The 57,671-nt window shown below is 53.7% G+C and carries 51 protein-coding genes (2 of these 51 running past the window's edge); 35 read left to right on the top strand and 16 right to left on the bottom strand.

Features of this window, described 5'->3' with window-relative positions:
• The 12 genes from HV832_RS12550 to pssA form a co-directional block, all read left to right on the top strand.
• Nucleotides 1-170, top strand: the 3' portion of a protein-coding gene (locus HV832_RS12550) for a YqaA family protein (RefSeq protein ID WP_176804181.1). Its footprint begins 322 nt before the window's first position; only the last 170 of its 492 coding nucleotides appear in the window; the start codon falls outside the window, past its left edge; its stop codon occupies nt 168-170.
• A 253-nt stretch (nt 171-423) separates the two neighbouring features.
• Nucleotides 424-1,716: a haloacid dehalogenase-like hydrolase gene (locus tag HV832_RS12545; protein ID WP_176804180.1), complete on the top strand. Its 1,293-nt coding sequence runs from the start codon at nt 424-426 to the stop codon at nt 1,714-1,716.
• 605 nt (nt 1,717-2,321) lie between these two features.
• On the top strand, nt 2,322-6,299 hold the full coding sequence (locus HV832_RS12540) for a DUF3683 domain-containing protein (RefSeq protein WP_176804179.1): 3,978 nt from the start codon (nt 2,322-2,324) through the stop codon (nt 6,297-6,299).
• The gene (locus HV832_RS12535; RefSeq protein WP_176804178.1) at nt 6,296-6,730 is read left to right on the top strand and encodes an HIT family protein; all 435 of its coding nucleotides are present in this window, start codon (nt 6,296-6,298) and stop codon (nt 6,728-6,730) included. The genes HV832_RS12540 and HV832_RS12535 overlap by 4 nt, the downstream gene beginning before the upstream one ends.
• On the top strand, nt 6,727-7,146 hold the full coding sequence (locus HV832_RS12530) for a gamma-butyrobetaine hydroxylase family protein (protein ID WP_176804177.1): 420 nt from the start codon (nt 6,727-6,729) through the stop codon (nt 7,144-7,146). The genes HV832_RS12535 and HV832_RS12530 overlap by 4 nt, the downstream gene beginning before the upstream one ends.
• Before the next feature lie 133 nt (nt 7,147-7,279).
• Nucleotides 7,280-7,753 carry an energy transducer TonB gene (locus HV832_RS12525; RefSeq protein WP_176804176.1) on the top strand — a complete coding sequence of 158 codons (474 nt, stop codon included), beginning with the start codon at nt 7,280-7,282 and terminating at the stop codon, nt 7,751-7,753.
• A 203-nt stretch (nt 7,754-7,956) separates the two neighbouring features.
• The gene (gene ubiE, locus HV832_RS12520; protein ID WP_176804175.1) at nt 7,957-8,691 is read left to right on the top strand and encodes a bifunctional demethylmenaquinone methyltransferase/2-methoxy-6-polyprenyl-1,4-benzoquinol methylase UbiE; all 735 of its coding nucleotides are present in this window, start codon (nt 7,957-7,959) and stop codon (nt 8,689-8,691) included.
• A 28-nt stretch (nt 8,692-8,719) separates the two neighbouring features.
• Complete coding sequence (locus tag HV832_RS12515) at nt 8,720-9,640, top strand: Tim44 domain-containing protein (RefSeq protein WP_176804174.1); 921 nt, start codon at nt 8,720-8,722, stop codon at nt 9,638-9,640.
• Nucleotides 9,641-9,849: 209 nt separating this feature from the next.
• Nucleotides 9,850-10,431, top strand: a complete 582-nt coding sequence (locus tag HV832_RS12510) for a ubiquinone biosynthesis accessory factor UbiJ (protein WP_176804173.1) — start codon at nt 9,850-9,852, stop codon at nt 10,429-10,431.
• Nucleotides 10,428-11,993, top strand: coding sequence for a ubiquinone biosynthesis regulatory protein kinase UbiB (gene ubiB, locus HV832_RS12505; RefSeq protein WP_176804172.1), 1,566 nt, complete (start codon nt 10,428-10,430; stop codon nt 11,991-11,993). Before HV832_RS12510 ends, ubiB begins: the two co-directional genes overlap by 4 nt.
• A gap of 19 nt (nt 11,994-12,012) precedes the next feature.
• Nucleotides 12,013-12,630, top strand: a complete 618-nt coding sequence (locus HV832_RS12500) for a methyltransferase (RefSeq protein ID WP_176804171.1) — start codon at nt 12,013-12,015, stop codon at nt 12,628-12,630.
• 90 nt (nt 12,631-12,720) lie between these two features.
• Nucleotides 12,721-14,079, top strand: coding sequence for a CDP-diacylglycerol--serine O-phosphatidyltransferase (pssA, locus tag HV832_RS12495; RefSeq protein WP_176804170.1), 1,359 nt, complete (start codon nt 12,721-12,723; stop codon nt 14,077-14,079).
• A 23-nt stretch (nt 14,080-14,102) separates the two neighbouring features.
• Here pssA and HV832_RS12490 read toward each other — a convergent pair whose 3' ends face one another.
• From HV832_RS12490 to HV832_RS12480, 3 genes are all read right to left on the bottom strand, one after another.
• Nucleotides 14,103-14,921: a substrate-binding periplasmic protein gene (locus HV832_RS12490; protein WP_176804169.1), complete on the bottom strand. Its 819-nt coding sequence runs from the start codon at nt 14,919-14,921 to the stop codon at nt 14,103-14,105.
• A gap of 152 nt (nt 14,922-15,073) precedes the next feature.
• Nucleotides 15,074-16,222 (bottom strand): GNAT family N-acetyltransferase, encoded by a 1,149-nt coding sequence (locus tag HV832_RS12485; RefSeq protein ID WP_176804168.1) that lies wholly within the window; start codon nt 16,220-16,222, stop codon nt 15,074-15,076.
• A 153-nt stretch (nt 16,223-16,375) separates the two neighbouring features.
• Entirely contained in the window at nt 16,376-17,149 is a 774-nt protein-coding gene (locus HV832_RS12480) for a substrate-binding periplasmic protein (protein ID WP_176804167.1), read from the bottom strand.
• A gap of 346 nt (nt 17,150-17,495) precedes the next feature.
• Here HV832_RS12480 and HV832_RS12475 point away from each other — a divergent pair, with 346 nt between their 5' ends.
• Nucleotides 17,496-19,373: a potassium transporter Kup gene (locus HV832_RS12475; protein WP_176804166.1), complete on the top strand. Its 1,878-nt coding sequence runs from the start codon at nt 17,496-17,498 to the stop codon at nt 19,371-19,373.
• Between the two features lie 96 nt (nt 19,374-19,469).
• On the opposite strand, the gene HV832_RS12470 is transcribed toward HV832_RS12475, so the two are convergent.
• On the bottom strand, nt 19,470-19,778 hold the full coding sequence (locus HV832_RS12470; RefSeq protein ID WP_176804165.1) for a single-stranded DNA-binding protein: 309 nt from the start codon (nt 19,776-19,778) through the stop codon (nt 19,470-19,472).
• 124 nt (nt 19,779-19,902) lie between these two features.
• On the opposite strand from HV832_RS12470, the gene HV832_RS12465 reads away from it, so the two are divergent.
• The gene (locus tag HV832_RS12465; protein ID WP_176804164.1) at nt 19,903-21,123 is read left to right on the top strand and encodes a hypothetical protein; all 1,221 of its coding nucleotides are present in this window, start codon (nt 19,903-19,905) and stop codon (nt 21,121-21,123) included.
• A 183-nt stretch (nt 21,124-21,306) separates the two neighbouring features.
• Here HV832_RS12465 and HV832_RS12460 read toward each other — a convergent pair whose 3' ends face one another.
• Nucleotides 21,307-21,636: a DUF2322 family protein gene (locus HV832_RS12460; RefSeq protein WP_176804163.1), complete on the bottom strand. Its 330-nt coding sequence runs from the start codon at nt 21,634-21,636 to the stop codon at nt 21,307-21,309.
• Between the two features lie 167 nt (nt 21,637-21,803).
• On the opposite strand from HV832_RS12460, the gene HV832_RS12455 reads away from it, so the two are divergent.
• On the top strand, nt 21,804-22,349 hold the full coding sequence (locus HV832_RS12455) for a lysozyme inhibitor LprI family protein (protein ID WP_176804162.1): 546 nt from the start codon (nt 21,804-21,806) through the stop codon (nt 22,347-22,349).
• Between the two features lie 154 nt (nt 22,350-22,503).
• Here the strand turns inward: HV832_RS12455 and HV832_RS12450 are convergent, their stop codons facing one another.
• On the bottom strand, nt 22,504-22,794 hold the full coding sequence (locus HV832_RS12450; RefSeq protein WP_176804161.1) for a DUF4148 domain-containing protein: 291 nt from the start codon (nt 22,792-22,794) through the stop codon (nt 22,504-22,506).
• 262 nt (nt 22,795-23,056) lie between these two features.
• Here HV832_RS12450 and HV832_RS12445 point away from each other — a divergent pair, with 262 nt between their 5' ends.
• The 11 genes from HV832_RS12445 (at nt 23,057) to HV832_RS12395 (ending at nt 34,007) form a co-directional block, all read left to right on the top strand.
• Complete coding sequence (locus HV832_RS12445) at nt 23,057-23,986, top strand: LysR family transcriptional regulator (protein WP_176804160.1); 930 nt, start codon at nt 23,057-23,059, stop codon at nt 23,984-23,986.
• A gap of 330 nt (nt 23,987-24,316) precedes the next feature.
• Nucleotides 24,317-25,741 (top strand): high affinity choline transporter 1, encoded by a 1,425-nt coding sequence (locus HV832_RS12440; RefSeq protein ID WP_176804159.1) that lies wholly within the window; start codon nt 24,317-24,319, stop codon nt 25,739-25,741.
• Between the two features lie 79 nt (nt 25,742-25,820).
• Nucleotides 25,821-26,114 carry an FmdB family zinc ribbon protein gene (locus HV832_RS12435; RefSeq protein ID WP_176804158.1) on the top strand — a complete coding sequence of 98 codons (294 nt, stop codon included), beginning with the start codon at nt 25,821-25,823 and terminating at the stop codon, nt 26,112-26,114.
• A gap of 42 nt (nt 26,115-26,156) precedes the next feature.
• On the top strand, nt 26,157-26,765 hold the full coding sequence (locus HV832_RS12430; RefSeq protein WP_176804309.1) for a DUF502 domain-containing protein: 609 nt from the start codon (nt 26,157-26,159) through the stop codon (nt 26,763-26,765).
• Nucleotides 26,766-26,832: 67 nt separating this feature from the next.
• A complete protein-coding gene (gene aspS / locus HV832_RS12425) occupies nt 26,833-28,638 on the top strand; it encodes an aspartate--tRNA ligase (protein WP_176804157.1) in 1,806 nt (601 codons plus the stop codon).
• Nucleotides 28,639-28,944: 306 nt separating this feature from the next.
• Entirely contained in the window at nt 28,945-29,748 is an 804-nt protein-coding gene (locus tag HV832_RS12420) for a CsgG/HfaB family protein (RefSeq protein WP_425330330.1), read from the top strand.
• Nucleotides 29,749-30,021: 273 nt separating this feature from the next.
• Complete coding sequence (locus HV832_RS12415; RefSeq protein ID WP_176804156.1) at nt 30,022-30,501, top strand: cache domain-containing protein; 480 nt, start codon at nt 30,022-30,024, stop codon at nt 30,499-30,501.
• Between the two features lie 263 nt (nt 30,502-30,764).
• On the top strand, nt 30,765-31,211 hold the full coding sequence (nudB, locus tag HV832_RS12410; RefSeq protein ID WP_176804155.1) for a dihydroneopterin triphosphate diphosphatase: 447 nt from the start codon (nt 30,765-30,767) through the stop codon (nt 31,209-31,211).
• A gap of 7 nt (nt 31,212-31,218) precedes the next feature.
• Nucleotides 31,219-32,025: an endonuclease/exonuclease/phosphatase family protein gene (locus HV832_RS12405; protein WP_176804154.1), complete on the top strand. Its 807-nt coding sequence runs from the start codon at nt 31,219-31,221 to the stop codon at nt 32,023-32,025.
• A gap of 3 nt (nt 32,026-32,028) precedes the next feature.
• A complete protein-coding gene (gene clsB / locus HV832_RS12400) occupies nt 32,029-33,192 on the top strand; it encodes a cardiolipin synthase ClsB (protein WP_176804153.1) in 1,164 nt (387 codons plus the stop codon).
• Entirely contained in the window at nt 33,189-34,007 is an 819-nt protein-coding gene (locus tag HV832_RS12395) for a DUF429 domain-containing protein (protein ID WP_176804152.1), read from the top strand. The genes clsB and HV832_RS12395 overlap by 4 nt, the downstream gene beginning before the upstream one ends.
• A gap of 284 nt (nt 34,008-34,291) precedes the next feature.
• On the opposite strand, the gene HV832_RS12390 is transcribed toward HV832_RS12395, so the two are convergent.
• A complete protein-coding gene (locus tag HV832_RS12390) occupies nt 34,292-34,921 on the bottom strand; it encodes a TetR/AcrR family transcriptional regulator (protein ID WP_176804151.1) in 630 nt (209 codons plus the stop codon).
• A gap of 263 nt (nt 34,922-35,184) precedes the next feature.
• Here HV832_RS12390 and HV832_RS12385 point away from each other — a divergent pair, with 263 nt between their 5' ends.
• From HV832_RS12385 to HV832_RS12355, 7 genes are all read left to right on the top strand, one after another.
• Nucleotides 35,185-35,562, top strand: coding sequence for an RNA-binding S4 domain-containing protein (locus HV832_RS12385; protein WP_176804150.1), 378 nt, complete (start codon nt 35,185-35,187; stop codon nt 35,560-35,562).
• A 307-nt stretch (nt 35,563-35,869) separates the two neighbouring features.
• Nucleotides 35,870-36,472 carry a TetR/AcrR family transcriptional regulator gene (locus HV832_RS12380; RefSeq protein WP_176804307.1) on the top strand — a complete coding sequence of 201 codons (603 nt, stop codon included), beginning with the start codon at nt 35,870-35,872 and terminating at the stop codon, nt 36,470-36,472.
• A 105-nt stretch (nt 36,473-36,577) separates the two neighbouring features.
• Nucleotides 36,578-38,368, top strand: a complete 1,791-nt coding sequence (locus HV832_RS12375; protein WP_176804149.1) for an acyl-CoA dehydrogenase C-terminal domain-containing protein — start codon at nt 36,578-36,580, stop codon at nt 38,366-38,368.
• Between the two features lie 211 nt (nt 38,369-38,579).
• Nucleotides 38,580-40,967, top strand: a complete 2,388-nt coding sequence (locus tag HV832_RS12370) for a 3-hydroxyacyl-CoA dehydrogenase/enoyl-CoA hydratase family protein (protein ID WP_176804148.1) — start codon at nt 38,580-38,582, stop codon at nt 40,965-40,967.
• 14 nt (nt 40,968-40,981) lie between these two features.
• A complete protein-coding gene (locus HV832_RS12365; RefSeq protein ID WP_176804147.1) occupies nt 40,982-42,178 on the top strand; it encodes an acetyl-CoA C-acyltransferase in 1,197 nt (398 codons plus the stop codon).
• 86 nt (nt 42,179-42,264) lie between these two features.
• On the top strand, nt 42,265-43,149 hold the full coding sequence (locus HV832_RS12360; RefSeq protein WP_176804146.1) for an alpha/beta hydrolase family protein: 885 nt from the start codon (nt 42,265-42,267) through the stop codon (nt 43,147-43,149).
• Nucleotides 43,150-43,163: 14 nt separating this feature from the next.
• Nucleotides 43,164-43,940 carry an enoyl-CoA hydratase gene (locus tag HV832_RS12355; RefSeq protein ID WP_176804145.1) on the top strand — a complete coding sequence of 259 codons (777 nt, stop codon included), beginning with the start codon at nt 43,164-43,166 and terminating at the stop codon, nt 43,938-43,940.
• A gap of 134 nt (nt 43,941-44,074) precedes the next feature.
• Here the strand turns inward: HV832_RS12355 and HV832_RS12350 are convergent, their stop codons facing one another.
• From HV832_RS12350 to HV832_RS12320, 7 genes are all read right to left on the bottom strand, one after another.
• Nucleotides 44,075-45,574 (bottom strand): efflux transporter outer membrane subunit, encoded by a 1,500-nt coding sequence (locus HV832_RS12350; protein WP_223827271.1) that lies wholly within the window; start codon nt 45,572-45,574, stop codon nt 44,075-44,077.
• A 1-nt stretch (nt 45,575) separates the two neighbouring features.
• Nucleotides 45,576-48,773 (bottom strand): efflux RND transporter permease subunit, encoded by a 3,198-nt coding sequence (locus HV832_RS12345; RefSeq protein ID WP_176804144.1) that lies wholly within the window; start codon nt 48,771-48,773, stop codon nt 45,576-45,578.
• Nucleotides 48,774-48,801: 28 nt separating this feature from the next.
• Entirely contained in the window at nt 48,802-49,983 is a 1,182-nt protein-coding gene (locus HV832_RS12340; RefSeq protein WP_176804143.1) for an efflux RND transporter periplasmic adaptor subunit, read from the bottom strand.
• 196 nt (nt 49,984-50,179) lie between these two features.
• On the bottom strand, nt 50,180-51,538 hold the full coding sequence (locus HV832_RS12335) for a sensor histidine kinase (RefSeq protein ID WP_176804142.1): 1,359 nt from the start codon (nt 51,536-51,538) through the stop codon (nt 50,180-50,182).
• 58 nt (nt 51,539-51,596) lie between these two features.
• A complete protein-coding gene (locus tag HV832_RS12330; RefSeq protein ID WP_176804141.1) occupies nt 51,597-52,283 on the bottom strand; it encodes a response regulator transcription factor in 687 nt (228 codons plus the stop codon).
• 159 nt (nt 52,284-52,442) lie between these two features.
• Entirely contained in the window at nt 52,443-54,086 is a 1,644-nt protein-coding gene (locus tag HV832_RS12325) for an NRAMP family divalent metal transporter (protein ID WP_176804140.1), read from the bottom strand.
• A gap of 15 nt (nt 54,087-54,101) precedes the next feature.
• Nucleotides 54,102-55,379 carry a carbohydrate porin gene (locus HV832_RS12320; protein ID WP_176804139.1) on the bottom strand — a complete coding sequence of 426 codons (1,278 nt, stop codon included), beginning with the start codon at nt 55,377-55,379 and terminating at the stop codon, nt 54,102-54,104.
• 225 nt (nt 55,380-55,604) lie between these two features.
• Between HV832_RS12320 and HV832_RS12315 the strand changes: the two genes are divergently transcribed.
• Complete coding sequence (locus tag HV832_RS12315) at nt 55,605-55,880, top strand: hypothetical protein (protein WP_176804138.1); 276 nt, start codon at nt 55,605-55,607, stop codon at nt 55,878-55,880.
• Here the strand turns inward: HV832_RS12315 and HV832_RS12310 are convergent.
• Nucleotides 55,868-56,056: a hypothetical protein gene (locus HV832_RS12310; RefSeq protein WP_176804137.1), complete on the bottom strand. Its 189-nt coding sequence runs from the start codon at nt 56,054-56,056 to the stop codon at nt 55,868-55,870. The genes HV832_RS12315 and HV832_RS12310 overlap by 13 nt on opposite strands.
• A gap of 952 nt (nt 56,057-57,008) precedes the next feature.
• On the opposite strand from HV832_RS12310, the gene HV832_RS12305 reads away from it, so the two are divergent.
• Nucleotides 57,009-57,182: a hypothetical protein gene (locus HV832_RS12305; RefSeq protein ID WP_176804136.1), complete on the top strand. Its 174-nt coding sequence runs from the start codon at nt 57,009-57,011 to the stop codon at nt 57,180-57,182.
• Between the two features lie 14 nt (nt 57,183-57,196).
• On the opposite strand, the gene HV832_RS12300 is transcribed toward HV832_RS12305, so the two are convergent.
• On the bottom strand, nt 57,197-57,671 hold the end of the coding sequence (locus HV832_RS12300) for an MFS transporter (RefSeq protein WP_176804135.1). It continues 710 nt past the right edge of the window; only the last 475 of its 1,185 coding nucleotides appear in the window; its start codon lies off the right edge, out of view — the gene reads right to left on this strand; it ends in the stop codon at nt 57,197-57,199.

The raw sequence follows: 57,671 nt of genomic DNA, 5'->3' as shown, positions 1-57,671 counted from the left end.
CAGTCATCGGCGATCCGATCTGCACACTGGCTGGCTGGCTGAAGCTGCCGTTCTGGCACAGCGTGTATTACATGGCAGTGGGAAAATTCCTGCGCTATCTGACCATCAGTCTGTTGTTACTGAAGCTACCGGATGGCTTCTGGCACCGGATTGCCGAATGGCTGGCCTGATCTCCGGGAAACTACGCGTTGGTTGCCTGCGCACCGACCTGTGGCGGTTATCACGGCACAATGTTGTCGTCATCCTGTAGCAATTGCTCTTTATACTCCGCCGGAAGCTGCTTTAACCTGCGTCAGTGGCGCCTCCCCAGGTATTGCCGGTGAGATGCCTCAATCCGCTCAATCCGGTTAAATGCAGAAAAAACAGGTAATGCCGGCAGACTGCACACCATCTCCCGGCATTGATTTTTCGCCAGCAGAGGATATGAAAATGCAAAAAAACAATACCCCACGCCGTGGATTTCTTCAGGGAATGCTTGTCACCGCAGCCGGCAGCGCACTGGCATTGCCAGCGCTCGCCAAGCCTGCTGCAGCGCCGGCTGTGATGCTGGATGCCGCCAAGTGGTCACCGCGTAACCGTCAACTGGTGGCAGAACTGATTGCCCGCCACGGACAAGCCAGCAAGTCTTATAACGCCAAGCGCCGTCCTTATGCCGTCTTCGACTGGGATAACACCAGCATCATGAATGACTGCGAAGAAGCTTTGCTGATGTATCAGATCAACCAGCTGGCGTTCAAACTGACACCCGCTGAATTTTCAGCGATTATCCGTCAGAATGTACCTGCAGGAAATTTTGCACCCGACTACAAAAATTCGACAGGCAAAGTTGTTGATCTGGAAAGTATCTGTGCTGATCTGGATAGCGACTATGCATTCCTGCACGCCAATTACAAAGGACTCGCCGGCAGTCGCAGCCTGGAAGAAATCACTGCAACCGAGCAGTTTCAGGATTTCCGTGCCAAGCTGTATTTCCTGTACGAAGCGGTCAACGACACACATGGCGTGAATGTGGGTTATCCATGGGTGATTTACTTCTTCGCTAACATGACGGTCAGTGAAGTCAGCCAGCTCGCGGAAGCATCCAACGATGCCAATCTGGGCATGGGACTGACCAAAACCAAATACACCAGCCCAGCCGGCTTACCGGGCAAGGCTGGTGTGATCACGACCGCGCACTTCCACGGCATTCGCCTGTGCACTGAAATTGCGACACTGATGGACACCTTCCGCAACAATGGTTTTGATGTGTATGTCAGCACGGCTTCACTGGAAGACGTAGTTGCTGTATTCGCCACCAACCCTAAATATGGTTATCACGTCAAGCGCGAAAACGTGCTGGGCCTGCGTCTGGAACAGGATGGTGAAAAGTTTAAAAATGCTTACCGCAAAAACTGGCCGCTGAACTGGGGCCCGGGAAAATCTGAAGTTATCCGCAAGGAGTTGGTCGCGAAAAAAGGTTATGGTCCGGTATTTGTCGCCGGTGACAGCGACGGTGACTATGACATGCTGCGCGATTTCAAGGAAACCGAAGTTGGTCTGATTGTGAACCGTCTGAAGAAAGGCAAGATCGGCGAATTGTCCAAAGCTGCTGCCGAGGCTATCCAGAACCCGCATCCACGTTTTGTGCTGCAAGGGCGCCAGGAATCGACAGGTAACTGGCTGCCGGTGGAAACGACACTGAAATACGGTAAAACAGCACCGACGCTGCTGGGCTGATAACAGCGCATTCAGTGTGAAAAAAAGCGCCTGCGGGCGCTTTTTTTCACACTGAATGGCTTTGCCGCCGATCTTGCTTTGCCAGTGTCGGGGTAAAAAACGGAACAGAAATACCGTCAACTGATTCATCCATCCGGGCAGAACGCTGGATTTTTCTGCAAAAAGTACATCCAGTCCGACGGCAGCGCCAGTATCTGTATAGTCTCTGTCAGCCGTGCCGACATCAGCAGATGGTAGTCCCGTTCAGTAAGCAGATGAGAGTAATCAATGCCGAAACTGCTGGAAGCGCCTGTCCTGAGCGCCTAGAGTCCTCCCAAATTTTGACTCATCTTTTTTCTATTTTGTTCTAAGCTGGTTTCGCGTATGAAGATTCATCAATCCTGTTAAAAAAAGCCAACATATCTGCAGAGTGTTTCTTCGGTGTCAGTTGGTGTAATCTTGTAAAGATAAGCCGGTTTTCGAAAAAAAATGCGATTTTCACCAAATTCTGTTTGGGAAATTGCAAGAAGTGCCATGTATTGCCGTACAAACTTCAAGGCTGTTGCCGCGTGGTGCAGCGCAATAAGCTAGAATGAACCTTTAAAAATCCGTCTAACCACCCTCTGATGAACGCTCCAGTCCAGATAGCCGCATTACATGCAGATTCGCCAGCCGGCGCTGCGCCAACCCGTGTCCGGGAAATTCCTTATAACTACACCTCTTTTTCCGACCGCGAGATTGTGATCCGTTTGCTGGGTGAAGACGCCTGGAAGCTGCTCGACCAGCTGCGCGGCAAACGCCAGACTGGTCGTTCTGCCCGCATGCTGTATGAAGTCCTGGGCGATATCTGGGTGGTGCGCCGCAATCCGTATTTGCAGGACGACATGCTCGATAATCCGAAGCGTCGTCAGGATCTGATCGACGCCCTGAATCACCGTCTGGCGGAAGTTGAAAAACGCCGTCTGAACACGCAGAATGACGACGATGCCGAACGCAGCAACAGCGTGGAAACGCTGGTGCAGGCGGCGCGTCAGGCGGTTTCTGATTTTTCCAGGGAATTCCGTGCAACCTATGATCTGCGCAAAAAAGCCAGCAAGCTGCTGGCGCGCTATACCGCCAAAGACAATATCAAATTTGACGGCCTGTCCCGCGTCTCGCACGTCACTGATGCGACCGACTGGCGCGTCGAATATCCGTTCGTCGTATTGACGCCGGACACCGAAGATGAAATGGCGGGGCTGGTAAAAACCTGTATCGAACTCGGCCTGACCATCATCCCGCGCGGCGGTGGCACCGGCTACACCGGCGGTGCGATTCCATTGACACCTTTGTCGGCCGTGATCAATACCGAAAAACTGGAAACCCTGGGCGAAGTCGAAATGACCCGCCTGCCGGGCGTGGAGCGCGATTACGCGACGATTTATTCCGGCGCCGGTGTGGTGACCAAACGGGTTTCCGATGCGGCCGAAAAAGCCGGTTTTGTGTTTGCGGTTGATCCGACCTCGGCCGAAGCTTCCTGTGTCGGCGGCAATGTTGCGATGAATGCGGGCGGTAAAAAAGCCGTCCTGTGGGGCACTGCGCTCGACAACCTGGCATCGTGGAAAATGGTTGATCCGAACGGCGACTGGCTGGAAGTCACCCGCCTTGAGCATAATCTCGGCAAGATTCATGATGTCGAAGTTGCCAAATTCAGACTCGAATGGACCCATCCCGGCGAGAAAAAACCGTTTAAGACCGAGCAGCTTGATATCAAAGGACGAGTTTTCCGCAAGGAAGGATTGGGCAAGGACGTCACCGATAAATTCCTGGCCGGTTTGCCAGGCGTGCAGAAAGAAGGCTGCGATGGCCTGATTACTTCGGCACGCTGGATCCTGCACAAGATGCCGAAATACGCCCGCACCGTTTGCCTGGAATTTTTCGGTCAGGCGCGTGATGCGATTCCAAGCATCGTCGAGATCAAGGATTATCTCGACGCTGAGACAAAAAAAGGCGGCGCTATTCTCGCGGGCCTGGAACATCTGGATGAGCGCTACCTGCGTGCTGTCGGCTACACCACCAAATCGAAACGTGGTGTACTGCCGAAGATGGCCCTGTTCGGTGACATCGTCGGCGACGATGACAACGCGGTGGCGCAGGCGGCATCGGAAGTCATACGGATCGCCAATACCCGGGTTGGTGAAGGTTTCGTCGCCGTCAGCCCGGAAGCGCGCAAAAAATTCTGGCTCGATCGTGCGAAAACCGCCGCCATTTCCAAACATACGAATGCGTTCAAAATCAACGAAGACGTGGTGATTCCGCTTAACCGGATGGGCGAATACACCGATGGCATCGAGCGTATCAACATCGAATTATCGATAAAGAACAAGCTGGCGTTGCTCGATCAGCTGATGACTTTTTTTGCAAGCGGCAATCTGCCTTTGGGAAAAAGCGAAGATGCGGACGGGGACGATATTTCTGCCGCAGAATTGCTGGAAGACCGCGTGAATCAGACAGAAACCCTGTTGCAGCAAACCCGCGCACGCTGGACATATCTGCTGACGCATCTGGATGCCCGTCTGAGCGATGCCCTGCCGGATTTGCAGGCGCTCGGCCTGGAGCGGATGACTGAGACGTTGTCTGCACGCCTGCAGTCGCAATCGGATGTCACGCTGTTTTCCATCGTGCAGGACCGGACTGTGCGGGTTTCTTGGAAAGCCGAATTGCGCGCACCTTTACGCCAGATATTCAGTGGTTCAGCATTCCGGCTGATTCTCGATGAATGTGTTGCATTGCATAAAAAAGTGTTGCGTAGCCGCGTATTCGTCGCTCTGCACATGCATGCAGGCGATGGCAATGTGCATACCAATCTGCCGGTGAATTCCGACGATTACGCGATGCTGCAGGTCGCGCATCATGCAGTCGCCCGCATCATGGTGCTGGCGCGTTCGCTGAACGGCGTGATCTCCGGTGAACACGGCATCGGCATAACCAAGCTGGAGTTTCTGACCGAAGATGAAATCAGGGATTTCCGTTCGTACAAGCAGCGCATTGATCCCGAAGGGCGCTTCAATAAAGGTAAGCTGCTGAACCTGCCGGAATTCGCCGCCGATCTGCGCAATGCCTATACGCCATCGTTTGGCCTGATGGGGCATGAATCGCTGATCATGCAGCAAAGCGATATCGGCGCGATTGCCAACAGCGTCAAGGATTGTCTACGCTGCGGTAAGTGCAAACCGGTGTGTGCAACCCATGTGCCGCGTGCCAATCTGCTGTATTCGCCGCGCAATAAAATTCTCGCGACCTCGCTACTGGTCGAGGCTTTCCTGTATGAAGAGCAGACCCGTCGCGGCGTGTCGATCAAGCACTGGGATGAATTTTCCGATGTCGCTGATCACTGCACGGTATGCCATAAATGCGTGAATCCTTGCCCGGTCGATATCGACTTCGGTGATGTGTCGATGAATATGCGCAATCTGCTGCGCAAGATGGGGCAGAAGAAATTCAACCCCGGCACGGCGGCATCCATGTTCTTCCTGAATGCGACCGATCCGGCGACGATTAACGCGACACGCCAGGTGATGATCGGCTGGGGTTACAAAGCCCAGCGACTCGGTAACGACATCCTGAAAAAATTTGCGAAAAAACAGACCAAAGCGCCGCCGGCGACGGTCGGCAAGGCGCCGGTCAAAGAGCAGGTGATCCACTTCATCAACAAGAAGATGCCGGGTAATCTGCCGAAGAAAACTGCGCGCGCGCTGCTCGATATCGAGGATGACAAGATCGTCCCGATTATTCGTAATCCGCAAGCCACGACTGCCGATACCGAAGCGGTGTTCTACTTCCCCGGTTGCGGTTCCGAACGTCTGTTCTCTCAGGTTGGGCTGGCGACGCAAGCGATGCTGTGGCATGTCGGCGTGCAGACCGTGCTGCCGCCCGGCTATCTGTGCTGCGGCTACCCTCAGCGCGGCAACGGGCAGTACGACAAAGCCGAAAAAATGATGACCGATAACCGTGTGCTGTTCCATCGCGTCGCCAATACGCTCAATTATCTGGATATCAAAACCGTCGTGGTGTCCTGCGGTACCTGTTACGATCAGCTGGCGACCTATGAATTCGATAAGATTTTCCCTGGTTGCCGCATCATCGATATCCATGAATATCTGATGGAAAAAAATGTGAAACTGGAAGGCGTGACAGGAACCCGTTACATGTACCACGATCCTTGCCATACACCGATGAAAATCCAGGACCCGCTGAAAACGGTGAATGCGCTGATTACCGGTGTCAATGATCAGCAGAAAATCGAGAAAAACGAACGTTGCTGCGGTGAATCCGGTACGCTGGCGGTCAGCCGCCCAGATATTTCCACCCAGGTGCGCTTCCGGAAAGAAATCGAGATGAAGAAGAGTGCTGACAAGCTACGTGCCGACGGCTTTACCGGTGATGTCAAAATCCTCACCTCATGCCCGTCCTGTCTGCAGGGATTGTCACGTTATAATGAAGACAGCGATACGACAGCCGATTACATCGTGATTGAAATGGCGCGTCATTTACTGGGTGAAAACTGGCTGCCGGAATATGTCGCCAAAGCCAATCAGGGCGGTATTGAACGGGTACTGGTATGAGTCTGCCATGTGAGCTGTGTGTCGCTAACCTTGGCGACGTCATCATCGCTTCCCCGCAGTGGCGTGTGGTTTTGGTCGATGATCCGGATTATCCGGGATTTTGCCGGGTAATCTGGAATGCGCATGTAAAAGAGATGACAGATTTAAGTGATGCGGACAAGGCTATCCTGATGCAGGTTGTCTGGCAGGTGGAAACTGCACAGCGGGAAGTGTTGCAGCCACACAAAATCAATCTCGCCAGTTTCGGCAATATGGTGCCGCATCTGCACTGGCATGTGATTCCACGCTATGTCAGCGACGCGCATTTCCCGCATCCGGTCTGGGCTGCAGCCCGGACGGATAATGTGGATGCAGCCGGGTTACAGGCACGCAGGACATTACTGCCACGACTGCGTGAAACGATTTCTTCCAGTCTGACGGATTTGTTATGAGTAATGCGAAACCTCAACCCGTGGCATTGAATGCCCGTACCCAGTCGCGTGTACTGGACATCAGTTTTGACGATGGCAAGGCGTTTTCATTGCCGTTTGAATTGCTGCGGGTGTATTCCCCTTCTGCCGAAGTCCGTGGTCATGGTTCTGGCCAGGAGGTGCTGCAGACCGGAAAACGCGCCGTTGGTTTGAGCGGTATCGAGCCTGTCGGCAATTATGCGATCAAGCCGATCTTCGACGATCAGCACAGTTCGGGTATTTTTACCTGGGAATATCTGTACTGGCTCGGTGAAAATCAGTCGGAGCTATGGCAGGATTATCTGGGCCGATTACAGGCAGCCGGTTATCCCGGCGACAGCGGTCGCGATGCACCGATGGCCGTTAAGTCCGGAGGCACCTGCGGCCATCATCATTGATGGCCAGGGGGTAAGACTATCACCGCAAAATTGACGGAGACAGTTTTTACGTTTGCTTACGATAAAAAAATGATGCCTCACTCTGGCTGAAGTAAGCTGAACCCTAGTGCAATAGACAATCAGGCGAGGCGCTATGTATCAACGTTCAGGGATGTTCATTGCGGCAGTGTTGCTGACTGCCTGCAGTACGGTCAGCATCGACCGGCAGCCAGCTCCTCCGGCAAATGCCGTCCGTCCGGCTTCCCCCGCAGTTTCCAGTGCATCCAGTATCGATGCCTACAAACGCGATATTGCCCGCCAGATCACCGCATTGCATCAGCAGCAAGTTTACGCCGAGCAGCCGCAAGCACTATTGCGCGCAGTGATTGTGCTCCGATATGCCATTGATGCTGATGGCCGGCTGATTAAAGCGGAAATTCTCAGAAGCAACAAGGATCAGTTTGCTGAAAAGACAGCACTTGCCAGTCTGCGCAACAGCGCACCGTTTCCTGTCCCGCAGGCAAAATTGCTACGCGGCGGCAAGCTGGACGCCTCCGAAACCTGGTTGTTTAACGATGACGGGCGCTTTCAGATCAGGAGTATTGCTCTGCCGCAACGCGGCGAGTAAATTTTGCAACGCTTCAGGGTGATCTTTTTGCCTTGCTTTGCATTTTCTTCGTTCACCTTTTCCCAGCCTCATTTTTTTGAGCCTCCCGGATAGCGTTGGTATCTGGTGAACGGCATCAGATTTTTCTCCGGATTTGTTCCTGAGCAGGTGTCAGTTAAAGACACATCCCCTATAATGCGGCTTCCCACAGGAGCCTTGAGATCATGAGCAATACTACCCATTTCGGTTACACCACTGTCGAAGAAGACCAGAAAGTTCATAAAGTTGCTGAAGTGTTTCACTCAGTGGCTGCCAAGTACGACATTATGAATGACGTGATGTCCGCCGGATTGCACCGGCTTTGGAAGGTCTTCACAATCGCGCAGGCAGGTGTCCGGCCTGGTTTCAAGGTGCTCGATATTGCGGGGGGAACCGGTGATCTGACCAAGGAATTTGTGAAACAGGCCGGTAAAACCGGGGAAGTCTGGCATACCGATATCAATGAATCCATGTTGCGGGTTGGCAGGGACCGGCTCTTGAATAAAGGCCTGATCACCCCCACTTTACTTTGTGATGCAGAGAAATTGCCATTCCCGGACAATTACTTTGATCGTGTGACGGTCGCCTTCGGTTTGCGCAACATGACGCACAAGGATCAGGCGCTGGCCGAAATGCAGCGGGTGCTGAAACCTGGCGGCAAGTTGCTGGTATTGGAATTTTCCAAAGTGCCGGAAATATTACAGAAGCCATACGATGTTTACTCGTTCAAAGTCTTGCCATGGATGGGACAGAAGATTGCCGGTGATGCCGACAGTTACCGCTATCTGGCGGAATCGATCCGCATGCATCCCGATCAGGAAACCCTGAAAGGCATGCTGCAGACGGCAGGGCTGGAAAATGTACAGTATTTCAATCTGACCGCAGGCGTAGCAGCCTTGCACACAGGTATTAAACTTTAATTTGCCGATAAAGCAACAAGGAGTAGAAATGAAAAAATTTCTGATCGCGGTGATCATGCTGGCAAGCACGCTGAGCATGACTATGCATGATGCTGATGCGAAGCGTCTGGGTGGCGGTGGCTCGGTTGGTCGTCAGTCTGCCAATGTGTCGCGCCAGGCCACACAGCCTTCCGGCAGCAATAATACGAATCAGGCACGTCCGGCAGCTGCGCCACAGCCAGCTGTGCAGCCGACACCTGTTCCGGCACCGGTGGCTGCTAAGCCAGCCAGCCCATGGAAGGGTGTGGTTGGTGGATTGATTGGCGGCGCCTTGCTGGGTGCAGCATTGTCTCATTTTGGCCTGGGTGGCGCTGCTGCCAGCATGCTGGGCTCATTGCTGACATTTGCGCTGATCGCTTTTGCGATCATGTTTATCATCCGCCTGTTCCGTGGCAATAAAACTGCAGGCGATACCCCGTCTGCATTTGCACAACCTGCTTATGCCGGCGGCACAGTTCAGGCAACGCCTGAAATTGGCGCCCGTCTGGAGCCGCAGTCTTTCCAGAGCAGCGCAGCGGCGCCGGCGACCACCTGGGGGATTCCGGCAGATTTTGACGTTCCCGGCTTTTTGCGGAATGCCAAAACCTATTTCATCCGCTTGCAAGCTGCATGGGATAAGGCAGACATTAATGATCTGCGCGAATTCACTACCCCGGAAATGTACGCAGAATTAAAACTGGAAATCCAGGAGCGCGGTCCGGCTCCGAATGTGACAGACGTCGTTTCGATAGACGCTGAATTGCTGGGTATTGAAACCGTGGGGCCTGACCATCTGGCAAGCGTTAAATTTACCGGCATGATCAAAGAGGCGCAGAATGCACCGGCAGAAGCGTTCAACGAAGTCTGGAATTTGTCCAAACCGGTCAATGGCCAGGGCGGATGGGTACTGGCAGGCATTCAGCAAATGTGATGCTGTCTTTATCTGGGTCAAGCCGGATGCCGGGCATCGCTTGACTCCGCAGATAAACTGTTAAACTGGAGACCGTCCGCTATATTGCCGGGCGGTTTTTCATTTGAGGTGGGCGTGTTGCCGGTAACCGTTACGTCAAGGCGCTCTTCTTGTGGTGTACGTCATTTCTGCATCATCAGCTCATCGGTTGCCGCCTTTTATTTATTCCTATGATTTCAATTGCTCCTTTTATTAATCATTTGCTTGCGCAGGAATCCTGGGCCAGGAAACTACTGCTTCCGCATGCCGGAGAAATCGCCTGTATTGATGCTGAAATCATCCAGATCCGCTTGCTGGTTAGCGTAGATGGTCTGCTGAGCAACGCAGAGGCATCCGCACCGGCAAATGTGACGATTCGTATCCGGCCAGCAGATATTCCCTTGATTTTGCAACGTCGTGAACAGGCATTTTCTTATGTGCGGATTGACGGTGATGCAGATTTCGCCAACACGATTTCAACGCTGAGCCAGCAATTGCGATGGGAGGCTGAGGCCGATCTGAGCCGCATCGTCGGTGATATCGCGGCTGTGCGCATGGTGGACGGCGTCCGTTCAGCCATAACCTATGTACAACAGGCACATCAGCAATTACAGGAAAATCTGGCGGAGTATTTTCTGGATGAAAATCCTCTGCTGGTGCGTCCTGCTGAGGTGCAGGAATTTGCAGCAGGAGTCAACAAAACACGCGATGACGTAGAGCGACTGCTCAAACGCATGGAGAAAATAGAAAAACAACAAAAGGTACGTTCATGATTTTGAAATTTTTGCGTTTATTGAAAATTATCCGTGTCACCCTGCGCTATGGTATTGATGAAATCGTCATTTCCGGTTTTCAGGTTCCGCGTATTGCCCGATGGCTGGAGACCGTACTATTCTGGCGTGACCTATCCGCACCGCGCGGAGAACGGTTGCGCAAGGCACTGGAAGATCTTGGTCCTATCTTTGTGAAACTGGGTCAGGTGCTGTCCACCAGACGCGATCTGATGCCGGCAGACATTGCCGATGAACTGGCGAAGTTGCAGGATCGGGTTCCGTCGTTTGATCCTGATCTGGCAATTGCCCAGATTCAGAAATCGCTGGGTGCGCATCCTGATCAGTTGTTTGCGGATTTTGAAAGGATACCGGTGGCTTCCGCGTCGATCGCACAAGTGCACTTTGCCACGCTGAAAGATGGACGGGAAGTGGCGGTGAAAGTCTTGCGCCCCGGGATGAAAGAAACTATCGATAAAGATGTTGCGCTGATGCAGATTGCAGCAGGGTGGCTGGAAACGCTATGGGCCGATGGCAAGCGTCTCAAGGCGCGCGAAGTCGTGGCCGAATTTGATAAGTATCTGCACGATGAACTTGATCTGATGCGCGAGGCGGCGAATGCCAGCCAGTTGCGTCGCAATTTCCATGATTCGGATTTATTGCTGGTACCGGAAATGCATTGGGATTATTGCTCCGCTTCTGTGATCGTGATGGAGCGCATGAAAGGAATTCCGGTTTCGCAGATCGATCAGTTGCGGGAGGCAGGTGTGGATTTGTCCAAACTGTCACGCGATGGCGTCACAATATTTTTCACCCAGATTTTCCGGGACGGTTTTTTTCATGCCGATATGCATCCGGGGAACATTCTGGTCTCGACCGATCCGGCATCCTTTGGCCGTTATATCGCGCTGGATTTCGGTATCGTCGGCACACTCAATGATTTCGACAAGGACTATCTGTCGCAGAATTTTCTGGCATTTTTCCAGCGGGATTATAAGCGAGTGGCCGAAGCACATATTGAATCCGGCTGGGCGCCGAAAGAGACCCGGGTCGATGAACTGGAGGCTGCGGTCCGGGCGTGCTGTGAACCGATCTTTGACCGGCCGCTGAAAGATATCTCATTTGGGCAGGTGCTGTTGCGTTTGTTCCAGACCTCACGCCGCTTTAATGTGGAAGTGCAGCCGCAACTGGTGCTGCTGCAAAAGACCTTGTTGAATATTGAAGGATTGGGACGTCAGCTCGATCCTGAACTCGACTTATGGAAAACCGCTAAACCTTATCTGGAACGCTGGATGAGCGAGCAGGTCGGCTGGCGTGGCCTGATCGATAAACTGAAAACGGAAGCGCCGCGATACAGCCATATATTTCCACAACTACCGAGGCTGGCGCATCAGGCTCTGCTGCGCGCTGGCGATGGCAACCCGCAGCAGGAGATGCTGGCAGCGTTGCTGGCTGAGCAGCGCAGCACCAATAATCTCCTGCGGGTGATCGTGTATTTTGGCGGTGGATTGTGCGCCGGTATTCTTGCTGCGCAACTGCTGCTGCATTTTTACTGGATAGATTAAGCAGGAAAGGGCAGGCAGCATGGCTGATTTTATACACCGCGATCCTACCCATCCGGAATTCTGGAATGAGCGCTTTCGCAAGGACTTTACACCCTGGGATAAGGGGGATGTACCTGCTGCCTTGCAGGAATTTGTTGCGCAATCAGCGCGTCCGTTATCCACGCTGATTCCCGGCTGCGGTAATGGATATGAAGCGGCGTTTCTGGCGCAGGCAGAATGGCCTGTGGTGGCGATTGATTTTTCTGCGGCTGCGGTGCAAAGCGCACGTGCCACGATCGGTGCATGGGGACATCATGTACAAGAGGCGGATTTTTTCACATACCAACCTCAGATGCCGCTGGATCTGATTTATGAACGCGCATTTTTTTGTGCTTTACCACCTTCGCGCAGACCGGAAATTACCCGTCGCTGGGCGGATCTGCTGCCAGCCGGAGGATTGCTGGCAGGATTTATTTATCTGGATGATGCACCAGGCGCTGATCAGAAAGGTCCGCCGTTCACGGTGCACCCGGCTGACTGGCAGGCCCTGATGGCACCGTATTTTGAATTAATCGCTGAGGCTGCGGTGGCAGACTCCATACCGGTGTTTGCTGGCAAAGAATGCTGGCAGATATGGCGGCGTCTGGCTAATGAATAGTTTTCTGTACAGTTTTTTTAAAATTTTCCGACCCAGACTGGGTATCCTGCATCCTTGATATCGACATCGCCTTTCAATAACTGACTTTCTATGCGTTTGATCCGACATCTTTCTCCGCTTGAGCAAATACCGGGTATTCCGCTACAGGCTGAACAGGTCAGAACTTTACTGAGTGCGGCCGAGTACCGGCAGGCGCTGATGAATGCGATTGCCCAGGCCAGACACCGGATTTATCTGTGCAGTTTGTATTTGCAGAATGACGAAGCCGGCGCACAGGTAATGGCGGCTTTGTATGCGGCCAAAGCACGGCGGCCTGCCATCGATATCGTGGTGCTGGTTGACTGGCACCGGGCGCAGCGGGGGCTGATCGGAGAGGCGCGTGTACCGGGCAAGGTCGCAGGCAACGCAGCCTGGTATCAGGAGCTCAGTCGCTTGCAGGCGGAACAAATTCCTGTCTATGGCGTTCCGGTGCAGACCAGAGAATTATTTGGCGTGCTACATCTGAAGGGTTTTGTCATTGATGATACGGTGATATATAGCGGTGCCAGCATTAATAATGTGTATCTGCATCAGCAGGATAAATACCGGCATGATCGTTACCTGTTGATTGATAATGCCATGCTCGCGACTACGATGGTGAATTTCATTCGCCGGCATTTGCTGTCGGCTTCGGCTGTGCATCGTCTGGATAAGCCGGATATTTCGCCAACCGGCAACTTACGCCATGAAATCCGGGAGTTCCGGGCTCAGCTGAAAAAAGCGAGATATCAGTTTGATGCAGGCTATTCTGAATCTCAGTCTGGCCTCAGCGTGACTCCACTGGTGGGTGTTGGAAAGAATAATCCTCTGAACAGGGTGATTTGCCAACTGTTTGCAGTCAGCCGGCATCAGATCACGATCTGTACTCCTTATTTTAATTTTCCGCTGGCAGTTACCAGAGAGATCAATCGTGCCTTAAAGCGTGGTGTGCGGGTTGATATCATCGTTGGCGATAAAACGGCGAATGATTTTTTTATTGATCCGGCGCAGCCGTTCAAAGTCATTTCCGCTTTACCCTATTTATATGAAATGAATCTGCGGCGTTTCGTGAAAGTACATCAGGCCGATATCGTCAGGGAGCAGCTGGGAGTACATCTGTGGTGCGAAGGCGAGAATACTTATCACCTCAAGGGCATCTGGGCAGATCAGCGGTATGCGCTGATGACCGGTAATAACCTGAATCCACGCGCTTTCCGGCTGGATCTTGAAAATGCCTTGCTGATTCGCGATCCTGCGCTGGAATTACAGCAGCAGTGGAGTGCCGAATTATCCAGTATCCGTCAGCACACAAAGACGATTCTGCATTATCGGGAAATTCAGGAGATCGGGGATTATCCGGAGCAGGTACGACGGTTACTGGCCCGGCTCAGCACGATCCGGCTCGACCGGCTCGCCTATCGCGTACTATAACTTTTGTTCTGGAAATGAACCTGTCAGCGTATGGAGGTGGCAGGTGGATCAAGGCGGATGACTTGCAGTGGCGCAGTTTCGTTCGGAAGCCATTTCTGATAAATGCGGGCGAAGCTGCCATCTTTTTTGATCGCCCGCAGCGCATTTTCCCAGAGTCTGACTGTCGTCTGGGCTGTCTGGGTGGAGAACGCCAGATACAGCTCCAGGCTGTCCAGCACTTTGACCTTTTCGACGTCATCCGGTGCATGCCCGGTTTCCTTCATGATGGAAGGCACTACCAGACTGCCTTCAACCCAGAGATCAAAACGTTTTGCCATCAGCATATTGGCGATAATGTGCGGATTTGCAGCCAGCTCGAGATTATAAAATCCTCTCTTTTGTGCCGTGTCTGCAAAAATACTGGAGCGGTAGGCGCCGACCTTCATCTTTTGTAAGTCATCCCCCAGGCTTTGCAGGTAGGCGGCATTGCCTTTGCGGGTATACAGCGCTGTGCTCGAAACGGCGACCGGACCGAGCAAGATCATCAGTTTTTCACGTTCTTCGGAGCGCCCGACTGTAAAGAGCAGCACGTTGGGTTCTTCCAGTACGGCTTTGTAACCGCGCGCCCAGGGAACAACCTGAATCGGGTGATGGCTGCCTATCTTTGCTTGTATCGCCTGAACGATATCAACGGCGAGTCCCTCTGCATGCATTCCCTGACCAAAGCTGACCGGCGGCCAGTCTTCGGTATAAATCTGGAGTTCTTGCGCATGAATGGAGATGGAGGTCAGCCAGCACAACAGGAATGCCGAACACGGAAACAGGCATATCCGGGATAGTCTCAGGAAGCTGGATCTGATCATGGTGGAGAACGGTACCCTTTGAAAAAAGATCAACCGGTTTAACACTTGCATACACATTTGCCGTATGAATCAATTTACTTGATTTAGATTTCATCTGCCAGGTTATTTTTATGTTACGCCGCTAATGGGGTTTTGCTTTCAGAAAAAAATACCTATTTCACAGATCTTAGCTGAGGGCGCAGATTTTTTTTGATCTGACGAAGATGGAAAATCTGTTCACCTGTATAACGCCGCCACCATGAGTTGCGCACACATTGGTATTCGGTGTACTGAATGACCTCAGGATTCCAGCGGGTTTTTGAAATATCTTCACCCACGGAGAGATTGATCCGGCGTATGTCCTGTTGAAACGCCCATTGTATGGTTTCTGCCAGGACAGTTGTCATGACGCTGTACCGGGCGTAGGCCAGATCGTAACCGGAGTAATACAGATAGAGTTCGTCATTCATCCGGAAACCAAGGCGGAGTGCAACGATGTTCTGATTCAGCTTCAGACAAAACAGATACATCCGGCTGGCAAAGGGAGAGTCCAGCAACAGCGAGAGAAATGCCTGGTGCCTGGGATTGGAAAAGTAATCAGGGTGTTCCACCGTATTGGCAGCAGCAGCGCGGTGACGATGCAGGGCATAAAAAGCAGGCAGATGTCTCTGTACCTGCTCCCGCCCCTGAAAAACGACGAACTCCATCTGCAGCGAATCACGCTTCAACGAGTTGTAACATCTCCTTAATGACTCCTTGATGTTGCGTTTGAGCTGGCTCTTAAATGAAGGCCAGTCACTATTTAAATGCAGGATGTAATTCGGGATGTTGCGCTCTGTCAGCGGATGCAGTGCGTGATTATTGAGTAAAAACAGTTTTACCTGATGCGACTGATGGATGATCTGAAATTCGGTCAGGCCAAACATTTCATGTCGTGCCAGTTCTTCCCACATACCGAGTATCACCTGCTCGTAACCGGGTAGCGCTAATGGAATACGCAGCTCGGTCAGATTCGGGTCTGCGCCGAAGGGGCGCACATAGCGATATAAAAATATTCTCTGAAAGCCGATGTGACTATTGGTCAAAGGCATGACGGCGACCAGTTCGTTGCCATTGAAAATAGCTGCAATTACTGGCAGGTTCCGGTGCAACAGAGAATTATCGTTAAAGATTTTCCACCAGCACAGATTCCAGTCGTAAGTCTGAAAAGGCAGGGCGTGACTCACTTTTTGCTCTAAAGCGCGCCATGCGGTTGCCAGTTTGGTCAGTCCTGTCTTCTCCGTGATAAGAATTTTTTTGAGCGTGGGCGGTAATCCGGACATAAGGTTTGATTTTTGATGAGAGAAAACCGCGATTTGCAACAGAGTGTTACAAATGGATAGTCCGAATGTAGCGCAAGTATTCATACCTGACAAGGGATCTGGTCGTAAGTGGAGCCGTTACTTTGTCGCGTCGGAATGTTGTTAATAAACGGACTAATCCCGCAGGTAACTGCGCAGGATCATTGCATAGGCGCCATTTTCCCGGATGGTTCTTAAGCCTTTGTTGAACAGGTCACGCTGCTCTTTCCGATGAAAGGCGAGTACTCTTGGAACAGGGCGGAACAGGCTATGAATCTGATAGCGTTCTCTTGTCTTTTGCTCGCCATATTGCAGGATGGCGAAGTACAGGAAAGTCCGCTTATCCAGCACGATGACGTCGCCGCGTCCGGCGTCGAGCATAGGAATTTGAGAATGCTGTTCACTGGCTTCAAAATAAAACGAACTTGTTTTAATCACTGCAGCGAATTCGGATCCCAGAATGCTGGGCGCATTCCGGAAAGCGATGACCCGCTTATCTGCCAGATTAGACAGTGTTCGCAACGACAAGTGCTGATCGCTGAGCGTGACGGCGACATTTTCAAATTCCAATACCGGATCAGAAAAAAAGACGTTGGATGTTCCGGCAGGTATCCCCGCAAAACCCGCATCAGCATTGCCGCTCCGGACATCGATTTCCATCCGCTTGTTATTGGAACGTACAAATTTGGTCTGTATACCCTGTGTTGCCAGTGCCTGCGCGATCAGGTCGCAGGCAATACCTTGGCGCGGACCATCCAGTACGTAAGGTGGAATTGATGTTACCTGTATGATGAATTCTTCTGCCCGCGCACTGAAGTACGGCAAGCTGCAAAGCAGCGTCGCAATGAAATAACAAAGGTATTGAACCCGCGAACGGAAAAATCGCATATCGATAAAATGTAAGGCCAAACCTGATTTGAAGATTGACGAAAAACCGCTCACATCAAGCTGTACCGGATCTGGTAACGCGCAGAAGTATGTTTTCTGTCAACCCTTCAGAAAGGTCTTCTGAGGGCTCCACAACCTGCCTGCGATCTTATGTTGAGCAATTTAACGCTGAATTGCAAGCAATCTGCAACTGCCACCAGTTTTCTTTGAATTTGTCAGGCTTCTGTGTTGAAATCATGGGCAAAGAAGAGATAAATGCAATCTCCTGTTGCGCAAAGTTCACACCTCGGGATAATCGTAAATCGTCCTTGAAAAATTCAGGCACTTCACCTATTGTGCAATGCACCAATAATTACAGAGCAAAAAATTGGCTAATCAACATACAAAAAGCAGCCTGATCGGGCTGACGCTGGCTGCCATCGGTATCGTGTATGGCGACATAGGTACCAGTCCTCTCTATACCATGAAAGAGGTTTTTTCCGCGGAACACGGGCTTCCGCTAACTGAGGCGAATATTTTTGGTGTCGTTTCCCTGATTTTATGGGGGCTGTTCATCATCGTTGCCGTCAAGTACGTGACCCTGATACTGCGGGCAGATAACCGCGGCGAGGGCGGGATCATGGCGTTGACGGCACTGGCACTGGAATCCGTCGGCAAATCTTCCCGGTGGCAATTTCTTTTGTTGATACTCGGTTTATTCGGTGCCGCCTTGTTTTATGGAGATGGCGTGATTACGCCGGCTATTTCCGTGCTTTCTGCCATCGAAGGCCTGGAAGTTGCGACTCCCGCATTCAATCCCTATGTCGTGCCGATCACACTGGTTGTGCTGATTGGCCTGTATTCCGTGCAGTCAAAAGGGACTGCCGGCATCGGTAAATGGTTCGGCCCCATCATGCTGATCTGGTTTTTCACATTGGCTGCAATGGGTTTGTATAACATCATTCGTTCACCGGTGATTCTCGGGGCGCTTAATCCCTGGCATGCGGTACATTTTCTGATGGAATACCGCTGGCTGGCTTTTCTTGCGCTTGGCGCAGTGGTGCTTGCTTTCACAGGGGCAGAGGCATTGTATGCAGACATGGGGCATTTTGGTAGCAAGCCGATCCGCGTTGCCTGGTTCATGATTGTATTTCCCGCTTTGGGTCTGAATTATCTGGGGCAGGGGGCATTGCTGCTGACCAACCCCGCTGCCGTCAGCAATCCGTTTTATCAGCAACTGGGTGCATGGAGCGTATACCCGCTGGTGGTGCTGTCCGCCATTGCGACGGTGATCGCTTCCCAGGCAACGATTTCCGGCACGTTCTCAATGACAAAACAGGCAATATCGCTCGGGCTGTTACCACGTATGAATATCGTGCATACCTCATCCAATGAGATCGGCCAGATTTATATTCCGGCTGTCAACTGGCTGCAATTGGCGGTGGTGATTGCAGCCGTGGTCGGATTCAGTTCCTCCTCGAATCTGGCCTCTGCTTACGGTATTGCTGTGACTGGTACGATGTTGGTGACGTCGCTGCTGACTTTCTTTGTCATCCGCTATGGCTGGAAGCTGAATCCTTTGCTGTGTTTTGCAGCAACGGGGTTTTTTCTGACGATTGATTTTGCGTTCTTTTCCGCCAACGTCCTTAAAATTATCCATGGCGGCTGGTTCCCGCTGGTACTGGGCATCACGATGTTCACCGTTATGGTGACCTGGAAACGCGGACGTGAGCTGGTCTTTGAAAATCTCAAAAAACACGCAATTCCATTGGAGGATTTCCTGTCTTCCCTGTTTATTTCACTGCCAATCCGGGTTGCCGGAACCGCGATCTTCCTGCGCGGCGAAGCTGATGGGGTGCCGCACGCCTTGTTGCATAATCTGTCGCACAACAAAATCATCCATGACCGTGTGGTATTTCTGACTTTACATAACAAAGAAATTCCCTGGGTTCCTATGGCAGACCGGATCAAGATCACCGACCTCAGCCATCAGTGCTATCAGATTGATGTGAACTATGGTTTCAAGGATGAGCCGGACATTCCGAAAGTGTTGGAACAATGTGCTACGCAAGGGCTGAAGTTTGAACCGATGGAAACTTCCTACTTTATCTCGCGGCAGACGATTATCTCCCGTCCTGGCAGTGGCATGGCTTTCTGGCGCGAAATGCTGTTTGTGGCGATGTCACGCAACGCCAGCGATGCGGCAGATTATTATCAGATTCCACCGAACCGTGTGATTGAGGTGGGCTCTCAGGTCGAGATCTGAGCATTGCCTTGTCATTTTATTCAGCGATATCCGAACGGAAAAAACCTGCAGCGATAATACTGCAGGTTTTTTTTCAGTTATTGGACAGATGCAGATTTACTCTTCCCCTGAACGCATCTGATGCAAAATAACATGTGCCAGCATATCGAGCGCGGGTCGCACTTTTCCCTGTTTATCCGTCCAGACTTTCGGTGTCAGCGCACCGGACAGCGCGACGCTATCGCCATCCGTTAATGTCAGCAGCCTATTCCTGACAAGATCGTTAAAGGCAATGACATTGCAAATCACGGTCTCACCGTGATCGGTCACTGCTTTGACTTTGCACGTCACATACACGGAGCCGGCACTACCGCTGCGCTCTTCCGCATAGCCGTATATGCGACCTGCGATCAGACCATCAGCCATTTGCTCCCTCAATATAAAGATAATTATTAAAACAGCATGATATATTGATGCACATTAGACGCCGGATTGCGTTATTTTGCAAACATGCGTCGGTGCTCAAGTTTTGTGAAGATGAAAGGTGAATATGGGGTTGAATGAGATTGCGGAAGCGTATGTCCGTCTGGTGCTGGCCGTCGGAAAGCATGACCCTGATTATGTGGACGCCTATATCGGCCCCGCGGCCTGGCAGGACGAGGCGCAGTTGTTGCCGTTGCCGGAATTGCAGGATATCGCCAATGTTCTGGTGCAGCAGGCAGAACATCTGACGCAACCTCCGGCAGAGCAGGCAGAGCGACAGGTTTTTTTAATCAAACAGCTGCAAGCTGCCCGCACTTTCATTGCACACTTGGCCGGACATCGCTTACCGTTTGATGAGGAGTCACTGGCTTTATATGACGCCGTGTCGCCTGTTGTGACACCGGCTGATCTCGACATCACGCTCGCTGAACTGGCAAATCTGTTGCCTGCAGAAATGCGAGACAGCGATCTGAATGCAAGCCTGTCGATCTACAACAAAGCTTTTGAAATTCCACGCGATAAGCTCGACGCTGTTTTCACCGCCGCCATCAATGAAGCCCGTCGCCGCACCCGGCGCTATATCACCTTACCTGAGAATGAAAGTTTTCAGGTCGCCTATGTCAGCAATAAAGTCTGGAGTGCATATAACTGGTACAAAGGCAACAGCCACAGCCTGATCGAAGTCAACACGGATTTCCCGATGTTCATCAGCCGGGCAATCGACCTCGCGAGTCATGAAGCTTATCCCGGTCACCATGTTTTTAATGTGCTCATCGAGAACGGGTTGGTCAAAGAAAAAGGCTGGATTGAATATGCGATTTATCCACTGTATTCACCGATGTCATTTCTGGCTGAGGGCAGCGCCAATTATGGTATTGAGGTCGCATTCCCACATGCAGAGCGCATGCAGTTTGAAAAGGAAGTCCTGTTCCCGCTGGCCGACATTGATCCTGCCAAAGCCGACCGCTATTATCAGATACAGGCGGTGCTGCAAAAGCTGTCTTATGCCGGCAATATGGTGGCAAAGCAATATCTCGATGGCGATATAGGGCGTGATGCAGCGATTGCTATGTTGATGAAATATAACCTGTCTGATGCCGACCGTTCGGCACAGCGTCTGCGTTTTATCGAACATCTGCGCTCGTATGTGATCAACTACAACCTTGGTCAGGATGTCGTGCAGGCTTATATAGAAAAACGCGCAGGAAAAACAAATCAGGATTTACGCTGGCAGGTGCTGACTGATCTGTTGAGGTACCCGAAAAGTGCATCGATGATGCTGCTCTGATGCTGTCGGAATAGGCAGGTCTGGCGGCAAAACAGGGGAAATGATTCTGGTCGTGCGCAGAGAATATTTTTCTGTTTTGAAGCGCTGAATTATCAACATGAGGCGAAAAAAATGATATGGAAACACTCGGCGCAACTCTGCCAGAGTTGTCAGATATCTACGCTGAATTGCTATACTGCAGAGCTATCGTGTAATCAGTCTGACGGTCAATGATTGACTATCCGCATTCGCTGATGTGCTGGTGCTCAATGCCAGCAGGCGGTCGATATTCGGATGCTTGCCCGGGAATGTTTTGGCATCCGCCGTATGTTCCGCATACAATGCCAGCCCCTTGGTCGCCGCTGCAGCATGAATCTTGCCAAATTCCTGTGTCAGTGCATGATAGACGCGCACACTACCTGCGGTGCCTGGCTTGTTTTCCAAACGAGCGACAAGCCCTGCATTGTTCGATAATTCCAGCGCAGCAATATGATCGATGGCAGGCAGGGTGGCTAAAATTTCAGTAAATTGCATTCTGTTTTCCTTCGATATAACAGACAGATCGCATCAAAAAATTGTGCATGGCGATGTCGTCAGGCGGTCTGAAAACGCTTAAAAGCGGGCACCAAGTCGGTCGATCGGTAGCGGTTCCTTTGAATAGGACTGATACCAGCCATAAGCGGCAATAATGCTGTGCATGTGTGCCAGTCTGGCCTGATATGTCAGCCGGTACAGCATCAGAAAGAAGCTGCTATGCGTTAAAGATAAGCTTGGATTTAATAAAATTTTTAAACAAATATTTCTATTTAAAAATGAAAAACTTGAAATTCTCAAAACTCATAGCTGTTGTATATTTTACTTTTTCAAGCAGTATCGCATTAGCAACTCAAAGTAATTTACTGTGTCCAAATTCCAAAAACACTATAGAAGATACAAATTGCTTATCTGCTCAAATCGGAAAAAAAGCGGAAAAACTTCAAAAATATCTATCCACTGCAAAAATACAGGAAAAGAAAGATTATGGTAACGATGATGAGCTAATTGAAACACAGAAAATTTGGGAAACATACGTAAGTAAACATTGTGGCTACATTTACAGTCGCCAAAATGGAAGCGCCCGCTATCGAGAATCTGCCGAATGTACAATACGTTTATACGATGAACGCATTTACGAAGTATGGAAGAGTTATCTTACTTATTTTGACTCTACTCCACCCGTATTACCTAATCCTCAAATACAAGATTAATTTTAGTTGTAATGTAGAATCGACGTCTGAAGTGGCAATATTTAGAACTAAACACAATTACTGAGAGGGGCAGATGTGAGTCTGTCCTTCTGAAATACAAAAAGCGCACCCACGGTGGATGCGCTTTTTGTATTGGTGAAGCTATTGGCAGAGATCAGTTCTGCTGAGTTTTCTGCATATTCACTACAGTTACTTTATTGTCCGCACCAGCTTTTGCTGCGGTCAGCCGGACTTCTTCATTGGCTTTGGCGCGGGCAGCTTTTTGCGCCGGATACCAGATGAAGCTTTCGCTACCAATTTCTTCACCATCAGCGCGTGCCTGTACCAGTTCTGCAATGACTTCCGCACGGGTTTTAGCCGCGGAAGCCGATGTTTCGGCAGCAATTGCAGCGTTGCTGCCAAAAGCGATCAGGGTGGATGCCAGTATGATTTTTTTGAGTGTCATGATAATTCCTGTCTGTATGAATCTATCTATAGAGACTGCCATGCAGGCGCCGTTTTCAATCATTATGAGAAGTGGTGCGCACTTCCGATAATGACTGCAACAACGTCGTTGCAGAATTTGCGGCAGTTCGGTGTATCCGGGCTTCATCCAGTCAGACGTCGCCTTAAACCGATGAAAGCAGTGTAGGCTTTCCTATTTAAGCAATAAAGTAGCTTATTGAGAATATGCTATTGCTGAATCGGGAATAATAAAGGACTTGAAAATGGACAGATTGCAATCAATGCGGCTTTTTTCAAAAGTGGTCGAACTCGGTAGTTTTGCCCGTGCGGGCCAGGCGCTGGAAATGTCGAATGCGGTAGTGACGCGCTATATTGCAGACCTTGAAAATCATCTGGGAACCCGGTTACTGAACCGCTCAACGCGGCGCTTGTCACTGACGGAAACCGGGCATGTGTATCTGGAACGGGTACGCCAGATTCTGGCTGACATTGATGATGCCGAAGCAATTGCCTCGTATGCGTCCAGAAAGCCGGGCGGGACGCTGCGACTGTATTCCGTGCCGCATTTTGGCAAAGCGCAGCTGGCGCCGCTGCTGCCTGAATTTGCCAGGGAGTTTCCGGATGTGGTTCTGGATATCAAAATCACAGATCGCCATATTGATCTGGTGGAGGAGGGGATCGATGTCGGCTTTTTTCTGAATCTGCAAAAAGTCGATGCCAATATGATTTCACGCAAGCTGGCGACATCTGAAGTGCTGGTCTGCGCTGCTCCGGCCTATCTGGAAAAATATGGTACCCCGGCGACGCCGGACGATATAACTCAGCACCGTTGTCTGAATTTCAGTTATGAATTTTTGCGTGATCACTGGCTTGTGCGCGAGCGCTGTCAGGATCCGTCTGCCATGCGCCAGATCCCGATACAAAGCAGTCTGATATCGAATAATGCCGATGTGCTGCGTGTCTGCGCTCTGGCTGGAATGGGGCTGGTATTGCGCACTTCATTTCAGCAGGGGGATGATATTGAGCAGGGACGGCTGATTCGTCTGTTTCCTGGACATTGCTTCGGCACGGTATCTATTTCCATGGTATATCCGAGCCGGCGCCAGCTTTCTGCGAAAGTGCGCAGCTTCGTTGACTTTATCGCTGCCCGTTTTCCACATCCGGAACAGGATATCTGGCAGCAGAATGTCTGATTTTTTACCATGATTGCATGGCGGTTTTCCGAAAAAAAAGCAGCCCGCAGGCTGCTTAAAAGGATTTTTCATCCGGGAGACGCTCACATGTCTGTCGCAAATCATAATCGGACTGAATGACGCAGTGATGACACGGACCTCTTGGAACGTCATCCGGCTCGACGCCTGCATCGGGATTGCCGGATAGCTAAAATCACTGTGAAACCGCTTTTTCCGATGGATTTCTCTATCTGAACGGTGCATATTCACGGTAGATTGTCTATATAATGCCCGCAGAAAATTAGCGGGTTTTTTTATTGACATGATTGACATCCTTGTACAAGCATCTTCATGAATACACTTATCTGGTTCGTTATTCTGTATTGGGTTATTTCTGTAGGTATCGGCTTGTATGCAGCCCGCTATGTCAGTAACTCCAGGGATTTCGCCGTTGCAGGACGCTCATTGCCGATGTATGTCGTGACGGCGACGGTGTTTGCCACTTGGTTCGGCTCAGAAGCGGTACTCGGAATTTCCTCAACTTTTGTCAAAGAAGGACTCAGGGGGGTGGTGGCTGATCCTTTCGGGTCGTCACTGTGCCTGGTCATGGTGGGGCTGTTTTTCGCCAAACCTTTGTACCGGATGAATTTGCTGACCATTGGTGATTATTATCGCAACAAATTTGGTCGCATCGTCGAAATTCTGGTCACCCTGTGCATCGTGATTTCCTATCTGGGCTGGGTTGCAGCCCAGATCAAGGCGCTTGGACTGGTGTTTAATGTCGTCTCCGGCGGCTACATCACGATGAATACCGGCATGATGATTGGTGCTGCCAGCGTGCTCATCTACACCCTGATGGGTGGTATGTGGTCAGTGGCGATCACTGATTTCCTGCAGATGATCATTATTGTGGTGGGTATGATGTATATCGGTTGGGAAGTGTCGGGCATGGTCGGCGGCGCCGGCATGGTGATCGAACATGCGGCAAGCGCAGGCAAATTTGAATTCTGGCCCGCGCCGACAGCCCGGGAGACACTATGGTTTTTTGCCGCCTGGATCACGATGATGCTGGGGTCCATCCCTCAGCAGGACGTTTTTCAGCGGGTCGCCTCTTCAAAAAATGAAGCGATCGCCGGCCGCGCCTCGATTCTGGGCGGTGTTCTGTATTTTTGCTTTGCGTTTATTCCCATGTTTCTGGCGTATTCGGCAACACTGATTGATCCCGGCATGGTCGCCAGTCTGATCGATAAGGATTCGCAACTGATTCTGCCGACCCTGATCATGACCAAAGTGCCGATGCTGGCGCAGGTAATGTTTTTCGGTGCGTTGTTGTCGGCGATTAAAAGCTGTGCCAGTGCGACTTTGCTGGCGCCTTCCGTCACATTTTCCGAAAACATCCTGAAGCCGTTTTTCCCCAGACAGAACGATAAGCAATTCCTGCTGATGATGCGCATTGTCGTGCTGGCATTTACGGCAGTAGTGACCCTGTTTGCCATGAATACCGAATCCAGCATTTACAAAATGGTAGAAAATGCCTATAAGGTCACGCTGGTGGCGGCCTTTGTTCCACTGGCGTTCGGCTTGTACTGGAAACCTGCCACTGCGCAGGGTGGGCTGGTTTCGATTCTTCTGGGTATCGGCTGCTGGGTAGCGCTGGAAATCACTGCGCCGGAAGGATTCTGGCCACCTCAGCTGGTAGGGGTGCTCATGAGTATGGTCGGCATGGTATTGGGTTCATTATTGCCTCAGGTATCACAGGGTAAGGCGGCAATCTGAGCTCTTCTTGACGCAATGCGCAAATTCTTGCTGAAAACCTTTATAATTCAGGGTTTTATCAGTTTTTTGGGGCAAGAGTATGCCGATTTACGCTTATCGTTGTGAAGAATGTGGTTTTGCAAAAGATGTCCTGCAAAAAATTTCCGACGCGCCGCTGAATGATTGTCCTGCGTGCGGTAAGGCTGCGTTTAAAAAACAGGTTACTGCAGCCGGTTTCCAACTTAAAGGTTCTGGCTGGTATGTCACCGATTTCCGTGGCGGTTCGGGCGGCGCTGCCGGCACGTCAGCGCCTGCTGCGGCGCAGGATGCCGGTACTGCTGCGACGGAAACCGCAGCACCGGCTCCGGCGGCGGGCGAAACAGCCTCTGCCTGATTTTCCCTTAACCAGTCGTCTTCACGTTTTTCACTGACCATGCTGAGAAAATATTTTATTACCGGCCTGCTGATCCTGGTTCCGCTGGCGATCACGTTCTGGGTTCTGCACGCCATCATCAGCACCATGGATCAGTCCCTGCTGCTGCTTCCTGAGCAATGGCGGCCGGAAGCGGTGTTCGGTTTCCGGGTGCCGGGTTTGGGCGCCGTGCTGACTGTGCTGATTATTTTTGTCACAGGTTTGCTGACCAGAAATTTCGTTGGCAATTATGTGGTGAAAGCATGGGAAGGTCTGCTGAACCGCATCCCGATTGTGAATTCGATTTATTCGAGTGTGAAACAGGTATCGGATACCTTGTTCTCGTCATCCGGCAATGCATTTCGCAAGGCCGTGCTGATCGAGTATCCGCGCCAGGGCTCATGGTCGATCGGTTTCCTGACCGGCGTGCCGGGTGGCGATGTTGTGAATCACCTGCAGGGTGACTATGTGAGTGTTTATGTACCGACAACGCCGAACCCGACGTCCGGTTTTTTCCTGATGGTGCCGAAAAAAGACGCCATTGAACTGGATATGAGTGTCGATGCGGCACTGAAATATATCGTCTCCATGGGCGTGGTGGCTCCCGAACATCTCCCCACCGACAAGAAATAAACAGCCACGCAGCCAAAAGCTGCCGGCTGACTCATTTTTAATTTTGAATACAGACAGGTAAGAAATTATGTCCATGCGTACCCATTACTGCGGCCTCACTACTGAGGAATTACTCGGCAAAACCGTCAGCCTGTGCGGCTGGGTGCATCGTCGTCGCGATCACGGCGGCGTGATTTTTATCGATCTGCGCGACCGGGAAGGTCTGGTGCAGGTGGTATGTGACCCTGACCGCGCAGATGTGTTCAAGGCCGCTGAAACTGTGCGTAACGAATTTTGTCTGCGGATTACCGGCCTGGTACGTGCACGTCCTGAAGGTACAGGTAACGCTAACCTGAAATCCGGCAAAATCGAAGTGCTGGCGCATCAGGTTGAAATCCTGAATGCGTCTGTTACGCCACCATTCCAGCTCGATGATGATAACCTGTCTGAAACCACCCGTCTGACGCACCGCGTGCTGGATCTGCGTCGCCCACAGATGCAGAACAACCTGCGCTTGCGCTATAAGGTTGCGATGGAAGTGCGTAAGTTCCTCGATGCGAATGGTTTCATCGATATCGAAACACCGATGCTGACCAAATCAACTCCGGAAGGCGCGCGCGACTACCTGGTGCCATCGCGTGTGAACGCTGGCGAATTCTTCGCGTTGCCGCAGTCTCCGCAATTGTTCAAACAGTTGCTGATGGTGGCCAACTTCGATCGCTACTACCAGATCACCAAGTGCTTCCGTGACGAAGACCTGCGTGCGGATCGTCAGCCTGAATTTACCCAGATCGACTGCGAAACCTCTTTCATGTCCGAGCAGGAAATCCGTGATATGTTCGAAGGCATGATCCGTCTGGTGTTCAAGAACACGCTGGATATTGATCTGCCGAATCCATTTCCGGTCATGGAGTTTGCTGAAGCCATGGGCCTGTATGGTTCCGACAAACCGGATATGCGCGTCAAGCTGAAATTCACCGAATTGACCGACGTGATGAAAGATGTCGATTTCAAAGTGTTCTCCGGTGCTGCCAATATGCACAATGGCCGCGTGGTGGGTCTGCTGGTGCCGGGCGGCGCGAACATGCCGCGCTCCGAGATCGACGCCTACACCCAGTTTGTCGCGATTTACGGCGCTAAAGGTCTGGCGTACATTAAGGTCAATGAGCTGGCAAAAGGTCGCGACGGTTTGCAATCTCCGATCGTCAAAAACATCCACGATGCGGCACTGACGCAGATTCTGGAGCGTACTGGCGCGAAAGACGGAGACCTGATTTTCTTCGGCGCGGACAAGGCAAAAGTCGTCAACGATGCGATCGGCGCGTTGCGCGTGAAGATCGGCCACAGCGAATTCGGCAAGGCGAATGGCTTGTTTGACGACGTATGGAAACCATTGTGGGTGATCGATTTTCCAATGTTTGAATACGATGAGGAAAACGATCGCTGGACAGCAACCCATCATCCGTTTACCTCTCCGAAGGATGGTCATGAAGATTACATGGCAACCGATCCGGGCAAGTGCGTGGCGAAAGCTTACGACATGGTGCTGAACGGCTGGGAACTGGGCGGTGGCTCAGTCCGTATCCATCGTGCTGACGTGCAGGCAAAGGTATTTGATGCACTGAAGATCGGCCCGGACGAGCAGCGTCTGAAGTTCGGCTTCCTGCTGGATGCGCTGCAATACGGTGCGCCACCACACGGCGGCCTGGCGTTTGGTCTGGATCGTATCGTGACCATGATGACGGGTGCGGAATCCATCCGTGACGTGATTGCCTTCCCGAAAACCCAGCGCGCGCAGTGCTTGCTGACCCAGGCGCCATCAGCGGTGGACGAGAAGCAATTGCGTGAACTGCATATCCGTTTGCGTGCCACGGAGCCGGCGATCAAAGCCTGATTCTGCTGACAGCCCGGTGCAACATTGACGGGTATTTCCAAAAAAGCGCGGATCTGTTTCCGCGCTTTTTTATTCATTTTTATTCAAATGTGAAGATTGCCGCCACATCGGCTGGCAAGTTAATGATGAATGCTGTTGCATCGCGTGTGGCATCAAAAAAAATATTCGCAGCAGAATGCCCTGAGAGTACGAAGCAGGGTTGTATGTGCAGCCCAGCAATATAGTTACATTTTTTACATATTAAATTAATTACATTCATCGATAACTGGTGTAAATTTTCCGGTTTTCTGACTTTTGAATCTGATTATGACATTTTGTTTGAGATATTCTCGCCCGACCGGCGTACTGGCATTGATGATGGCTGCGCTGACATTCACTGCATGCGGTGAAAAGAAAACCGAACTCGGACAAGGCTCCTCTGAGGTCACAGGCTCAGCCGGCCCGGCAGGGGCGAAGGGGGCAAACAAATCCCTGACCCGTTGCAGCGCACCGGTCGCCACGCTGGCGCTGGTTGAAAATCCGAATGGCTACACCATGCAGAGCTCCTACAATCTGCCGACCTCGCCGGTACCGCTGATCCGCCTGCTCGCGCAGCAGAGCGGTTGCTTCCGCGTGGTTGACCGCGCTTCGGGCCTGAAGGCCGTGATTCAGGAGCAGAATTTGCAGGAGCAGGGCATACTCCGCAAAAATACCACCGTGCATAAAGGCCAGGGCTATGAAGCACAATACACCATGACGCCGAGCCTGACGTTTTCAGAAAACCATGCCGGCGGCGGAATCAGCGCCATCATGGGGATGATTCCTTTCCTCAAAAATTTTACTGGTTACGCTGAGAAAGTCAGTTTCAAAGAAGCGCAGGTGGCTTTGCTGCTGACCGATAACGAAACCACAGAACAGATCGCCGCATCGACCGGTGCCGCTAAATCGACCGATCTGGGAATGGGTGGACTCAGCTTTGGCGCAGGTGCCGGTGGCTTTGGTGCTGGCTGGAGCAACACCAATGAAGCGAAAGTCATTGTGGCGGCTTTCCTCGATGCGCATAACAAACTGGTGTCTCAGGTACAGCAATTGCAGAGCAAGGAATTGCCGCCTGCAGTGCCGGTGAAATAAGGCCAGAGAAATGTGGATTTCGCTATGGCTGACAAACTGATCTGTCAGCCGTGGTCATTTTCCGGTACGGCGCATCGATGCGCTTGTCGTATTGATGCATGGTGCTTTGCTTGTGTGACACCAGTCTCATCCGGCGTGCCTCAGAATAAGTTATTGCGCTGCATTAAGTTAAGTATTGTCAATTCCCGACAGTAACGAAATTTGGCGTCACAGACATGCTATAAAGAAGACTCACTCCCGAATTGTTCGGCAAGTGCATTGCAAGGAGTTTCTATGAAGCTGAGTTCTGTCTATCTTGCTGCCAGCCTGACTGGCGCAGCAGTTCTGTTGTCCGCTCCGGTGTTTGCTGCCGAACATGGCAGCGAAGCCGATGCGCAGAAAATGGTGAAAGACGGTGTCGCGCTGGTGAAATCAGCCGGGGCTGAAAAAGCCTATAAGGCCTTTACCGAGCATCCTGATGGTGCGTTTAAGGAGAAAGACCTGTACGTATTTGTTTATGATTTTGAAGGGAATTGCCTGGCGCAGGGCGCCAACCCGAAGATGGTTGGTAAAAATCTGATCGGGATGAAAGACGTCGATGGCAATCCTTTCATTAAAGGCATGATTGACATGGTCAAGGCTTCGTCAAAGGGCTGGTACGGCCCTTACAAGTTCAATAATCCGGCAACGCAGAGTTACGAGCTGAAAAAATCCTATTGCGAACGGGGTGCCGGTGACAGCATGATTTGCGTTGGTGCGTATTCCGGCAAATAAATGCCGCCATCTGGCCGGATCATGCGGACGAGTAATTGAAAAAAGGTCGCCACACGCGGCAGGCAGTCACAATTGCCTGTTGTCGCTGAAGAACGCGACTGACAGCATTGGCAGTATTTGTGCTGCACCTGCAAGGGTCAAAAACCTCAGCTTGCTGAGGTTTTTTTGTGGATCGTCAGAAACCGTCAGCATCCTGTGCTGCGAAGAAAAAGTGTGTAAAGGTGCGATAATGAAGACCGTTTCCTTCCGCATTTTTGTATGACATGAATTTTAAAATTCCAGAATCGGTACTGGTCGTTATTTACACTCCGGAAAAAGAGGTCCTGTTGATGGAGCGTGCCGACCGGCCCGGCTTCTGGCAATCCGTGACCGGCTCCAGAGATACAGTGGATGAGCCTTTGCGAACCACTGCTCTGCGCGAAGTCAGGGAAGAGACCGGGATTGACGCTGCGCAGTATGCGCTGACTGACTGGCAATTGTCGAATGTGTATGAGATTTATCCGGTCTGGCGCCACCGTTATGCGCCGGGTGTGACGCATAATACGGAGCATGTATTCGGATTGTGCCTGCCAGTGCGACAGCCGGTGACGCTGGCACCCAGAGAGCATCTGCAATACCAGTGGCTGCCGTGGCAAGAGGCGGCGGACCGCTGTTTCTCTGCGTCGAATGCAGAAGCCATCTTATTGTTGCCTGATTTTATTCCTGCCTGAACCTGCGATGAAACTCAGTATTGCGACTTACAACATCCACAAAGGTGTCAGCGTCTTCGGGCGGCAGGCACGCATACACCGGATTAAAGAGGCGATTTCCGCGCTGAATGCCGATCTGATTTTTCTGCAGGAAGTGCAGGGACAACACGATCATCATGCCCGGCGCCATGCGCATTGGCCGCAGGAAGCGCAGCATGAGTTTCTGGCAGGAGAATCGCATCATGCGGCATACGGCATGAATGCGGTGTATCAGCATGGGCATCATGGCAATGCCCTGCTGAGCCGTTTTCCAATTGCGGCATATGCCAATCACGATGTTTCCGATCATGCTTATGAACAGCGCGGTATCCTGCATGCCGTGGTGCATACCGGCGCTCATGAATTGCATTGTTTCGTGATTCATCTGGGCTTGTTTGCTGCCAGCAGGCGGCGTCAGATTCAGGCGCTGATCGAGACGATACGCCGCGATACGCCGGCGGACGCGCCTTTGATCATTGCCGGTGATTTCAATGACTGGAATCAACGCCTGAGCGCCGCGCTGTATGAGCAGTTGGGCGTGGTTGAGGCGTTTGACGATCGCGCCCCGCATGATGTTTCCCGTCTGTCGCGCAGCGGGCTGGGGCATCTGTTCCGCCGGTCGCAGAATCTGCATGCCCGCACCTTTCCCGCCGGATTTCCCTGGCTATGCCTTGACCGGGTCTATGTCCGTGGTTTTGATGTACGTCAGGCTCATGTGATGAACGGTGCGCCGTGGAAGGATTTATCGGATCATGTCCCCCTCTGGGCGCATCTGGAGCTGCAGGCAGAGCGTTAAATCATGCGGAAAATTGAATACATCGACGGCAATCAGGTACATTTACTGCACTGCGGCGGCGAGTATTTTTCGGCATTGCTGGCAGCGATCAGTCATGCCCGGCATGAAGTGTATCTGGAAACCTATATTTTTTCGGATGATGCCGTTGCTGCGCAAATCCGTGATGCCTTGATCGGCGCGGCGCGGCGCGGGGTGGTGGTCAGGGTGGTGATTGACTGGCTGGGCAGCGGCCGCGATCTGGCAGTGAAGCTGATGTGGCAGTTGATTGCGCATGGCGTGGAATGCCGTTGTTTCAATCCCTGGTTCCGGCGCGGGCTGGCCCGCACGCACCGCAAAATCTGCGTCACCGATCAGCAATCTGCATTGCTGGGCGGACTCAATATCATTGGCGATTATGTGTCGGATGACGGAAAAAAACAGGCATTACCTTTTCCGCGTTGGGATTTTGCGGTCCGGATTCATGGTCCGCTGGTGACCCATATTCATCTGGAAGCCGAGGCGCAATGGTTGCGCATCGGTAGTCTGAAGCTGCGTTCCCGCATCGATCTGATGCGCGATCTGCGGGCGGATGCCCGGGTTGCCAGCACACCGCGCAGCCGGGCAGCGCTGGTCGTGCGGGACAATCTGCGCAACCGGGCAACGATACAGAAGGCTTATCTGCACGCACTGGGCAATGCGCACCGGCGCGCGGTTCTGGTCACGCCGTATTTTGCACCGGGTCGTAAGTTTCGCCGTGCCCTGATTTCAGCAGCTGGCCGCGGGGTGGAGGTGATTTTGCTGATCGGGGTCGAACAGTTTGCGCTGCAGGATGCGGTCGCCCATTCCTATTACCCGAAACTGCTGAGCAAGGGAGTGCGGATTATTGAATACCGCAAAACCCAGCTGCATGCCAAAGTGGCGGTGATTGATGACGACTGGGCAACAGTCGGTTCCAGCAATTTTGACGGCCTGAGTCTGTTTGTGAACCACGAAGCCAATATCGTGATCCGCGATCCGCAGTTTAACCGTTTGCTGACTGCCGAGCTGGAGCAGGGGATTGCCGATGGCGTCGAGGTGGATATTGCCGCTTATCAGCATCATCCCTGGTATCAGCGCGCCTGGTATGGACTGGCCTACCTGCTGTACCGCGGTGTGATGCGGATTGCGACGCTGGGGAATTACGGATGAAGCTGTTTGGCGTAGATTTCACATCGGCACCGTCGCGCAGGAAAGCCATCACGATTGCCAGCGGCATCTGGAAACAAGAGGTTTTGCAGGTACAGGAATTGTATCGGTTGACGGATTTCGGCAGTTTTGAACAATGGCTGCAGCAGGATGGCCCGTGGCTGGCCGGTTTTGACCTGCCGTTTTCGCTACCGCGTGAACTGGTGCAGACTCTGGCGTGGCCTTTGCAATGGGCGGAGCTGATGCGGCATCTGCAGACTGTGCCGCGTGCCGAACTGCGGGCGCAGTGCAAGGCGTTTTGCGATGCCCGTCCTGCCGGGCAGAAATTTGCCCATCGCCAGACCGACCGGCCTGCCGGATCATCGCCTTCGATGAAATGGGTCAATCCGCCGGTTGCTTACATGCTGCATGCCGGTGCGCCCCGGTTGCTGCAGGCTGGCGTCAGCATTCCGGGGATGGTGACCGGCGATCCGCAGCGCATTGCTGTCGAGGCTTATCCCGGCATGGTGGCGCGCAGTGTGACAAAAAATTCTTACAAAAGCGATGACCCTGCCAAGCACACCATTGCCAGACGCGATGCCCGGAGGCAGATCGTCGCTGCGCTGGAAGCCGGTGCGACGCCCTGGCGTATCCGCGTCAACTGCTCTGCCGTCAGGGAGTCGCTGATCGAAGATGGCAGCGCCGATTTGCTCGATGCTGTGTTGTGCCAGATGCTCGCTGCATGGTCGTGGCAGCGCCGGGAGCAGCAGTTTGGCATGCCGCTGTTTGACCCGCTCGAAGGCTGGATTGCAGGCTGCGATGTGCTGATACCCGTCTGAAGAGACCGATGTCGGGTAGATCACCTGCACCCTGCTTGTTCCGTGCAGATACCTCTTGCAACTGCCGGTTGCCACATCAGAAGTGAGATCACCTGAGTAATGAAATATACTCCAGGGGAGTATATTGTAATCTCCAGTAAATTCCAGGACGACAGGACGTTTTTATTAAAAATCAGGGGGAGTATATTGAATTGATCCTGCTGACACAGAGACATTGCTTTGTCGCTGACGAGTGTAGTGCTGTATTCACTTCGTATAGGCAGGATTATCCGGATTAAAGCGGTTTATTGTTCTGTTGTGGCAGCGCGGATGCCGTAACTGATGAAGCGTAGCAGGTACGGAGTGGCGTGCTGCAACGGGGCTTCGTGTTCATCCAGATGCGACAGGCGGGTATCGACCACGTGATGGAGCAAGGCGCCCAACATAAACTGATAGCTCCAGCGGATGCTGTCGTTGCTGGCATGCGGCAGAGCGTCGCGTAATGCCGCAATGCATTCCCGCGCCATCGGCTCGTAAAAATCTCTGGCCACGCGCTCGCTGGCTTCGTGCTGGTCAATCGCGCCGCGCATCACCACACGGCAGAAATACTGGCCCTCGGGATGCTGATTCAGCTCCAGCGTGGGCAGCACAAACGCGGCGATGACGGCATCGAGCATATTTCCGCCGGTATGCCGCCGCCGCGCATCCCGTAGTTGGTTCAGGCGGTTGCCCAGATAACTGCTGTGGTATTCAAAAATCGCATGGTACAGCGCATTTTTAGCGCCGAAATAATAGCCGACCAGCGCGATCGGCACCGCTGCTTCGTGTGCAATATCGCGGATCGACACGCCTTCGTAGCTCTGCGCGGCGAAGCATTTCTCTGCCGCAATCAGGATCGCGCGCTTTCTTCCGTTTAGATCTTCCACTGAACTCATGACCGGTTCTCCGCTCCGCGCGTATGCGGCAACTTACTTGACTGAATTGTACGATCGTTCGTAAAACTGTCTATGCGCGCCGCAACATGGGATGTCCGGTGCAGATCCCGCTTTCGTAGCATAAATGCCTTGTATTTGCCTGCGGGCTGCAATACATTGCATCAAAATAGAATGGACGTACGGAATAATCCTGATCAGGCGATCTGCAGTCTGATGCGGCGTGCCGCCGGCAACCGTTTTCCCGCAATATGAATGAGAAATACATGAGCGATACCACCCGTATTGATAAATGGCTTTGGGCTGCCCGTTTTTTCAAAACCCGCAGTCTCGCCACCCATGCTGTCGAACTGGGACGGGTGCAGCAGAATGGTCAGCGCGTGAAACCGGCGCACAACGTCAAAGCCGGTGATCTGATTGAAGTGCAGCAGGGAGAGCAGCAATGGCAGATCAGGGTGTTACGCATTCTTGACATGCGTGGTCCGGCTGCTGTGGCGCAGACCATGTACCAGGAAACGCCTGACAGTCTGGCAAAACGGACTCAGGCAGCAGAAGACAGAAAATATTTCCGTGAACCTGCAGCAGCCATGCAGGGGCGCCCGACCAAGCGTGATCGCCGGCAAATCGATCTGGCGAGGGGCTGACGTGCTGCCCGCAGCAGATGCTTGTGCGGCACAATCACACAGGAGACGCTTATTCAATATCAAGACCAGTAACCAGGCGGCAAACTGTCACGTGCCGTCGTGCCGGGAAATTCAGGTGCAGACCGGAATGCCGTGCCTGAGGAGGAAACATAATAGATACTCTCCTCTAAAGGCGGATTCCGGTTTGACTTTTCATGCGCTGTGCATAATAGTACGAGCGTTCGATTAATTCACTGATTTGCATCATGAGTGTGATAGTGAAATATTTCAACATAAACAACACAATATGAATATGACATCGAAATTCATGCGTAAGGGAGAATTGACCCGTGCTGCCATTCTGGATGTAGCGCTCGACGCCGCCAGCCGGGATGGTATCGAAGGTCTGACGATCGGCCTGCTGGCCGACAAGATGAACATGAGTAAATCCGGCGTGTTTGCCCATTTTGGCTCACGCGAGGATTTGCAGATCGAAGTGCTGAAACTGTATCACCATCACTTCGAACAGGAAGTGTTCTACCCGAGCATGAAAGAAGAGCGCGGCCTGCCGCGTTTGCAATCGATGTATGCGTTGTGGATCAAGCGCGTGACGGTGGAAATTGCGTCCGGCTGCATTTATATCAGTGGTGCGGCGGAATACGACGACCGCCCCGGCCCGATCCGCGATGAGCTGGTCGGCATGGTGCGCGCGTGGCAGGGCGCCCTGCACCGGGCGGCCACTCAGGCGATACAGCTGGGGCATTTGCGTGCCGATGTTGATCCCGACCAGATTGTGTATGAAATGTACGGCCTGATACTCGCCTTGCACCACGATGCCAGATTCCTGCGTAAGCCGGGCAGTGTGGATAGAGCCCAGGCCGGCTTTGAGCGAATGATCGAATATTACGCACCGGTCGCCGCATCCGTCTGACAGGGGCGGGCGCAGCACAGTGCATCAGGTTTTATCCAGTCAAGCAGTATAAAAATTTTTTAGTCTTTCAATCTACAGTTCCAACTTTGCCGTCAGGAGAAAATTATGGGTCAATATATCGCTCCATTGCGTGATATGCAGTTTGTGTTGCACGAATTATTGAATGTGGAGTCCGAGCTCAAACAGCTGCCAGCGCACGCTGAAGTCGATGCTGACATCATCAACCAGATTTTGGAAGAAGGCGGCAAATTCACATCTGAAGTGCTGTTCCCGCTGAATCATTCCGGTGATCGCGAAGGCTGTCATCACGACAAAGCAACTCACACTGTCACCACGCCAAAAGGCTTTAAAGAAGCCTATGAGCAGTACATTACTGCTGGCTGGCCGGCATTGTCCTGCGACCCGGAATACGGTGGTCAGGGCTTGCCACTGGTCGTCAACAATTCTTTCTACGAAATGCTGAATTCGGCGAATCAGGCATGGTCCATGTATCCAGGTCTGTCGCACGGCGCTTACGAGTGTATCCATGAACACGGCACAGCAGAACAGAAAGCGCTGTACCTGCCTAAACTGATTTCCGGAGAATGGACCGGCACCATGTGCCTGACCGAACCACACTGCGGTACCGATCTGGGTCTGCTGCGTTCCAAAGCAGAACCACAGGCAGATGGCACCTACAAAATTACCGGCGCCAAGATTTTCATCTCTGCTGGCGAACACGATATGTCCAAAAACATCGTCCATCTGGTGCTGGCACGTCTGCCAGGCGCACCGGAAGGCTCGAAAGGCATTTCCCTGTTTATCGTACCGAAATTCCTGCCGAACGCCGATGGCTCCAATGGTGCGCGCAACCCGATTTTCTGCGGTGCGATCGAAGAAAAAATGGGTATCCACGCCAACTCCACCTGCCAGATGAATCTGGACGGCGCAACCGGCTGGCTGATCGGCGGTCCGCACAAAGGGCTGAACGCGATGTTCGTGTTCATGAATGCAGCACGACTGGGCGTTGGCATGCAAGGTCTGGGTCTGACTGAAGTCGCTTACCAGAACGCGCTGGTGTATGCGAAAGATCGCATCCAGATGCGCAGCCTGTCCGGCCCGAAAGCGCTGGACAAACCAGCTGACCCGATCATTGTGCACGCTGACGTGCGCCGTATGTTGCTGACCGCGAAAGCCTATGCGGAAGGTGCGCGCGCATTCTGCTCTTACGTTGCGTTGCTGCTCGACAAAGAACTGAATCATCCTGACGAAGAAATTCGTAAAGACTGTGCCGATGAAGTCGCGTTGCTGACGCCGGTCATCAAAGCCTTCATCACCGACAACGCATGGACAGCGACTTCCGAGTGCCTGCAAGTGTATGGCGGCCACGGTTTCATCGCTGAATGGGGTATGGAACAATATGTGCGCGACGCCCGCATCAACATGATCTACGAAGGCACCAACACCGTACAGTCGCTCGATTTGCTGGGTCGTAAGATCCTGATGGACAACGGCGCCAAGCTGCGTAAATTCGGCGCTAAAGTACAGGCGTTTGTCGAGGCGAACGGCACGAACGAAGCAATGGCTGAATTCGTGACGCCGCTGGCAGAATTGGGCGACAAGGTCACCAAACTCACAATGGAAATCGGCATGAAAGCCTTCCAGAATCCGGATGAAGTCGGGGCTGCCGCTGTTCCTTACCTGCGCGTGGTCGGCCACATGGTGTACAGCTACTTCTTCGCCCAGATGGCAAAAATCGCACTGGAAAAAGAAGCCTCCGGCGACACTTTCTACAAGGCAAAGCTGGCAACTATCCGTTTCTATTTCGCCCGTTTGTATCCTGAAACAGCCATGCTGATCCGCCAGGCACGTTCCGGCTCTGCCAACCTGTTGTCGCTCGAAGCAGATTTGTTCTGAAGTTGGCAGGCGCTCTTCCTGTGAGGGAGGGGCGCAGAATCAGGGTGACGGCACGGAACCGATGTCATCAGATTGAAGTTCTTGCGTAGCAGAATGGTGCCGGCAGCACCGGGTCGTCACCGCATTCCGTTTTCTTGCATTCAGCGGAAGAAAGCGGGAGTCCAAAGATAATTTGCTTTTCGTTGTTTTACGAATTTAACCGAGGTTAAAAATGACCAATTTCATCGTTAAAAAAGTCGCTGTTCTCGGCGCTGGCGTGATGGGTGCGCAGATCGCCGCACATTGCGTGAATGCCAAAGTGCCCGTCGTTCTGTTTGACCTGCCCGCCAAAGAGGGCCCGAAAAACGGTATCGTGCTGCGTGCGATTGAAAACCTGAAGAAACTCAATCCGGCACCGCTGGGCAACAAAGACGATGCCGCCCTGATCGAAGTCGCCAACTACGAAGACAACCTCGACGTACTCGCCGGTTGCGATCTGATCATTGAAGCGATCGCTGAACGCATGGACTGGAAACACGACCTGTACAAAAAGGTCGCACCACACATCGCGCCAAACGCGATCTTTGCATCGAACACATCCGGTCTGTCGATCACTGCTTTGTCCGAAGGCTTTGATACTGAACTGAAAGCACGTTTCTGCGGCGTGCACTTCTTCAACCCACCACGCTATATGCATCTGGTGGAACTGATTCCTACTGTGTCTACCCGTGCCGAAATCATCGACCAGCTCGAAGGTTTCCTGACAACCACGTTGGGTAAAGGCGTCGTCCGTGCCAAAGACACACCGAACTTCATCGCAAACCGCGTGGGCATTTTCGGTATGCTGGCAACGATTTATGAAGCAGAAAAATTTGGTCTGACTGTCGACGTCGTCGATGATCTGACAGGCAAAAAGCTGGGTCGTGCATCGTCCGGTACTTTCCGTACTGCTGACGTGGTTGGTCTGGATACCATGGGTCATGTGATCAAGACCATGCAGGATAATCTGGCAGATGATCCTTTCTTCGAGGTCTACAAAACACCGGAAGTGCTGGCCAAGCTGGTGGCTGCCGGTGCGCTCGGTTCCAAAACCGGTGCTGGCTTCTACAAAAAAGTGGGTAAAGATATTCAGCGTCTGGACTTCGCGACAGCACAGTACGTGACTGGCGGCGCGAAAGCAGACGACGTTGTTGCCCGCATGCTGAAAGAAAAAGATCCGGTCAAGAAAATGAAAACTTTGCGTGAATCGACCAATGTACAGGCGCAGTTCCTGTGGGCGATTTTCCGTGATGCTTTCCACTACATCGCTGTACACGGCGCAACGATTGCTGACAATGCTCGCGACATCGACTTTGCAATGCGCTGGGGTTTCGGCTGGAATGTCGGCCCGTTCGAAACATGGCAGGCATCCGGCTGGCAGGAAGTAGCTGGCTGGGTCAAGGAAGATATCGATGCCGGCAAGGCGCTGTGCAACGCACCTCTGCCAGCCTGGGTATTCGACGGCCGTACTGGCGTGCATAGCTCTGAAGGTTCCTGGTCGCCAGCAAGTAGCACTTATGTACCGCGTTCCAAACTGGCTGTGTATGACCGTCAGGCATTCCGCGCACCGGTACTCGGTACCGGCGCTGCGACCGGTGCGAATGCCGGCACGACTTTCTTCGAAGATGATTCCGTCCGTATCTGGCACCAGAATGACGACGTACTGATCCTTTCGATGAAAACCAAGATGCATGTGATTGGCCCAGGCGTCATCGAAGGTATGGAAAAAGCGATTGCCGAGGCTGAGAAAAACTTCAAAGGTCTGGTGATCTGGAGTGCCGACGCAGCCGATGGTGGCGCCTTCTCTGCCGGTGCCGACTTGCAGGCGATGCTGCCGTTGTTCATGTCCGGCGGTATCAAGGCGATTGAGCCTGCGATCTCCCGTCTGCAAAATGCCCATCAGGCATTGAAGTACGCCAACATTCCGGTGGTGGCAGCGGTTTCCGGTCTGGCGCTGGGCGGCGGTTGTGAATTGATGATGCATGCTGCAAAACGCGTGGCATCGATCGAATCTTATATCGGTCTGGTCGAAGTCGGTGTCGGTCTGGTTCCTGGTGGCGGTGGTCTGAAAGAAGCAGCAGTACGTGCGGCAGCGGATGCCAAAGGCACCGACTTGCTGCAATTCCTGAAAAACTATTTCACCAATGCAGCGACAGCAGCGGTATCCAAATCGGCGCTGGAAGCGAAGAAAATGGGTTACCTGTCCGACAGCGATGTGATTGTGTTTAACCCTTATGAGCTGCTGCATGTGGCGAAGGTCGAAGCACGTGCCATGTTCGACGCCGGTTATCGCGCGCCGATGAAGAAACTGGTGCCGGTCACTGGCCGTCACGGCATTGCTACCATCGCCGCACAACTGATCAATATGCGCGACGGCGGCTTTATCTCTGCGCATGATTATAAGCTTGGCAAGATGATTGCAGAGGTCGTTTGCGGTGGCGACATCGACAATGGCAGCCTGGTCAGCGAACAATGGTTGCTCGACATGGAACGTAAGGCGTTTATGGAATTGCTGAATCATCCAAAAACACAGGAACGTATCATGGGCATGATGCAAACTGGCAAACCAGTACGTAACTAATCGGAGTACATAACATGACTAAACAACTTCAAGACGCATACATCGTCTCTGCTACCCGTACCCCGATCGGTAAATCTGGCCGCGGTATGTTCCGTAACACCCGTCCGGACGATCTGCTGGTGCGCGTATTGCAATCGGCAATGGCACAAGTGCCTAACCTGGATCCGAAACTGGTAGAAGACGCGATTGTCGGCTGCTCCTTCCCGGAAGGTGCACAGGGCCTGAATCTGGCGCGGATGGGCGTATTGCTGGCCGGCCTGCCGAACACCATCGGTGGCGTGACAATCAACCGTTACTGTGCTTCCGGCATCACCGCGGTCGCGATGGCTGCTGACCGTATCCGTGTTGGTCAAGCTGACGTGATGATTGCTGCGGGTGTTGAATCGATGTCCATGGTGCCGATGATGGGCAATAATCCATCGATGAACATGGCGATTCTGAAAGATGAAAACGTCGGCATGGCATACGGCATGGGTCTGACTGCAGAAAAAGTCGCACAGCAATGGAAAGTGTCGCGTGAAGCGCAGGATGCATTTGCGCTGCAGTCTCACCAGCGTGCTATCGCTGCTCAGAACGCTGGCTACTTCGATGCAGAGACAACTTCTGTCGATATTATCGACCGTGTGCCGAATCTGGCAACCGGCGAAATCGAACTGAAAACCCGTACCGTGACACGCGATGAAGGCGCGCGTCCTGACACCACGCTGGAAGGTCTGGCAAAACTGAAGCCGGTATTCGCCGCCAAAGGCAGCGTTACTGCGGGTAACAGCTCCCAGACTTCTGACGGCGCCGGCGCACTGCTGATCGTCAGCGAAAAAATCCTGAAGCAGTTCAACCTGACACCGCTGGCACGTTTCGCATCCTTTGCAGTGCGTGGCGTACCACCGGAAATCATGGGTATCGGCCCGAAAGAAGCGATTCCGGCTGCCTGCCGTGCCGCTGGCATTACACAAGATCAGATCGACTGGTTCGAGCTGAATGAAGCGTTTGCAGCACAATCGCTGGCAGTGGTGCAGGACCTCGGTCTCGATCCGGCCAAAGTGAATCCGATGGGCGGTGCGATTGCACTCGGCCATCCACTGGGAGCAACCGGTGCGATCCGTTCTGCAACCACGATTCACGCACTGCATCGTAACAACCTGAAATACGGTATGGTCACGATGTGTGTGGGTACCGGTATGGGCGCAGCAGGTATCTTCGAACGCTGCTGATTAATTAATCAGGTTCAACCGATATTCAGCAGGTATCCGGCAAAACCGCACAAATCTGATTTGTGCGGTTTTTTTTAGGAGGCGAGATGGAGACCATACAGATTCTGACGACAGATCAGAAAATACTGACCGCTAAACGATATACCCCTGCAACAGCGGCAACCGCCGTGGTGCTGATTCCGGCGGCAATGGGCGTCAAGCAGCAATTCTATGCCCCGTTTGCGCAATTCCTGTGCGAACACGGCATGGCGGTACTGAGTTTCGATTACCGTGGTATGGGCGAGTCGCTCCCTGCCGAATATCAGCAATCCCTGCGTGGATTTAACGCGACACTGAATGACTGGGCCGAACTCGACTACAACGCTGCATTGCTGGCTGCACGAGCCTGGCAACCGGATGTACCGTTGCTGGTGGTCGGTCATTCGCTGGGCGGCCAGCTGGCAGGCCTGACGCCGGATAATCACCTGATCGACGGCCTGCTGACGATCGGTTGCGGTACCGGCTACTGGCGTGATAACGCACCGCAACTCAAGCGTCACGTCTGGCTTTTATGGTATTTTCTGGTACCGTTTTACACATCGATTTGCGGTTATTTCCCCGGAAAGAAGCTGCGTAAGGTCGGTAACCTGCCGAAGGGCGTGATTTATCAGTGGGCGCGCTGGTGCCGCGATCACCGTTATTTCGTCGATCAGTCAGGCCAGGCAATGCAAACCTATCATCATCAGATGCGAGCTCCGGTGCTGTGCATGAGCTTTACTGACGACGAGATGATGGGACGGAAAAATATCGACAGCCTGCACGATTATTTCCGCCATGCTCGCGTCGAACGACGTTATATCCGGCCGCAGGATGTCGATGCTGAACGGATAGGGCACTTCGGCTTTTTCCGCAGCGAGTTCCGCGACAGCCTCTGGCAACAGGCTTTACAATGGCTGTCGGCCACCCCGGCACAGGCTTCAATCTCACAATAAGAGACAACAACATCATGGATATTCTGACTCACAAAGAAAACGGCATTCTGACGATCAGCTTCAATCGTCCGGAAAAGAAAAACGCGATTACCCAGGCGATGTACCAGGCGATGGCCGATGCACTGCGTGCTGCTGAAAACGACACGGCCGTACGAGCGATTCTGCTGACCGGGAAGCCGGAAATTTTTACAGCCGGTAACGATCTGGAAGACTTTATGAAAAATGCCGGCGGACTGGCGAATCCCGACGCGGTGCCTCCGGTATACCAGTTCATGCGCGCCCTGAATGAAGCCGAAAAACCGGTGATTGCCGCTGTGTCCGGCGCGGCGGTCGGTATCGGCACCACGCTGCTGATGCACTGCGATCTGATCTATCTGGCGGATAACGCCAGATTGTCGATGCCGTTCACGCAACTTGGACTGTGTCCGGAATTCGCCTCCAGCATGATTTTCCAGCAGATCGTCGGCTACCAGCGCGCTGCTGAGAAACTGATGCTGGGTGAAGCCTTCAGTGCGCAGGAAGCCTACGACATGGGCTTCGTCAACAAGGTGCTACCGCTCGATGAATTGCTGCCGTATGCCCAGCAGGTTGCTACCAAGCTGGTGACTTTACCCGCCGCTTCTATCCGTGTCACCAAGCGTCTGATGAAGGCTAACCGGCCTGCCGCGGTCAGCGATAAAATGCTGGAAGAAAATCAGCATTTTTCCGTCATGCTGAATGCCCCGGAAGCGAAAGAGGCGTTTATGGCATTTTTCCAGAAACGCAAACCGGATTTCAGCCAGTTTCACTGAGTCTACAAGATTGGCATTGCATCCCTGTCTGTCCGGAAAACACGCCCTGCAAGCTGCATATTTGCCGTGAAAACAAAAAGCCGCCTGAATGCGGCTTTTTGTTTTTCTGCAGATGTCAGAAATAGACAAGGCTATTATTTGCGCGGATCCGCATTTGCCAGCTCAGGCCGGTTCCACCATCCGCCGCCCAGTGCCTGGAACAGGGCGACGCTGTCGCTGTAGCGCGCGGCCTGATTTTGCAGCAGGCTGAGGCGTGATTGCTGCCATGCCTGTTCTGCGATTAACACCGGTGCGATGGGAATGGCGCCGAGCCGGAATTGTTCGCGCGTCAGCTTCAGGTTTTTGGCGGCGATGCTTTCGGCCGAGGCGGCCACGCTGACGGCCTTGCTGTCGGCATCGAGTGCATACAGCGTATCGGCGACGTTCTGGAAGGCGCTCAGTACGGTGGTTTTGTACTGGGCTGCGGCCTGATCCAGCGCGGCTTCGGCGGCATTCTGCTTGTGTTTCAGATTGCCGAAATCGAACAGCGTTTGCGTCGCGTTGCCGGTGACCGACCAGAACTGGTTACCGGAAGCGAACATGCTGCTGAAAACGGTGGCGGTGCCGCCGTCGGTTGCACTCAGCGAAAACTGCGGCAGCCGATTGGCCAGCGCCACGCCGACCTGAGCGCTGGCGGCATGTACGCTGGCTTCCGCTGCGCGGATATCGGGACGTTGTTCTATCAGCTGCGATGGCAGGCTGACCGGCAGTTCCGCCGGCAGCTTCAGATCTGCCAGATCGATCTGCAGCGGCTGCATTTCAGCCGGCGTTACACCGGTCAATACGGCCAGCAGATCGCGCGTCTGATCGAGCTGCTTCTGCAGCGGCGGCAGGGCCAGTTTCGCCTGCGCCAGCGCGGTTTCCTGCGCGGCGATATCGAGCGCGCTGGCAAAGCCGGCGGCCGCCTGACGACGCGTGCCTTCCAGCGCGCTTTCAGCAGCGCGGATGATCTCCTGATTGGCCTGAATCTGCGCACGCACCAGCGCCAGTTGAATCGCATTGCTGACCACGTTCGAGGCCAGCGTCAGATAGGTGGCTTCCAGCTGGAATTGCTGCACTTCTTGCTGTGCCGTGAGCGACTCCACCGTGCGCCGGTTCAGACCGAACACGTCGGGTACAAAACTGATGTTCAGCTGGGCGGTGTGCAGGGTATACACCGGGTCGCCGGTGGTCAGCGTCGGCGATATCGTGCCGACAGCATTCCTTTGCTTGCTCGGCGAATAGCTGGCTTGCAAGGTCGGGAAATAGCTGCTGCGCTGCGCTTCGGCGGTTTCCCTGGCCTGACGCAATGCGGCGCGCGCGCCGTCTATGCCGGGGTTATGGCTGAAGGCGGCGGCCACCAGTTGGTTGATCGTTTCTGAACCGAATGCGGTCCACCATTGCGCGTCGATGGTTTTGCTGGCAATCAGTTGTTGCTGCGGAGCCTCTGCCGAACCGGCTTCACCGGTCTGCGTGACAGCGCGCGTCGTGTAGCTGCTGGTTTGTGGTGTTGCCGGGCGTTGAAAGTCGGGGCCGACGGCGCAGCCGCCGAGCAGCGCTGCCAGCAGCGCCGGCAACGCAGCCTTGGAGGGCATTGTATAAAAAATAGACTTCATCTTATTTACCTGTCTGATCGGCATTACGGAAAGTCATTTCAGATTCTTTACGGGACCAGCCCATCACCATGACTTGCAAAGCCGGTGCAACCACCAGCAGCATGATAGGGCCGAGCAGCATACCGCCCACCACGACCACCGCCAACGGGCGCTGCACCTGGCTGCCGATGCCGGTCGAAATCGCGGCAGGCAGCAAGCCTATGCAGGCGGAAAACGCGGTCATCAGCATCGGGCGCATCCTTTGTTCGGCGGCTTCGCGCATGGCTTCCAGCGGTGCTTTACCTTCCACGATCAGATGATTGAAATAGGTGATCACCAGAATACCGTTCATCACCGATACGCCGAACAGCGATACGAAACCGATCGCCGCCGATACGCTCAGATGCAGCCCGGAGAGATACAGCGCAATGATGCCGCCGGCAATCGAGAATGGAATCGCCGCCAGCGTCAGCAAACTGTCGCGCAGTGAATTGAACAGGGTGTAAAGCAGGATCAGGATAGCGAAGATGGCGATCGGTAGCACCACCACCAGACGCTGCTTGGCTTGCTGCATTTCTTCAAATTCACCGGCCCAGTCGATGTGATAGCCGTTCGGCAGAATTACGTGTTCCGTCACGCGGCGCTGCGCTTCCTGAATGGTGCTGCCGAGATCGCGGCCACGCACGCTGAATTTCACCGGAATGAAGCGTTCATTCCTTTCATGGAAAATGTACGAAGCGCCGGTATCGAGCGAAATGCTGGCCAGCTCGCTGAGCGGAATATACGCCGTCGCTCCACTCGCGGTGGCATAGCCCACCTTGATATGGCGAATCGCATCGAGACTGGATCTGTCTTGTTGGCGCAGGCGGACGGTGACACCGAACTGGCGGTCGTTTTCCTGCAGGGCCGTGGCCTGTGAACCGCCTGCAGCCGCCTGCACCACGTTGTTGATGTCGCCGGCATTCAGTCCGTAGCGGGCTGCTTTGGCGCGATCCACCACGATGTTGAAGTTAGGCTGGCCGAGCACGCGGAATACGCCGAGGTCTTCCACGCCCTTGACCTGATTCATTTCATGCAGCACCTGATCGGCCAGTTTTTCCAGTACTTTCAGGTCGGGGCCGATGATCTTCACCGAGTTGGCGCCTTTCACGCCCGACAAACCTTCTTCGATATTGTCCTGAATATACTGCGAGAAGTTGAATTCGATGCCGGGGAATTCGGCACTGAATTCCTTTTGCAGATCGCTCACCAGCATATCCTTGGTATACCCGCTCTGCCATTCGTCGAAAGGCTTCAGCGGTACAAACAGTTCGGCATTGTAGAAGCCGGACGCATCGCTGCCGTCATCCGGGCGGCCGTGTTGCGATACCACCGTCAGTACTTCCTTATGCTTGTTGAGAATCTGGCGCATCCGGTTCACTTTATCCATGCCGGATTCCAGCGAAATAGTCGCCGGCATGGTGGCGCGTATCCACAGATTGCCTTCTTCCAGCGCAGGCAGGAATTCGGTGCCGATGCGCGGCACCAGCAAGCCGGCCAGCAGCAGGAAGCCAAAGCCGAACATCACTGTCAGACGGCGGTTTTCCAGCGCCCAGCGCAGCACTGGCGAATACAGACGGCGGATGGCATGGACGACGAAGGTTTCCGTTTCCTTGATATGACGCGGCAGCAGCAGCGAAGCCAGCACCGGCGTGACGGTAAAGGTCGCCAGCAGGGCGCCGGTCAGCGCGTAGGCATAGGTACGCGCCATGGGATTAAAAATCTGTCCTTCGACACCCTGCATGGTGAACAGCGGAATGAACGCCGCCACGGTGATCGCCGATGAAAACAGCACGGCGCGGTCAACCTGCACGGCGCTCAGGAACAGCAGGCGCATGCGGTGGCTCCACGGTTTTTTGGACTTGCTGTTGACGTGGTGATGCAGAATGCCTTCATCCTGCAGCTCCAGTATTTCCTCCTGTTCGTGCCGGGTTTTCTGGAAGTTGCGGAACACGTTTTCCACCAGAATCACCGCAGAATCGACAATGATGCCGAAGTCCACCGCACCGACCGAGAGCAGGTTGGCGGAGTCGCCCAGCAGCACCAGGATGATGATGCTGAAGAACAGCGCAATCGGAATGTTCGCGCTGACAATGACGGCGCTGCGCAGATCGCCGAGGAAAATCCACTGTATCAGAAACACCAGCGCACAACCGAACAGCAGGTTATGCAGCACGGTATGCGTAGTGACGTTCACGAGCGTGGAGCGGTCGTAGAACGGTACCATTTTGATGCCGGGCGGCAGGATGCCGCTGGCATTGATTTTTTCCACTTCCGATTTGAGACGGCCGATCACTTCATTGGTTTGCAGCGTGCGGTTCATCACCACAATGCCGGTCACCACATCGTTCTGATCGTCGCGCCCGGCTTTGCCGAGACGCGGTACAGCGCCGATTTTCACTTCGGCGACATCCTTCACCAGCACCGGCGTACCGTTCGATTGCGACAGCACGATGTTGCCGATATCCTGCGTATCCTTCAGCAGGCCGACGCCGCGGATATTCACCGATTGCTGGCCGATATTGACGGTGCGCCCGCCGACATTGGAATTGGCATTCCCGACCGCTGCAATCAATTGCGGCAGCGTGATGTTGTAGCCTTCCAGTTTTTTCAGATTCGCCTCGACTTCGTATTCCCTGGTCGTGCCGCCCCAGGTAATCACCTGCTGCACGCCAGGCACGGTCAGCAGGCGTTTCGTCAACACCCAGTCCTGTGCGGCGCGCAGATCGGTCAGCGTCGTGTGGCTGTCACCAACCAGTTGATAGCGCAGAATTTCGCCGACCAGGCTGGACGCCTGAATCTGCGGCTGCACATTGTTGGGCAGGCTGACATTCTGCTGCAGACTGAGCGCCGCCTGCGTATAGGCGAAGTAGTAATCGACGCCGTATTTGAATGTCACACGGACGAAAGACAAGCCGTAGAACGAGGTTGAGCGGATGTTATCGACGCCCGGCGTGGTGGCCAGGCCGATTTCCATCGGGCGGGTATATAAACGCTCCATTTCTTCTGCTGACTGGCCCGGCGACTGGGCGGTGATTTCCAGAATCACCGGCGCAGGATTCGGATAGGCTTCGATATTCAGTCTGGAATAGGCAATCAGGCCGGCGACGAAAAACACCAGCAGGCCGAGCAGAATAATGGGGCGGCGCGACAGCGCAAAGGTAATCAGACTTCTGAGCACGATCAATCTCTTTCAGTAAAACCGCGTATCAGCGGGATTGCAGGGAGAGCATATTGCTCAGGAAAATAGCGCCGTCCGCAGCGATTTTTTCGCCGGGCTGCAGGCCGGACAGAATCTGCCGGTTGCCTTCCTGCTCCAGTCCGGTCTGCACGGCACGGCGGGTGAAAGTGCGGCCATCCTTGGTGACGTACGCAGTCATGGTGCCATCCCCTTCGCGGACCAGCGCATTCAGCGGCGCGGCGGCGGATTGCACCGGATCGGCCACGCGGATGCGGTAAGTCGCCAGCATTTGCGGATGCAGCAGATGTTCAGGATCCTTGATTTCGGAACGCACGCCGACGCGGTGCGTGGCCGGATCGATGGCGATGCCGATGTTATTCACCTTTCCCTGAAAAATTTTCCCCGGATAGGCCATCACCGCCACGCTGACGGACTGGCCCATTTTCATGCGAGGCAGATCGGTCTCGGAGACACTGGCGACCATCCAGACGGTGGACAGGTCGGAAACCGTAACAGGCGCCGGTGCATTGCCGGGTTGAGTCAGCAAGCCCGGCGCTGCATTACGCGCCGTTACCTTGCCAGTGAGCGGACTGTTTACCGTCAGCTCGCCATCCACCTTGCGCGTTTGCAGCAGTCGGTCGATATCCGCATCGCTCTTGCCGAAGATACGGACGGCATCGCGCGCGGCACGAAAATTGGCGTCAGCCGTTTGCTGATCGGCAGTCGCCTGATCGACATCTTTCTGCGCAGCGGTCTGGGTTTCCAGCATTTTCTTTGCGCGCTCCAATGCCGCTGTGGTCAGTTTCGTGAGTCCGGCGGTGGAAATCAGCGTCGATTCGGCCGTTACCAGGTCAGGGCTGTCCACGGAAAACAAGGCCTGGCCTTTACGCACATCATCGCCAGCCTTGACGAATACCTGACGGATGCGACCCTGATACGGTGTGAACACCTGCACCGTGGCATCCTGGTTGAAATCGATATAGCCGACGGCTTCATTCTGTTCGACGAAATCATAGGTTTTCACCGGCACGACTTCGATATGCGTGGCTTGCTGATCGGAGATCGTCACGCTGGTGAGCGATGCCGGCGGTTTTTTGTCTTTGGCGGCATTATCGCCGGAAGACGACTGGGAGGCGAAAACGGCAGCGCCGCCGAGAGCAATCAGGCCGACTGCGACCGCGACATACAGTTCTTTTTTCTTGTTTAACATGTTGACACTCTGGAGATTAGCGAATTTTTCCATGCAAAGTAATGCGGGCAATGGCATAGCCGGCCGGTTATACCGACAGTCACTATTGTAACTAGCGGCGGGGGTTCAGAGCACAGCGTGATCATTACTATTTCGTAATGATCACGTCATGTTCCGGTAAAAAATGATGCAGAACAAACCGGACGGAAGGGAGAGATTAGCGGCCGCCGAGCGGTATCGTCATGCTCACGCACAGACCGGGACCCGCGTCTTCCAGGTTCAGCTGGCCGCCGTGCAGGCGGATGATGGCGTTGACCATCGATAAACCGAGGCCGTGCCCGGGCTGGTCGCTGTGCAGCCGGTAAAAGCGCTGCAGGACTTTTTGTCTTTCCTGTTCAGGAATGCCGGGGCCGTTATCGCTGACTTCGATGCGCGTCGCAGTGGCCGTACGATGCAGGCGTATGCGTATGCAGGCGGCTGCACCGGCGTATTTGATGGTGTTATCAAGCAGGTTGGCCAGCGCGCAGGACAATAACTCGTAGTCACCAGAAATCGTCGCAGGTTCATCCGTTTCGAGGTTTAGCTGCATACCGAATTCCTCCGCTACCGGCTCGTAGAGTTCGGATATATCGGCCAGCAGCGCATTCAGCGATATGGATTGAAAATGCTGGCGCCGCATTTCCGATTCGGCTTCCGCCAGTTGCATCAGTTTGCCGAGCAGGGAGATCAGCCCGTCGATTTCGGCAATGGCGGATTCGCACACCGCCCGCATTTGCACCGGATCAGAACCGGCGCGCAGGTTTTCTTCGAGATGTGCACGGATGCGTCCGAGCGGTGTGCGGATGTTATGGGCGATATTGTTCGATACATGGCGTATGCCATCCATGAGGTGTTCTATCCGGTCCAGCATGCGGTTCAGGTCGGCGCTGAGGCGCGTGAATTCATCGCCATCGCTGGTAATTTCGATACGGCTGCGCAGATTGCCGGTTTCAATCGCCTGCGCAGCGTGGCGGATCGCCCAGATTTTTTTCTCGATCTGCGAACGGAAAAACACCGTACCGCCGATTGACAGCATGATCGCCAGCAGGCTGCCGACGCCGATTGCGCGCCAGATCAGCAGGTTGATTTCGCGCAGATCGCTCATGTCGCGTCCGACCACCAGATAGTTACCGGACTGGGTGCGCTGTATCAGTAACCTGCCCTGGGAAAGACGGCCATCCCGGATAACTTTTTCATCGACGATTTTTCCGAGTGGGTAAAGATGCGTGATCTGGTTCAGATTGCCGGCCAGCTGGCGGCCGTTCGGGTCGCCGAGAAAATAAATTTCAGTATCGGAATCAATACCGTCGCTCAGCGCCAGATGGATTTTTTGCTTAACCTGATCGAGTGATCCATTTTCGGCAACCGTCAGCAGGCGCTCGGAAATCTGCGTGATTTTTTCATCGGCATTGCGTTCCAGCACGCCGACCGTGCGCAGATAAAACGCCGTGGACAGCGTGGCGACCGAAATGATCACCATGGCGCCGCAGATCAGCGACAAACGAAAAGCGGAAGATTGCCAGATGCGGGAATTCATATCATCGACCAAAAAAACAGGGGCAAGGGAGGATAGCGCCCAGAACGCATTTCATAATCTAGTCATGAACGCCGAACGAATAACCGATGCCGCGTTCGGTATGCAGCAGCGGCGGATCGAAATTCTTGTCTATCTTGTTGCGCAGCCGGCTGATGTGCACATCGACCACGTTGGTTTGCGGATCGAAGTGATAATCCCACACCGATTCCAGCAGCATGGTGCGCGTCACCACCTGGCCCTGATGCCGCACCAGGTATTCCAGCAAGCGGAATTCGCGCGGTTGCAGCGCAATCGGCTGACCGGCGCGTTCGGCCTTGCGCGTGCGCAGATCGAGGCGCAGGTCGGCAACCCGCAGTTCCATGCTCTGTTCGCCGCTGTGCTGTTGCGAGCGGCGCAGCAGGGCCTCGCAGCGGGCGTACAGTTCGGCGAAAGCGAAGGGCTTGGTCAGATAATCGTCGCCGCCTTCGCGCAGACCGGCCACCCGTTCGTCTATGCTGGCCAGCGCACTCAAGATCAGTACCGGAACGGTAAACCCGGCGCTTCTGATCTGGCGCAGAATCTGCAAACCGTCCTGCTCCTGCGGCAGCATGCGGTCGAGTATGATCAGGTCCCAGCGACCGTCGAGCGCCTGCCTGCGTCCTTCGGCGGCATCCGCCACCCGCGTGACGTCGTGGCCCGCTTCCTGCAATCCGTTACGGATGTAGCGAGCCGTTTCGGCATCATCCTCGATAACTAAAAAGCGCATTTTCCTGAATGCTCCGGTAAAAAATCGCACATCGGTCTGAGCGCAGAACGCAGCGCCGGTGAGTCGAAATTGTAATGCCGAAAATCGCCGGGCGGCGATTTTCGGCTTGGCGGCAGAATGAACTGCGGCGGTGACGATGAAAAATTGCGAAAAAGCCGCTCAGCGCATGCCGGAAATCGCCATCAGGATGATGCGGTACAGCACCAGCCCGGCGGCCACCAGCAGATAGGCGCGCAGGGTCGCCATCCAGAAACGGTTGACCGGCGTCAGTTTCAGTGGCGCCAGCGTTTCCAGCGGCGGCATGCGCCATTCTTCTTTCGGTATCAGCGCTTCTCTGGTGATCGTCGCCCAGCTATGCGGGCGGCGTTTCCAGTAGCCGGTGGTACCAAGCAGTGCAAATACCAGGCCGGTCGCCAGTATCATTTTGATCTGCTCTTCCGTGATGTCGGGGAAGACCACGGACAGCGTCAGAATCACGGACAGCATCACCAGTATCGCCACGATCAGGCTGGTGAAAATATTCACGCCACGCCCGTTGGTCCACGGCCCCAGCACCGCCTTATCGTTGCACAGCAACAGCAGGAACACCGATGCGCTCGGCAGCAATACGCCCGCCAGCGTTTGCACGGCCGAAGTCAGCAGGCCGAGCGGCACGCCCGGCGCCAGCACCAGCGCGGCAGCCAGCACGATCAGCCCGAAGTACACGGCGTAAAAACCTTTGGCGTCGGAAGGCTTGCGATGCAGCGAATGTCTGAGCGACAGCACATCACCTAGTGCATAAGCGGTGGACAGTGATACCGCCGCCGCGCCGATGATGGACGAGACGATCAGTGCAAACGCAAACATGGTGCCGGTGACGCGGCCGAAGTAGTTTTCCATTCCCTGCGCTACCGCACCGACATCCTTGAAATTGCCGAATTCCGGATGCTGGGCGAAGGTGTGCGCGGTGCACGCCATGATGGCGATACCGCCGAAAATCGCCACGGCGATGCCGACCATCAGGTCCATGCGCTCATAACGGATGAAGCGCGGCGTTATCCGTTTGTCGATCACATAGCTTTGCTGGAAGAACAGTTGCCACGGTGCGACGGTGGTGCCGACGATACCGATAATCAGCAGCATGATGTCGCTCAGTTTACCTTGCTGCGGCAGACCGGGCACCAGAGTATGGAACAGCACCTGACCAGCGGGCGGCGCAATCATGAAGTACATCGGAATCATGATCAGCGTGCCGCCGACCAGACACATGGCAAATCGCTCGAAGCGCTGAAAGCTGCCGGTACTGACTGCAAACATCATCAGGATGGCCGACAAAATCACACCCGGCACCACCGGCAAACCGAGGTAATGCAAGCCGAAATCGATGCCGATGAATTCGGTGACGATGGTCAGCGCATTCAGCAAAAACAGATCGATCACGCTGAAGGCACCCCAGAATTTACCGAAGCGTTCCAGTATCAGCCGCGCATGGCCGACGCCGGTGACGGCGCCCAGGCGCACCACCATTTCCTGATTAATGTAGAGTACCGGAATCAGCAACAGCAGGGTCCATAGTAGCGTGTAGCCGTAATTCTGGCCGGCCTGCGCATAGGTGCCGAAAGCGCCGGCGTCGTTGTCGCCAACCATCACGATCAGACCCGGGCCGAGGATGGCGAGCAGCGTTTTCAGCCGCGCCGACAGCGATTTGCGCGGCCCGGTGTCATGCATGCGTATGGTACCGAACGCACCCTGAATATGGCCGATGTGCTGATCGTCGAGTACGGCCGTCGCGCTTGATGGTGTTTCTTTGAGTAAGGTTTTCATGTTGGCGTTCCCTGATCAGAGTTCTGCATGCAGCCGTACGCCGTAGACCGGGAACGGGCCGCGGTCGCGGTTGTAGGCGGGATTGGTCACGTGCTGGATATCGAAAGTCAGGCGGACTTGTTTGGTGAGCGCGGCGGAATACCAGACTTCCACAATGCGCTCGCTGCCGTAGTTGAGCTGGCCATCGCCGACCAGAACGCCCATACCGCCCGCTGCGAAATACGCTTTGGCTTGTGGAGAGAGTGCATTCACGGCGCCCGCCAGACCGATGCGATCCTGCTCGCGGCCCCAGCGCCGGCCATCCATGGACAAGCCAGCGGAAACGGAGCGGTTGATGTCGGTGAATTCATAGGCTTCTTTCTTGCCGCCGTTGACGCCGATACGCGCAAACACGCCGATATCCGTTGTCACTTCCTGCTCCAGATTCAGACTCAGTCCCGGATTGGCTGCACGACGGCGCACCAGAGCGGTATCAGGCGTCGTGCCGGTTTGCTGCCCCAGTTGCACGGCATCACGGTAGTCGCCCATATCGGCGCGATTGACAAAGCCCAGTACGCGGACTTTACCGGGATGGCCGTTCCATTCATGGCGATGTTCCAGTTCGGCGACGATGCTGTTTTGCTCCAGATGCAGGCCGGTGACTTTTTGATTCGGCACGGCCGACATCTGAAAAAAACCGCCGCGCAGCGTCCAGTCGTTCTGGTTCCATTCGACAGCAGCACCGTTGGTGAAGCCCCAGGAATCGGCTGCGTAATCGAAGGTTCCCGCGCTGATGATGGACCAGTTCATGAAATCGTTACGCGCATCGTGGGCATAGCTGTTGTTGTCGAATAGATCCGGAACGGAAAAGTGACCGATCGTGATGGTGATGTTGTTGGCGCTGTAACGGTTGGCGAATTGGTTCGTGCCGGCAGCCGTTTCCTTGCTGTCGCCATCGAGTTCGATCACATGACGGATGAAGGCACGCGGCAAGCGTATATAAGGCCGGTTCTCACCGATTTTATAGGCTTCGCCGCTGGGAAAGCCGGCCATGCCGACGGTATTGCTGAGACCGAAACCCTGATCGATTTCCGGATTGACCCAGAATTCCGCGCCTTTCCACAGGCGGCGTCCGAGGAACAGGGTGATGTCGGTGGTATTGGTGTTTCTCGCTGCCGGGTCCATGCTGTTGGTGCCGCTGTAGGGCGCGCGGAAATCCGGATGCCACTGGTTGACATAGGTGAGCTGGGCGCCCAGGCTCCACGGCGAGCCTTGTCCGTCGTCGTCCGCTGGCCGCGCATCTGGGTTTGCCACGATTTCGGCAGCGTGACCGTTCAGGCTAAGGCTCAGTAAAGCTGCAGAAAAAATGCACGTTGTGCGAGAAAAAAAGTGTTTGGTGAAGAACATCGTAAAACTCCGGGTTGATATAAATAACCGGGCTTTACGCAGGCGGATACGCATCATGGATGAAGCTGAAACAGCTCATACGGAATGCGTATCAGAACATTGCAGGTTCAGTGGGAAACCGGCTTCACGCAGATGACTGCCGGTTTACCGCCATCCGGACCGGAGCAGGATGGCGGCAAGAGAATTCTTGACGGATCTTACTTCGGCGGGGTCGCTGCAGAACGTTTTCTTATGGACGAAATGGGTTCTGATAATCGACAACTACAACAATCTGAGCTATTGCCCACGGAAAGACTCCAAAAAATGAAAAAGCAAAAATTTAAAAAAACAAAAATACAAACAAGCATCAATTGTCCGGAACCGTTCCGGCTATACCTGATATGCCTGATGCCGGCTTACCAGCCATGACGCGATACCAGCAATCCGTAGGCACCGGAACCATGTTTTTCCTGATCCGGATGAAACGTACGCCGGTCGGTGTTCTGAGTTTGTCTGGTCGTTACCGGCCAGCCGAATTTCCAGCCGCCGGAAGAAGACGGCGCTGCAGAACGGCCCAGGAGTGTGCGGACAGGTAGTTTTTTCATACTGATCTCCTCGTTGCTAAACAAAATGAAACAAACAGGATGGAACGGAGCAATCAATAACACCGTTCAGACAGTCTGGGCACCCAGGGCCCAGCCGGCGCTGCGTGCACTCCACTCGGGGAGCGGAATGCACGTCTTTGCGAACCGGGAATAAGAAGCGACCGGATTGCATGGCGATCCTTTCCTGTTGATTGCAGAGGTTGACATTTCCCGCCACAGATACGCAGGCATCCGTACGGGCACGGATCGGCAAACCATGAAGCATGGACGGTCTTCGCGATGCAAGATCGCGAAAGCAGTATCAGTCCGGTATGACGCGACCGGCTGCAGTTCAGATGAATGGCAGCAGGACGACAGTACAGCGACAACATCAGGCCGTCATACGGCGAACGACAATATCAACGGGAGAACAAAGAAAGTCTGAGAGACAAGACTACAGCCAGTGTCACGGCTGCAGCAGAGAGAACGGCTGGAGCTTAAGCGGCAGTGGCAGGGATTGATCCCCGGTTCGATAAAGAATAGCTACTACAACTGTCCAAGATAAAAGCCCCATGTTTTTTCGACCTGCGAATTGTAGGTAATATTATTGTGCTGCGTCAAATTAAATTTTGGTTATTTTCCAAATTTTTTCAGAACGCTTTTTCAGAATCCGCTGGTTCAGTGTGAACGCAGTATCCGCAGGGGAATGTGTAGACTGCATCGTCCGCACCTGATCGCTGAAGCCGGGCCGCAAACTTGGTACATGCCGGCTGTCTGGTGGAACGAAGTCGCTTCCCGTCTCGGCATCATCTCCGATACACTAAACATGCATCTTGTCTTGTAACGCTAACAACGTGTGATTGCTCTGATATCTTGCGGTCATTAAAGCGTTTCCGGCACAGGTTGGTAACATGGGTTGAAAATGGTTTTTCCTGTGAGTGGATGACGCACGGTTTGGCGGAAAGGAATATAGATGAAGATTCAGATTAAATTACCAAAACCCCGCAACCCGCTTGCGCTCGCTGCCCGACAGCGTCAGGCAGGAGAACACGGTGGTCATCAGCCGCAGCGTGCCGAGCGCAGGAAATACAAAATGCGCTTGCAGAAACTGCTGTCCGGACGTCTTAAAGAAGGTGATGAGTCCTGAGTGTCTGCACCATCTCAGGAACGGGAAATCAGACCATAGCCGGAGGACAGCAGCAGGGCCAGCAAGCTCAGTCCCGCAAACGCGGCACCCGTATAAAAAGTAAAAGCAGCCCCAAATTCCTGCCACAGCAAACCGGCGATCACGCTGGCGAGTAACAAGCCCACGCCGCTGGCCAGATTAAAAAATCCAAATGCTGTTCCCCGCAAATCAGGCGGCGCGCTGGCCGCAACCATGCTGGCGAGCAGTCCTTGCGTCATACCCATATGCACGCCCCACAACGCAATGCCAGCTAACAGGCCGGCCCACTGTGTGCTGTAGCCCAACATCAGGTCAGAAGCGATCAGGACGGCAAGCCCTGCTGCCAGTAATTTCTGGTGTGAGATGCGGTCGGATAGTTTTCCAAACGGATAGGCTGATACAGAATAAACCAGATTCATGGCAACCATCACCAGCGGCACCAGGGCAACCGGAATCGCCAGTTGCTGCGCG

The sequence above is a fragment of the Cognatundibacterium oligocarboniphilum genome (assembly GCF_013377855.1).
In the GTDB taxonomy this organism is placed as follows: Bacteria; Pseudomonadota; Gammaproteobacteria; order Burkholderiales; family Burkholderiaceae_D; genus Undibacterium; species Undibacterium oligocarboniphilum.
This window is presented reverse-complemented; position numbering and strand designations above follow the sequence as displayed.

What these genes read in the sequence shown, in the direction of transcription:
- HV832_RS12330 (WP_176804141.1), bottom strand. Translation starts at nt 52,283, where the DNA reads ATGCGCTTTTTAGTTATCGAGGATGATGCCGAAACGGCTCGCTACATC.
- HV832_RS12450 (WP_176804161.1), bottom strand. Translation starts at nt 22,794, where the DNA reads ATGACACTCAAAAAAATCATACTGGCATCCACCCTGATCGCTTTTGGC.
- HV832_RS12415 (WP_176804156.1), top strand. Translation starts at nt 30,022, where the DNA reads ATGAAGCTGAGTTCTGTCTATCTTGCTGCCAGCCTGACTGGCGCAGCA.
- HV832_RS12340 (WP_176804143.1), bottom strand. Translation starts at nt 49,983, where the DNA reads ATGTTAAACAAGAAAAAAGAACTGTATGTCGCGGTCGCAGTCGGCCTG.
- HV832_RS12350 (WP_223827271.1), bottom strand. Translation starts at nt 45,574, where the DNA reads ATGAAGTCTATTTTTTATACAATGCCCTCCAAGGCTGCGTTGCCGGCG.
- HV832_RS12405 (WP_176804154.1), top strand. Translation starts at nt 31,219, where the DNA reads ATGAAACTCAGTATTGCGACTTACAACATCCACAAAGGTGTCAGCGTC.
- HV832_RS12355 (WP_176804145.1), top strand. Translation starts at nt 43,164, where the DNA reads ATGGATATTCTGACTCACAAAGAAAACGGCATTCTGACGATCAGCTTC.
- HV832_RS12540 (WP_176804179.1), top strand. Translation starts at nt 2,322, where the DNA reads ATGAACGCTCCAGTCCAGATAGCCGCATTACATGCAGATTCGCCAGCC.
- HV832_RS12485 (WP_176804168.1), bottom strand. Translation starts at nt 16,222, where the DNA reads ATGTCCGGATTACCGCCCACGCTCAAAAAAATTCTTATCACGGAGAAG.
- HV832_RS12435 (WP_176804158.1), top strand. Translation starts at nt 25,821, where the DNA reads ATGCCGATTTACGCTTATCGTTGTGAAGAATGTGGTTTTGCAAAAGAT.
- HV832_RS12530 (WP_176804177.1), top strand. Translation starts at nt 6,727, where the DNA reads ATGAGTAATGCGAAACCTCAACCCGTGGCATTGAATGCCCGTACCCAG.
- HV832_RS12370 (WP_176804148.1), top strand. Translation starts at nt 38,580, where the DNA reads ATGACCAATTTCATCGTTAAAAAAGTCGCTGTTCTCGGCGCTGGCGTG.
- HV832_RS12515 (WP_176804174.1), top strand. Translation starts at nt 8,720, where the DNA reads ATGAAAAAATTTCTGATCGCGGTGATCATGCTGGCAAGCACGCTGAGC.
- HV832_RS12380 (WP_176804307.1), top strand. Translation starts at nt 35,870, where the DNA reads ATGCGTAAGGGAGAATTGACCCGTGCTGCCATTCTGGATGTAGCGCTC.
- HV832_RS12465 (WP_176804164.1), top strand. Translation starts at nt 19,903, where the DNA reads ATGGGGTTGAATGAGATTGCGGAAGCGTATGTCCGTCTGGTGCTGGCC.
- HV832_RS12375 (WP_176804149.1), top strand. Translation starts at nt 36,578, where the DNA reads ATGGGTCAATATATCGCTCCATTGCGTGATATGCAGTTTGTGTTGCAC.
- HV832_RS12500 (WP_176804171.1), top strand. Translation starts at nt 12,013, where the DNA reads ATGGCTGATTTTATACACCGCGATCCTACCCATCCGGAATTCTGGAAT.
- HV832_RS12460 (WP_176804163.1), bottom strand. Translation starts at nt 21,636, where the DNA reads ATGCAATTTACTGAAATTTTAGCCACCCTGCCTGCCATCGATCATATT.
- aspS (WP_176804157.1), top strand. Translation starts at nt 26,833, where the DNA reads ATGTCCATGCGTACCCATTACTGCGGCCTCACTACTGAGGAATTACTC.
- HV832_RS12390 (WP_176804151.1), bottom strand. Translation starts at nt 34,921, where the DNA reads ATGAGTTCAGTGGAAGATCTAAACGGAAGAAAGCGCGCGATCCTGATT.
- HV832_RS12385 (WP_176804150.1), top strand. Translation starts at nt 35,185, where the DNA reads ATGAGCGATACCACCCGTATTGATAAATGGCTTTGGGCTGCCCGTTTT.
- HV832_RS12305 (WP_176804136.1), top strand. Translation starts at nt 57,009, where the DNA reads ATGAAGATTCAGATTAAATTACCAAAACCCCGCAACCCGCTTGCGCTC.
- HV832_RS12360 (WP_176804146.1), top strand. Translation starts at nt 42,265, where the DNA reads ATGGAGACCATACAGATTCTGACGACAGATCAGAAAATACTGACCGCT.
- HV832_RS12335 (WP_176804142.1), bottom strand. Translation starts at nt 51,538, where the DNA reads ATGAATTCCCGCATCTGGCAATCTTCCGCTTTTCGTTTGTCGCTGATC.
- HV832_RS12310 (WP_176804137.1), bottom strand. Translation starts at nt 56,056, where the DNA reads ATGAAAAAACTACCTGTCCGCACACTCCTGGGCCGTTCTGCAGCGCCG.
- nudB (WP_176804155.1), top strand. Translation starts at nt 30,765, where the DNA reads ATGAATTTTAAAATTCCAGAATCGGTACTGGTCGTTATTTACACTCCG.
- HV832_RS12315 (WP_176804138.1), top strand. Translation starts at nt 55,605, where the DNA reads ATGACTGCCGGTTTACCGCCATCCGGACCGGAGCAGGATGGCGGCAAG.
- HV832_RS12535 (WP_176804178.1), top strand. Translation starts at nt 6,296, where the DNA reads ATGAGTCTGCCATGTGAGCTGTGTGTCGCTAACCTTGGCGACGTCATC.
- HV832_RS12470 (WP_176804165.1), bottom strand. Translation starts at nt 19,778, where the DNA reads ATGGCTGATGGTCTGATCGCAGGTCGCATATACGGCTATGCGGAAGAG.
- HV832_RS12440 (WP_176804159.1), top strand. Translation starts at nt 24,317, where the DNA reads ATGAATACACTTATCTGGTTCGTTATTCTGTATTGGGTTATTTCTGTA.
- HV832_RS12325 (WP_176804140.1), bottom strand. Translation starts at nt 54,086, where the DNA reads ATGAAAACCTTACTCAAAGAAACACCATCAAGCGCGACGGCCGTACTC.
- HV832_RS12525 (WP_176804176.1), top strand. Translation starts at nt 7,280, where the DNA reads ATGTATCAACGTTCAGGGATGTTCATTGCGGCAGTGTTGCTGACTGCC.
- HV832_RS12490 (WP_176804169.1), bottom strand. Translation starts at nt 14,921, where the DNA reads ATGATCAGATCCAGCTTCCTGAGACTATCCCGGATATGCCTGTTTCCG.
- ubiE (WP_176804175.1), top strand. Translation starts at nt 7,957, where the DNA reads ATGAGCAATACTACCCATTTCGGTTACACCACTGTCGAAGAAGACCAG.
- pssA (WP_176804170.1), top strand. Translation starts at nt 12,721, where the DNA reads ATGCGTTTGATCCGACATCTTTCTCCGCTTGAGCAAATACCGGGTATT.
- HV832_RS12420 (WP_425330330.1), top strand. Translation starts at nt 28,945, where the DNA reads ATGACATTTTGTTTGAGATATTCTCGCCCGACCGGCGTACTGGCATTG.
- HV832_RS12395 (WP_176804152.1), top strand. Translation starts at nt 33,189, where the DNA reads ATGAAGCTGTTTGGCGTAGATTTCACATCGGCACCGTCGCGCAGGAAA.
- HV832_RS12510 (WP_176804173.1), top strand. Translation starts at nt 9,850, where the DNA reads ATGATTTCAATTGCTCCTTTTATTAATCATTTGCTTGCGCAGGAATCC.
- HV832_RS12365 (WP_176804147.1), top strand. Translation starts at nt 40,982, where the DNA reads ATGACTAAACAACTTCAAGACGCATACATCGTCTCTGCTACCCGTACC.
- HV832_RS12445 (WP_176804160.1), top strand. Translation starts at nt 23,057, where the DNA reads ATGGACAGATTGCAATCAATGCGGCTTTTTTCAAAAGTGGTCGAACTC.
- clsB (WP_176804153.1), top strand. Translation starts at nt 32,029, where the DNA reads ATGCGGAAAATTGAATACATCGACGGCAATCAGGTACATTTACTGCAC.
- ubiB (WP_176804172.1), top strand. Translation starts at nt 10,428, where the DNA reads ATGATTTTGAAATTTTTGCGTTTATTGAAAATTATCCGTGTCACCCTG.
- HV832_RS12545 (WP_176804180.1), top strand. Translation starts at nt 424, where the DNA reads ATGAAAATGCAAAAAAACAATACCCCACGCCGTGGATTTCTTCAGGGA.